Annotated in this window: 54 protein-coding genes and 2 tRNA genes (2 of these 56 cut by a window edge); 31 read left to right on the forward strand and 25 right to left on the reverse strand. The window is 67.6% G+C overall.

Features of this window, described 5'->3' with window-relative positions; translation table 11 throughout:
• The 3 genes from C1933_RS12930 to C1933_RS12940 all read right to left on the reverse strand — a co-directional run.
• Positions 1–753, reverse strand: partial view of a LacI family DNA-binding transcriptional regulator gene (locus tag C1933_RS12930; protein WP_108750096.1) — the 5' portion only. The gene continues 285 nt to the left of window position 1, outside the view; only the first 753 of its 1,038 coding nucleotides appear in the window; it begins with the start codon at positions 751–753; the stop codon falls past the left edge of the window.
• A gap of 148 nt (positions 754–901) precedes the next feature.
• Positions 902–1,177 (reverse strand): BolA family protein, encoded by a 276-nt coding sequence (locus C1933_RS12935; protein WP_108753598.1) that lies wholly within the window; start codon positions 1,175–1,177, stop codon positions 902–904.
• Entirely contained in the window at positions 1,174–1,473 is a 300-nt protein-coding gene (locus C1933_RS12940) for a YciI family protein (RefSeq protein WP_108753599.1), read from the reverse strand. The genes C1933_RS12935 and C1933_RS12940 overlap by 4 nt, the downstream gene beginning before the upstream one ends.
• 363 nt (positions 1,474–1,836) lie before the next feature.
• On the opposite strand from C1933_RS12940, the gene C1933_RS12945 reads away from it, so the two are divergent.
• From C1933_RS12945 to C1933_RS12960, 4 genes are all read left to right on the forward strand, one after another.
• Positions 1,837–2,742 carry a ScpA family protein gene (locus C1933_RS12945; RefSeq protein WP_108750099.1) on the forward strand — a complete coding sequence of 302 codons (906 nt, stop codon included), beginning with the start codon at positions 1,837–1,839 and terminating at the stop codon, positions 2,740–2,742.
• Positions 2,743–2,755: 13 nt separating this feature from the next.
• Positions 2,756–3,634, forward strand: a complete 879-nt coding sequence (scpB, locus tag C1933_RS12950; RefSeq protein WP_108753600.1) for an SMC-Scp complex subunit ScpB — start codon at positions 2,756–2,758, stop codon at positions 3,632–3,634.
• Complete coding sequence (locus C1933_RS12955; protein WP_108753601.1) at positions 3,627–5,318, forward strand: pseudouridine synthase; 1,692 nt, start codon at positions 3,627–3,629, stop codon at positions 5,316–5,318. Before scpB ends, C1933_RS12955 begins: the two co-directional genes overlap by 8 nt.
• Before the next feature lie 197 nt (positions 5,319–5,515).
• The gene (locus C1933_RS12960; RefSeq protein WP_108753602.1) at positions 5,516–5,776 is read left to right on the forward strand and encodes a hypothetical protein; all 261 of its coding nucleotides are present in this window, start codon (positions 5,516–5,518) and stop codon (positions 5,774–5,776) included.
• 3 nt (positions 5,777–5,779) lie between these two features.
• Here C1933_RS12960 and C1933_RS12965 read toward each other — a convergent pair whose 3' ends face one another.
• The 3 genes from C1933_RS12965 to C1933_RS12975 all read right to left on the reverse strand — a co-directional run bounded on the left by C1933_RS12965 (position 5,780) and on the right by C1933_RS12975 (position 8,295).
• Positions 5,780–6,214, reverse strand: a complete 435-nt coding sequence (locus tag C1933_RS12965; RefSeq protein ID WP_108751591.1) for a hypothetical protein — start codon at positions 6,212–6,214, stop codon at positions 5,780–5,782.
• Positions 6,215–6,327: 113 nt separating this feature from the next.
• Positions 6,328–7,134, reverse strand: coding sequence for an amidohydrolase (locus C1933_RS12970; RefSeq protein WP_108753603.1), 807 nt, complete (start codon positions 7,132–7,134; stop codon positions 6,328–6,330).
• A gap of 12 nt (positions 7,135–7,146) precedes the next feature.
• A complete protein-coding gene (locus C1933_RS12975; protein WP_108753604.1) occupies positions 7,147–8,295 on the reverse strand; it encodes a pyridoxal phosphate-dependent aminotransferase in 1,149 nt (382 codons plus the stop codon).
• Positions 8,296–8,468: 173 nt separating this feature from the next.
• Between C1933_RS12975 and ccmA the strand changes: the two genes are divergently transcribed.
• The 11 genes from ccmA (at position 8,469) to C1933_RS13030 (ending at position 16,834) form a co-directional block, all read left to right on the forward strand.
• Complete coding sequence (gene ccmA / locus C1933_RS12980) at positions 8,469–9,116, forward strand: heme ABC exporter ATP-binding protein CcmA (RefSeq protein ID WP_108753605.1); 648 nt, start codon at positions 8,469–8,471, stop codon at positions 9,114–9,116.
• Positions 9,113–9,808, forward strand: a complete 696-nt coding sequence (gene ccmB, locus C1933_RS12985; RefSeq protein ID WP_108753606.1) for a heme exporter protein CcmB — start codon at positions 9,113–9,115, stop codon at positions 9,806–9,808. Before ccmA ends, ccmB begins: the two co-directional genes overlap by 4 nt.
• Positions 9,809–9,851: 43 nt before the next feature.
• Positions 9,852–10,628 (forward strand): heme ABC transporter permease CcmC, encoded by a 777-nt coding sequence (gene ccmC / locus C1933_RS12990; RefSeq protein WP_108753607.1) that lies wholly within the window; start codon positions 9,852–9,854, stop codon positions 10,626–10,628.
• Positions 10,625–10,810, forward strand: coding sequence for a heme exporter protein CcmD (ccmD, locus tag C1933_RS12995; RefSeq protein WP_108753608.1), 186 nt, complete (start codon positions 10,625–10,627; stop codon positions 10,808–10,810). Before ccmC ends, ccmD begins: the two co-directional genes overlap by 4 nt.
• A complete protein-coding gene (gene ccmE, locus C1933_RS13000; RefSeq protein ID WP_108750109.1) occupies positions 10,807–11,268 on the forward strand; it encodes a cytochrome c maturation protein CcmE in 462 nt (153 codons plus the stop codon). The genes ccmD and ccmE overlap by 4 nt, the downstream gene beginning before the upstream one ends.
• The gene (locus C1933_RS13005; RefSeq protein WP_108753609.1) at positions 11,269–13,188 is read left to right on the forward strand and encodes a heme lyase CcmF/NrfE family subunit; all 1,920 of its coding nucleotides are present in this window, start codon (positions 11,269–11,271) and stop codon (positions 13,186–13,188) included.
• Between the two features lie 8 nt (positions 13,189–13,196).
• Entirely contained in the window at positions 13,197–13,814 is a 618-nt protein-coding gene (locus C1933_RS13010; protein WP_108753610.1) for a DsbE family thiol:disulfide interchange protein, read from the forward strand.
• On the forward strand, positions 13,783–14,259 hold the full coding sequence (locus tag C1933_RS13015) for a cytochrome c-type biogenesis protein (RefSeq protein ID WP_108753611.1): 477 nt from the start codon (positions 13,783–13,785) through the stop codon (positions 14,257–14,259). The genes C1933_RS13010 and C1933_RS13015 overlap by 32 nt, the downstream gene beginning before the upstream one ends.
• A complete protein-coding gene (locus C1933_RS13020) occupies positions 14,253–15,245 on the forward strand; it encodes a tetratricopeptide repeat protein (RefSeq protein WP_108753612.1) in 993 nt (330 codons plus the stop codon). The genes C1933_RS13015 and C1933_RS13020 overlap by 7 nt, the downstream gene beginning before the upstream one ends.
• A 131-nt stretch (positions 15,246–15,376) precedes the next feature.
• Positions 15,377–16,489, forward strand: a complete 1,113-nt coding sequence (locus C1933_RS13025; protein WP_108753613.1) for a homoserine O-acetyltransferase — start codon at positions 15,377–15,379, stop codon at positions 16,487–16,489.
• Positions 16,490–16,834: a DUF1294 domain-containing protein gene (locus C1933_RS13030; protein WP_108753614.1), complete on the forward strand. Its 345-nt coding sequence runs from the start codon at positions 16,490–16,492 to the stop codon at positions 16,832–16,834.
• A gap of 112 nt (positions 16,835–16,946) precedes the next feature.
• Here C1933_RS13030 and cydC read toward each other — a convergent pair whose 3' ends face one another.
• Both cydC and cydD read right to left on the reverse strand, forming a co-directional pair.
• Positions 16,947–18,620, reverse strand: coding sequence for a thiol reductant ABC exporter subunit CydC (gene cydC, locus C1933_RS13035; RefSeq protein WP_108753615.1), 1,674 nt, complete (start codon positions 18,618–18,620; stop codon positions 16,947–16,949).
• Positions 18,617–20,362 carry a thiol reductant ABC exporter subunit CydD gene (gene cydD / locus C1933_RS13040; RefSeq protein WP_108754838.1) on the reverse strand — a complete coding sequence of 582 codons (1,746 nt, stop codon included), beginning with the start codon at positions 20,360–20,362 and terminating at the stop codon, positions 18,617–18,619. The genes cydC and cydD overlap by 4 nt, the downstream gene beginning before the upstream one ends.
• Before the next feature lie 227 nt (positions 20,363–20,589).
• Between cydD and C1933_RS13045 the strand changes: the two genes are divergently transcribed.
• From C1933_RS13045 to pgaD, 10 genes are all read left to right on the forward strand, one after another.
• Positions 20,590–22,179, forward strand: coding sequence for a cytochrome ubiquinol oxidase subunit I (locus tag C1933_RS13045; RefSeq protein WP_108753616.1), 1,590 nt, complete (start codon positions 20,590–20,592; stop codon positions 22,177–22,179).
• Between the two features lie 15 nt (positions 22,180–22,194).
• Positions 22,195–23,349, forward strand: coding sequence for a cytochrome d ubiquinol oxidase subunit II (gene cydB, locus C1933_RS13050; protein ID WP_108753617.1), 1,155 nt, complete (start codon positions 22,195–22,197; stop codon positions 23,347–23,349).
• Positions 23,350–23,405: 56 nt separating this feature from the next.
• The gene (gene cydX, locus C1933_RS13055; RefSeq protein WP_108750119.1) at positions 23,406–23,522 is read left to right on the forward strand and encodes a cytochrome bd-I oxidase subunit CydX; all 117 of its coding nucleotides are present in this window, start codon (positions 23,406–23,408) and stop codon (positions 23,520–23,522) included.
• 55 nt (positions 23,523–23,577) lie between these two features.
• Positions 23,578–23,654 (forward strand) — tRNA-Pro (locus tag C1933_RS13060).
• 140 nt (positions 23,655–23,794) lie between these two features.
• Positions 23,795–23,871: transfer RNA gene (locus C1933_RS13065), tRNA-Pro, on the forward strand.
• A 199-nt stretch (positions 23,872–24,070) separates the two neighbouring features.
• A complete protein-coding gene (locus tag C1933_RS13070; protein WP_108753618.1) occupies positions 24,071–25,276 on the forward strand; it encodes an MFS transporter in 1,206 nt (401 codons plus the stop codon).
• A 337-nt stretch (positions 25,277–25,613) separates the two neighbouring features.
• Positions 25,614–27,653 (forward strand): poly-beta-1,6 N-acetyl-D-glucosamine export porin PgaA, encoded by a 2,040-nt coding sequence (gene pgaA / locus C1933_RS13075; RefSeq protein WP_108754840.1) that lies wholly within the window; start codon positions 25,614–25,616, stop codon positions 27,651–27,653.
• Between the two features lie 10 nt (positions 27,654–27,663).
• The gene (gene pgaB, locus C1933_RS13080; protein WP_108754839.1) at positions 27,664–29,553 is read left to right on the forward strand and encodes a poly-beta-1,6-N-acetyl-D-glucosamine N-deacetylase PgaB; all 1,890 of its coding nucleotides are present in this window, start codon (positions 27,664–27,666) and stop codon (positions 29,551–29,553) included.
• Between the two features lies 1 nt (position 29,554).
• The gene (pgaC, locus tag C1933_RS13085; RefSeq protein WP_108750122.1) at positions 29,555–30,808 is read left to right on the forward strand and encodes a poly-beta-1,6-N-acetyl-D-glucosamine synthase; all 1,254 of its coding nucleotides are present in this window, start codon (positions 29,555–29,557) and stop codon (positions 30,806–30,808) included.
• Positions 30,805–31,296 carry a poly-beta-1,6-N-acetyl-D-glucosamine biosynthesis protein PgaD gene (pgaD, locus tag C1933_RS13090; protein WP_108750123.1) on the forward strand — a complete coding sequence of 164 codons (492 nt, stop codon included), beginning with the start codon at positions 30,805–30,807 and terminating at the stop codon, positions 31,294–31,296. The genes pgaC and pgaD overlap by 4 nt, the downstream gene beginning before the upstream one ends.
• 1,088 nt (positions 31,297–32,384) lie before the next feature.
• Here pgaD and C1933_RS13095 read toward each other — a convergent pair.
• The 11 genes from C1933_RS13095 to C1933_RS13145 all read right to left on the reverse strand — a co-directional run bounded on the left by C1933_RS13095 (position 32,385) and on the right by C1933_RS13145 (position 43,686).
• The gene (locus tag C1933_RS13095; RefSeq protein ID WP_108753619.1) at positions 32,385–33,653 is read right to left on the reverse strand and encodes a glutamate-5-semialdehyde dehydrogenase; all 1,269 of its coding nucleotides are present in this window, start codon (positions 33,651–33,653) and stop codon (positions 32,385–32,387) included.
• Entirely contained in the window at positions 33,650–34,807 is a 1,158-nt protein-coding gene (proB, locus tag C1933_RS13100; RefSeq protein WP_108753620.1) for a glutamate 5-kinase, read from the reverse strand. Before proB ends, C1933_RS13095 begins: the two co-directional genes overlap by 4 nt.
• A gap of 10 nt (positions 34,808–34,817) precedes the next feature.
• Complete coding sequence (locus C1933_RS13105; RefSeq protein WP_108753621.1) at positions 34,818–35,081, reverse strand: YciI family protein; 264 nt, start codon at positions 35,079–35,081, stop codon at positions 34,818–34,820.
• Complete coding sequence (gene argH / locus C1933_RS13110; RefSeq protein ID WP_108753622.1) at positions 35,081–36,376, reverse strand: argininosuccinate lyase; 1,296 nt, start codon at positions 36,374–36,376, stop codon at positions 35,081–35,083. Before argH ends, C1933_RS13105 begins: the two co-directional genes overlap by 1 nt.
• Positions 36,377–36,397: 21 nt before the next feature.
• A complete protein-coding gene (gene argC, locus C1933_RS13115; protein ID WP_108753623.1) occupies positions 36,398–37,351 on the reverse strand; it encodes an N-acetyl-gamma-glutamyl-phosphate reductase in 954 nt (317 codons plus the stop codon).
• Positions 37,348–37,950 carry a GNAT family protein gene (locus tag C1933_RS13120; RefSeq protein WP_108753624.1) on the reverse strand — a complete coding sequence of 201 codons (603 nt, stop codon included), beginning with the start codon at positions 37,948–37,950 and terminating at the stop codon, positions 37,348–37,350. Before C1933_RS13120 ends, argC begins: the two co-directional genes overlap by 4 nt.
• Positions 37,951–37,953: 3 nt before the next feature.
• Entirely contained in the window at positions 37,954–39,282 is a 1,329-nt protein-coding gene (locus C1933_RS13125; RefSeq protein WP_108753625.1) for an acetylglutamate kinase, read from the reverse strand.
• 24 nt (positions 39,283–39,306) lie between these two features.
• Positions 39,307–40,395, reverse strand: a complete 1,089-nt coding sequence (locus C1933_RS13130; protein WP_108753626.1) for an acetylornithine deacetylase — start codon at positions 40,393–40,395, stop codon at positions 39,307–39,309.
• 137 nt (positions 40,396–40,532) lie between these two features.
• Positions 40,533–41,729, reverse strand: coding sequence for an argininosuccinate synthase (locus tag C1933_RS13135; protein WP_108753627.1), 1,197 nt, complete (start codon positions 41,727–41,729; stop codon positions 40,533–40,535).
• A 63-nt stretch (positions 41,730–41,792) separates the two neighbouring features.
• On the reverse strand, positions 41,793–42,803 hold the full coding sequence (locus C1933_RS13140) for an N-acetylornithine carbamoyltransferase (protein ID WP_108750133.1): 1,011 nt from the start codon (positions 42,801–42,803) through the stop codon (positions 41,793–41,795).
• A 319-nt stretch (positions 42,804–43,122) separates the two neighbouring features.
• Positions 43,123–43,686, reverse strand: coding sequence for a hypothetical protein (locus C1933_RS13145; RefSeq protein WP_108750134.1), 564 nt, complete (start codon positions 43,684–43,686; stop codon positions 43,123–43,125).
• 175 nt (positions 43,687–43,861) lie between these two features.
• Here C1933_RS13145 and cysS point away from each other — a divergent pair, with 175 nt between their 5' ends.
• From cysS to C1933_RS13160, 3 genes are read left to right on the forward strand one after another with little or no spacing between them, the layout of a single operon-like run.
• Positions 43,862–45,238 carry a cysteine--tRNA ligase gene (gene cysS, locus C1933_RS13150; protein ID WP_108753628.1) on the forward strand — a complete coding sequence of 459 codons (1,377 nt, stop codon included), beginning with the start codon at positions 43,862–43,864 and terminating at the stop codon, positions 45,236–45,238.
• A gap of 54 nt (positions 45,239–45,292) precedes the next feature.
• On the forward strand, positions 45,293–45,745 hold the full coding sequence (locus C1933_RS13155) for a SufE family protein (protein ID WP_108753629.1): 453 nt from the start codon (positions 45,293–45,295) through the stop codon (positions 45,743–45,745).
• Complete coding sequence (locus C1933_RS13160) at positions 45,742–46,989, forward strand: MFS transporter (protein ID WP_108753630.1); 1,248 nt, start codon at positions 45,742–45,744, stop codon at positions 46,987–46,989. Before C1933_RS13155 ends, C1933_RS13160 begins: the two co-directional genes overlap by 4 nt.
• A 196-nt stretch (positions 46,990–47,185) precedes the next feature.
• On the opposite strand, the gene dksA is transcribed toward C1933_RS13160, so the two are convergent.
• Positions 47,186–48,427 carry an RNA polymerase-binding protein DksA gene (gene dksA / locus C1933_RS13165; RefSeq protein WP_108753631.1) on the reverse strand — a complete coding sequence of 414 codons (1,242 nt, stop codon included), beginning with the start codon at positions 48,425–48,427 and terminating at the stop codon, positions 47,186–47,188.
• 273 nt (positions 48,428–48,700) lie between these two features.
• On the opposite strand from dksA, the gene yidD reads away from it, so the two are divergent.
• From yidD to C1933_RS13180, 3 genes are read left to right on the forward strand one after another with little or no spacing between them, the layout of a single operon-like run.
• The gene (gene yidD, locus C1933_RS13170) at positions 48,701–48,955 is read left to right on the forward strand and encodes a membrane protein insertion efficiency factor YidD (RefSeq protein ID WP_108750139.1); all 255 of its coding nucleotides are present in this window, start codon (positions 48,701–48,703) and stop codon (positions 48,953–48,955) included.
• Position 48,956: 1 nt separating this feature from the next.
• Positions 48,957–50,303: a dihydroorotase gene (locus C1933_RS13175; RefSeq protein WP_108753632.1), complete on the forward strand. Its 1,347-nt coding sequence runs from the start codon at positions 48,957–48,959 to the stop codon at positions 50,301–50,303.
• Positions 50,303–51,151, forward strand: a complete 849-nt coding sequence (locus C1933_RS13180) for a M23 family metallopeptidase (RefSeq protein WP_164275592.1) — start codon at positions 50,303–50,305, stop codon at positions 51,149–51,151. The genes C1933_RS13175 and C1933_RS13180 overlap by 1 nt, the downstream gene beginning before the upstream one ends.
• 402 nt (positions 51,152–51,553) lie before the next feature.
• Here C1933_RS13180 and C1933_RS13185 read toward each other — a convergent pair whose 3' ends face one another.
• The 5 genes from C1933_RS13185 to efp form a co-directional block, all read right to left on the reverse strand.
• Positions 51,554–52,258, reverse strand: coding sequence for a squalene/phytoene synthase family protein (locus tag C1933_RS13185; protein ID WP_108753634.1), 705 nt, complete (start codon positions 52,256–52,258; stop codon positions 51,554–51,556).
• 11 nt (positions 52,259–52,269) lie between these two features.
• On the reverse strand, positions 52,270–52,965 hold the full coding sequence (locus C1933_RS13190) for a phosphoglycolate phosphatase (protein ID WP_108753635.1): 696 nt from the start codon (positions 52,963–52,965) through the stop codon (positions 52,270–52,272).
• The gene (gene ubiG / locus C1933_RS13195; protein ID WP_108753636.1) at positions 52,962–53,678 is read right to left on the reverse strand and encodes a bifunctional 2-polyprenyl-6-hydroxyphenol methylase/3-demethylubiquinol 3-O-methyltransferase UbiG; all 717 of its coding nucleotides are present in this window, start codon (positions 53,676–53,678) and stop codon (positions 52,962–52,964) included. The genes C1933_RS13190 and ubiG overlap by 4 nt, the downstream gene beginning before the upstream one ends.
• Before the next feature lie 24 nt (positions 53,679–53,702).
• Positions 53,703–55,046, reverse strand: a complete 1,344-nt coding sequence (locus C1933_RS13200) for a TRZ/ATZ family hydrolase (RefSeq protein WP_108753637.1) — start codon at positions 55,044–55,046, stop codon at positions 53,703–53,705.
• A 178-nt stretch (positions 55,047–55,224) separates the two neighbouring features.
• Positions 55,225–55,753, reverse strand: partial view of an elongation factor P gene (gene efp, locus C1933_RS13205; RefSeq protein WP_108750146.1) — the 3' portion only. Its footprint extends 38 nt past the window's final position; 529 of the gene's 567 nt are visible here — the last part of the coding sequence; the start codon falls outside the window, past its right edge; it ends in the stop codon at positions 55,225–55,227.

The following is a 55,753-nucleotide window of genomic DNA, read 5'->3' on the forward strand; positions in this document are numbered from 1 at the left end:
GGCGAACACGGCATCGGGCAGCGCACCGGCTGCCAGCAACTCCTGACCGGCGCGATGGCCGGAAGCTTCGTCGAAATCACCGGGCAGCTCGATGCCTTCGGCGCCGTTGCCAGCAGCCGCCAGCGCGTCACGGAAGCCGCGCAGGCGCTCGCGCGCGTCGAAGTTGAGGTCCGGGCCTGAAATGAAAGCGATGCGGCGGTGGCCGGCATCGAGCAGGTGGCGGGTCATGGCCATCGCCCCTGCGTGGTCGTCGATGCTCAACACCGGGTGGTCCTGCGTGGGCAGGTAGGTGTTGATCAGCACGGTGGGCAGCGACTGCGGCAGGTTGTCGGTCAGGAACCCCGGGCTTTCCGCATACGGGGACAGCACCAGCAGGCCATCGACGCGGCCGCGCATGGCGCGCAGCGCAGCGCCCTGCTGTTCCTGGTCGCCGTGGTAGCTGGACACCAGCAGGTGCTGGCGGCGACTGCGGGCCACCCCGTCGATGCCGCGCATCAGTTCGGAGAAGAATTCACCGTACAGATCGGGCAGCACCACGCCCACCGTATTGGTACGGCGGCTGCTGAGGCTGCGCGCGGCAGCATGTGGGGTGTAGCGCAGCCGCGCGGCCACTTCCAGCACAAGCTGGCGGACCGGTTCGGCAACGTTCTCATGCCCGTTGAGCGCGCGGGAAACCGTGGCCACGGAGACCCGGGCTTCGCGTGCGACATCTTTGATTGTTATGGCTGCCTTGTTCACGAAGCCGCCCTCCACGGCTTGGACCTACCAGCTTGGCGCGGAATGTAAGCGTTTCCATCTGCGCTTGTAAACTGTCCGTTAGGCGAATGTCCCATTCCGGACACAAAAAGTTGTCCCGCGCAGGCCCGCACGGTGACCTGCAAAGACAGTATCTGGGTCATGTTCAGCCCTGTTCTGACGGGGTATGTGCACGGATGGACAGCGCATGGATGTCGGTGTCCATCAGGCTGCCCAGCGCGGCGTAGACCGCGCGGTGGCGCGCAAGCGGGGCCATGCCGGCGAAGCGTTCGCTGACCACGTGCACGTTGAAATGGCCGCGCCCATCGCGCGCGCCGGCATGGCCGGCATGGCGATGACTGTCGTCTTCGATCTCCAGCACGCTGGGGGCCAATGCTTGTTGCAGCGCATCACGAATCTGTTTGATGCGCCGCGCGTTCATGGCAGCACCTTGCGGAACGGACGCACCTGGGTGCGTACGTACACGCCCGCGGCCACGTACGGGTCGGCATCGGCCCATTCCTGTGCCTGCGCCAGCGAGTCGAATGCGGCGATGACCACCGAGCCGCTGAAGCCGGCCGGACCCGGGTCTTCGCTGTCGATGGCCGGGCATGGACCGGCCAGCAGCAGGCGCCCCTGGTCGTTCAGCGCCTGCAGGCGCGCCAGGTGCTGCGGGCGTACCTGCAGCCGCTGGGCCAGCACATCCTGGCCGTCATAGCCTTCAATCACGTACCACATGGTGGTGGTTCCTCGTTCATGTTGCGGTGCGCCGATTCTAGCCAATGCCAGCCGGTTGCCTGCCGTTGCTGGACACTGGCGCGGCAAAGCCTTACCCTAGGGTCAATTGCACGTGGCTGGATGCAGCAGCCCGTCGGTTTCCGCGGCTTCCGCAGCCCCCGACGATCGCCCCGCCGCTTCCTGACGGGCCACGTAGACGACCTCCCCGTAGTCTTGTCGCTGCCGCTGTTGTGCAGCGCGTGCTGCTGTTTCATATGTGTGGAATCGCGCCGAGACAGGCGTGCCTGGTGCCCCCGTGGCCGTGGCGTTGGCCCGGCATGGCGGGTACCGCGACTGGTCCGTTGCAATGCTGACGTCCATTAGATGACTTCCGAACTCGCGCTCGACGCGAACCCGCCAACCCGGCCGCCCGCCCCCCAGCAGCAGGAAATGCCGCTGGCCGTGGTGCATGGGCAACCGGTCCTGCAGATTCCGCAGGACCTGTACATCCCGCCGGACGCGCTGGAAGTCATCCTGGATGCGTTCGAAGGGCCGCTGGACCTGCTGCTGTACCTGATCCGCCGGCAGAACCTGGACGTGCTGGACATTCCCGTGGCCGAGATCACCCGGCAGTACGTGGAATACATCACGGTGATGCGCGAGCTGCGTTTCGAGCTGGCCGCCGAATACCTGGTGATGGCCGCGATCCTGGCCGAAGTGAAGTCGCGCATGCTGCTGCCGCGGCCGGTCAGCGAGGACGGCGACGAGGCCGATCCGCGCGCCGAGCTGGTGCGCCGGCTGCAGGAGTACGAACGTTTCAAGCAGGCGGCGGAGGATATCGACGCCCTGCCCCGGCAGGACCGCGACACCACGGTGGCGCATGCGTTCATGCCGGAACGGGCGACGGTGAAGCTGCCGCCGCCGGTGGACCTGAAGGAAATGCTGCTGGCCCTGCACGACGTGCTCAAGCGCGCCGAGCTGTTCACTGGCCATGCGATCAAGCGCGAGGCACTGAGCGTGCGCCAGCGCATGGGCGAGATCCTGGGCCGCATGGAAGATGGCCGGTTCTACCGGTTTGAAAGTCTGTTCACCGCTGAGGAAGGCAAGCTGGGCGTGCTGGTCACCTTCTTGGCCATGCTGGAGCTGGCCAAGGAACAGCTGCTGGACATCGTGCAGGAAGAACCGCTGGCGGCGATCTACGTGAAGTCGCTGGCGGCCGGCAACACCAACGCCCCGCTGCAGTTCAGCAGCGAGTTCGACGACAACGACGCCGCCAACGAGAACGAGTGAGCGCTGCCTGCCGATGGACCAACCGCTGATCAACCGTATTGTCGAAGGTGCCCTGCTGGCGTCCAGCCAGCCGCTCACCCTGGCCCAGCTGAAAGACCTGTTCCCGGACGACGAGCCGGCGCCGCCGGGCAGCATCGAGCGCGCCCTGGAACAGCTCCGCGAGGCCTGCACCGGCCGCGGCGTGGAACTGCTGGAAGTGGCCTCCGGCTTCCGCTACCAGGTGACCGCCGAAGTGCATGGCTGGATCAGCCGGCTGTGGACCGAACGCAAGACCCGCTACACCCGCGCCACCCTGGAAACGCTGGCGCTGATTGCCTACCGGCAGCCGATCACCCGCGGCGAGATCGAGCAGGTGCGCGGCGTGGCCGTCAGCAGCAACATCATCCAGGCGCTGGAAGAACGCGAGTGGATCCGCGTGGTCGGCCACCGCGACGTCCCCGGCAAGCCGGCGCTGTTTGGCACCACCAAGGGCTTCCTGGACTATTTTGGGCTGAAGCGGCTGGACGAATTGCCGCCACTGTCCGAACTGAAGGACCTGGGCGAGCTGGAGCCGCAGCTGGCACTGGACCGTGACGGCCCGGCCGCCGCCGGCGCCGCCGGCCCGGACATCAGTGCCGCCCCTGACGGCGCTGCCAATGATGACACCCGCCTGGACGCAGGCACTGGCAACACCCCCGATTCCGCCGGCGCAGCCCCTGCACCGGCCAGTGACGAGCAAGCACCTTCGCCCTTCGATGCTGGGCACCCCGATTCCGCGCCGGGCGAGCGCGCGGTTCCCGTGAACGAACGCGAAGACAACGCCGTCGCGATGACGACCGTGGCTGTTGACCAAGCCGATTCCGAACCAGAGGCCGACCTCGAAACCGTCGGCCGGAGCAAATCTGATGAGTGACACCCCCCGTAACAAGCTGTCGCTGAAGCGCGAAGCCACCTCCGAACAGTTCAAGCTGGAAGAGCGCCTGCACAAGGTGCTGGCCCAGGCTGGCCTGGGTTCGCGCCGCGCGCTGGAACAGCGCATCGCCGAAGGCCTGGTCAAGGTGAACGGTGAAGTCGCGCAGACCGGCATGTCGGTCAAGAGCGGCGACAAGATCGAGCTGGACGGCCGTGGCTTCGTCGCCACCGCGCTGGCCGAGCCGTCGCGCGTGCTGGTCTACAACAAGCCGGAAGGCGAAGTGACCACCCGCGAAGATCCCGAAGGCCGCCCGACCGTGTTCGAAGCGCTGCCGCCGCTGAAGGGCGCGCGCTGGATCGCGATCGGCCGCCTGGACATCAACACCACCGGCCTGCTGCTGGCCACCACCGACGGTGAACTGGCCAATGCCATGATGCACCCGTCGTTTGAGGTCGAGCGCGAATACGTGGTGCGCGTGCGTGCGCCGGAAGGCGAAGAAAAGGTCAGCGACGCGATCGTCGACCGCCTGGCCCGCGGCGTGGCGCTGGAAGACGGCCCGGCCAAGTTCGACGAGATCGAACGCATCGGCGGCACCGATTCGCACGACTGGTTCCGCGTGGTGGTGAAGGAAGGCCGCAACCGCGAAGTGCGCCGCCTGTGGGAATCCCAGGGCTGCCAGGTCAGCCGCCTCAAGCGAACCCGCTACGGCAAGGTGTCGCTGCCGCGCGAACTGGCCCGTGGCCAGACCGTGGAACTGCCCAGCGCCCAGGTGGAAGCCCTGCGCGCGCAGCTGAAGCTGGAAGAAGGCGCGCCGTCGGCGCTGACCCTGCAGCCGGTGATCGGCCAGCGCCGCGCCGCCAAGACCACCGTGCGCGTGCGCGAAGGTGGCCGCGGCAACGCCTACGTCAATGGCCACAGCACGGCCGATGAAGGCCGCGAACTGCGCCGCTTCGACAACGTGCGCGAAGACCGCGGCCGTGGCCGTGGCGGCAAGGGCGGCGGCTTCAAGGGCGGCCTGACCGTCAGCGGTGAAGCGGCGGCCAAGCAGTCGCAGAAGCCGTTCAAGCAGCGCGCGCCGAAGAACGATCGTTCGCTGCCGGAAGGCAACCCGGCCGCGTTCCGCACCTGGTATGTGCCCGATGGCGTGAGCACCGGCCCGAGCGGCCACCGCAACGCCGGCCCCGGCGCGCGTGGCCCGGGTGCCCGTGGTCCGGGCGCAGGCGGCCAGGGCCGTCCGTACGGCAAGCCGAAGGGCCCGGGTGCGGGTGCCGGTGGCGGCCAGGGCCGTGGTGGCTTCGGCGGCGAAGGTCGCGGCAATGCCGGCGGCCAGGGCCGTGGCGGCTTCGGCGGTGAAGGCCGTGGTGGCGCCGGTGGCGGCCAGGGTCGTCCGGCCGGTGCGGGCAACCGCTCGCAGGGCCAGGGCAACAAGCACCCGTACGGCCATCCGGGCAATGCCCCGAGCTTCCCGTCCGACCATGCCACCCCGGGCTTCAACCCGTATGGCAGCCCGAAGCCGGCGCACGGCGCCCGTCCGGGCGGTCGCGGTCCGGGTGGTCCCGGTGGCAACCGTGGCCCGGGCGGCAACCGTGGTCCCGGCGGTCCGGGTGGCAACCGCGGCCCGGGTGGCCCCGGCGGCAACCGTGGCCCGGGCGGCCCGCGCCGCAGCGGCCCGCGCGGCGGCTGATCGCGGTCCTCGCTGAAATGAAAAACCCCGGCTTCGGCCGGGGTTTTTTGTTGGTGACTGGCTCCTGAGGGCGCCTGATCGTTGCGCGGGCTTTCTCTAGGAATTGTTTGAAAACAGGCCATTTGTGCCATAGGTCGCCGCATCTGGTGCGGCCGCTGCCTATCGTCAAGCCTCACTCACACGACAAGGCAACACCCATGACCGGCATCACCCCCGACCAGGCCCGCGCCAACGCCGACCTCGCTGGCCGCACCACCGGCGAATTCATCCAGGACATCGATCATTCCATCGACGCCAACTCGCGCAAGGGCGAACGCCGCATCGTAGTGTCCCTGCCGCGCGGCCAGGCCCGCGAAGGCCAGGCCGAAGCGGTACTGGCGCATTACCAGGATCGCGGCTACGTGGTCGAACAGCTCAGCGTGACCGGCCACGCCTGGCACCTGCAGATCGGCTGGTAAGGCTCAGCGGCGGCTGATGGTGAACGCCGCACCATCCACGCCCAGGTCCCAGCCCTTGCCGGTGCCGGACAGGGCCAGCGAGATATCGCCCTTGGTCATCACCTGGGCGTTGCTGGATTTCACCGCACCGGCATGGGCACCGACCGAGGCATAGGTGCCCAGCAGCTCACCCACGCTGCTGGCACCGGTGAAGCTGCCGCGGCCATCGGTGATCTTCGACTTGCCCACGGTCAGGCCGCCGCCCTTGAGCTGGATGCGCACCGGCATGCTGGCGCCGTTGCTGCAGCGGACCGTACCGGTGCCCGACGCGGTCTTGTAGATCAGCGACCAGCCGGACAGGTTGTAGCGCAACTGGCAATCCAGGTTGCCGCCGGCCTGCGCGGCCGGGGCCAGGGCGCTGGCGGCAAGGGCCAGCAGCAGGGCAAGGGACTTCTTCATCGGCAGCACTTCCACTTCAATCGGACTGCTGGCGAATCTAGCAGCGCGCGCGTGCACGGTGGATGCAGGCGCGCGCGTGGGTGCGGCAAGCGTTCAGCCGCCGCAGCGTGCGCTCAGGCGCGCTCGTCCAGATGGAAGGCGTCGGCATCGAGCATGGCCGGGAAGCGCGCGCGGTGCGCGGCCAGGGCCTCGGCCGAGATGGTGGTGGTGACCACCTGCTCGCGCTCGCGGATCTCCACCTGCGGCTGGCCCAGGAAATCGATCACCGCACTGTCGCCGGCGTAGTGCAGCTGGTTGCCGTCCACGCCAATGCGGTTGACCGCCGCCACGAAGCACAGGTTCTCGATGGCGCGCGCGCGCAGCAGGGTCTTCCACGCATAGGCACGTGCCGAGGGCCAGTTGGCCACGAAGATCTGCAGGTCGAAATCCATCTGCCCTGCCCGCTCCACGTTGTAGCGGTTGCGGCAGAACACCGGGAAACGCAGGTCGTAGCAGACCTGCGGGTTGATCCGCCAGCCCTTCCATTCCACGCTCAGGCGGTCGCGACCGGCGGCATAGCGTTCGTGCTCGCCGCCATAACGGAACAGGTGGCGCTTGTCGTAGTACTGCAGCTCACCGTCAGGCGTGGCAAACAGCAGGCGGTTGTACACGCCCTCGCCTTCGCGCAGCTGCACGCTGCCGATCACCGCGGCATCCAGCGCACGTGCCTGCTCGCGCAGCCAGGCCACCGTCGGGCCGTCCATGCCCTCGGCCTGGGCAATGGCATCGTTGGAAAACCCACTGGTGAAGGTCTCCGGCAGGATCACCAGGTCGGTGCGGCCGGCCAGCGGCGCCAGCAGCGCACCGTAGTAATCGCGGTTGCCCGCCGGGTCATGCCAGCGGGTGTCGCCCTGGACAAGGGAAATGCGCAGGTCCTGCATGGTCGTGTTCCCTCAGAGCAGGCGCAGGCGTTCGATCGCCGCGTCCAGGGTGGCTTCGTTCTTGGCAAAGCACAGGCGCACCAGGCGCTGGCCCACCGGCGCGGTTTCGTAGAACGGCGACAGCGGAATGGCGGTCACGCCCTTTTCAATCGTCAGCCACTTCACGAATTCGTGGTCGGGCAGATCGCTGATGTCCGAATAGTCGACCAGCTGGAAGTAGCCGCCCGGCACCGGCAGCGGCTTCAGGCGCGTGCCGGCCAGCTGCTCGCGGAAGCGATCGCGCTTGGCCTGGTAGAACGCACCCAGTTCCAGGTGGTGTTCCGGCTCGTCGCGGATCATCGCGGCAAACCCATACTGGGCCGGGCCGAAGCTGGTGAAGGTGTTGTACTGGTGCACCTTGCGGAATTCGGCGGTCAGCAGCGGCGGCGCCACCGCGTAGCCGATCTTCCAGCCGGTGCAGTGGTAGGTCTTGCCGAAGCTGGAGATGACGAAGGTGCGCTCGCGCAGTTCCGGGTAACGCAGCGCCGATTCATGGCGGCGGCCGTCGTAGATGATGTGCTCGTACACCTCATCGGAAATCAGGTAGATCTGCGTACCGCGCAGCAGGTCGGCCAGCGCCTGCATGTCGGCCTCGTCCAGCATGGCGCCGGACGGGTTGTGCGGGGTGTTGACCATCAGCATGCGGGTGCGCGGGGTGATTGCCGCGCGCACGCGGTCCCAGTCCACGGCGAAGGTCTGCGGGTCCAGCGGCACGTGCACGGCGGTGGCGCCGGCCAGCTCGATGGCCGGTTCGTAGCAGTCGTAGGCCGGGTCCAGCACGATCACTTCCTCGCCGGCACGCACCACGGCGTGGATGGCGTTGAAGATGGCCTCGGTGGCACCGCTGGTCACGGTAATTTCGGTGTCCGGGTCGATGGTGGCGCCGTACAGGTCCAGCGACTTCTGCGCGATGGCCTGGCGCAGCGGCGCCACGCCGGTCATCGGCGGGTACTGGTTCAAGCCGGCCGCCATGGCCTTGCTGGTCTCGTCGATCAGCCGCTGCGGTGCGGAGAAGTCCGGGAAGCCCTGGCCCAGGTTGACCGCGCCGTGTTCGGCGGCGAGCTGGGACATGACCGTGAAGATGGTGGTGCCGACCTTGGGCAGCTTGGTGTTCGGTTGCATCGGCCTGGAATATGGGAGAACAAGGCCCGGAAGTGTACGAAATCCACGCCCTGCCTGCGGAACCGGGCCGTTCTTTGCATATGCCGCGCCGCCAGCGGCCCGGGTCCGGCGCTACCGGGGCCGCATTCACCGCTACAATTGCCGCCGCACCCCGGCATGAAGATCCCTGCCCCTTGAACACCCCTGCATTGCTGGCCGCCAGCGGCCTGAGCTTCTCCCGCAATGATGAGCCCGTGTTCGGCCCGCTGGATTTCCATGTGGACGCCGGCGAGGCGCTGCTGGTGCAGGGCGGCAACGGCGCCGGCAAGACCACACTGCTGCGCGTGCTGGCCGGCCTGGCCCGGCCGGGCGCCGGCCAGGTGCGCATTGACGGCAAGCAGGCCAGCACGGCCGAGCGCGCGCGCTACGTGGCCTACCTGAGCCACCTGCCCGCGCTGAAGCCGGACCTGGACACGCTGGAAAACCTGCACTTCCTGTGCGGCCTGCATGGGCGGCGCGCACGGCAGATGCCGGGCAATGCGCTGGCCATCGTCGGCCTGGCCGGTTACGAAGACACCCTGGTGCGGCACCTGTCGGCCGGGCAGAAACGGCGGCTGGCACTGGCCCGCATCTGGCTCTCACCCGCTCCGCTGTGGCTGCTGGACGAGCCCTACGCCAACCTGGATCTGGACGGCATCAACCTGGTCAACCGGATGATTTCGGCGCACCTGCGCAGTGGCGGTGCCGCCCTGGTCACCACCCATGGTGCCTATGCCGCACCGCCGGTACGCACGCGCCTGCTGCAACTGCAGCCGGATCTTGCCCAGGGAGAGGCCGCATGATCGCGCCGGGCACCGAACCGGGTCTGTGGCAGACCGCTCGCGCCCTGGTGGCGCGCGACATGCGCCTGCTGTGGCGCCGCCGTGGCGATGCCCTGCAGCCGCTGCTGTTCGCGCTGCTGGTGGTGGTGCTGTTCGCCCTGGCCCAGGGCCGCGATCCGCAGCCGCTGGCCGCTACGGCCGGTGCCGTGCTGTGGCTGGCGGTTCTGCTGGCCGGGCAACTGGCGCTGGACTCGCTGTTCCGTTCCGATGCCGAAGACGGCTCGCTGGAACAATGGCTGCTGGCCCCGGTGCCGTTGGCCTGGCTGGTATTGGTGCGGGTGCTGGTGCACTGGGCCACCACGGCGCTGCCGCTGATCGTGGTCAGCCCGTTGCTGGCGGAAATGCTGCATCTGCCGCATGACCAACTGCCGATGTTGCTGGCATCGTTGCTGCTGGGAACACCCGTGTTGAGCCTGATCGGCGGTGTGGTGGCAGCACTGACCGTCGGCATCCGGCGCTCTGGTATCCTCGTGGCGTTGCTGTCGTTGCCGCTGTATGTGCCGGTGCTGGTGTTCGGTGCAGGCAGTCTGGCGGCAGCCGGCCGTGGGCAGGATCCAGTCGGTGCGCTGCTGATGCTGGGCGCGGGGCTGGTGGTTGCCCTGGTGCTGGCACCGCTGGCCACGGCCGCGGCCATCCGTATTTCTCTGAGTTGAACGAGCTGAGAGCCAATCCATCCCTGCTGGATAGCCGCCACGCATGAATCCGATCGTCCGCTGGTTCCACCAACTCGGTTCACCTCCGACCTTCGATCGTTTCGCCGCGCGCTGGTCCCGCGTGTTCTACGCCGCAGCAGTACCGGTGCTGCTGATCGGCCTGTGGCAGGGGCTGTTCGTGGCGCCGCCGGAACAGAACCAGCACGATGCCTTCCGCATCATCTACATCCATGTGCCCAGTGCCTGGATGAGCCTGTTCGTGTTCGCGCTGATGGCGGCCTATTCCGCCATCGCACTGATCTGGCGGATCAAGATCTGCGAAATCCTGGCCATGGCCTGCGCGCCGATGGGCGCCGGCTTCACCCTGATCACCCTGCTGACCGGCAGCATCTGGGGAAAAGGCACCTGGGGCACCTGGTGGGACTGGGACCCGCGCATGACCAGTGAGCTGATCCTGCTGTTCCTGTACCTGGGCGTGATCGGGCTGTACCACGCCATCGAGGACCGCCGCAGCGCCGCGCGAGCCGCCGGGCTGCTGGCGATCATCGGCGTGGGCCTGCTGCCGGTCATCCGCTATTCGGTGGACTGGTGGGGGGCGCTGCACCAGCGCCAGTCGATCAATGTGTTCGGTGAAAACGCGGTACGCCCGGAACTGATTGCGCCGCTGTGGTGGATGGTGGTGGCGACCAAGCTGTGGTTCGTCGGCTCGCTGCTGGCCAAGGCGCGCGCCGACAGCATCGCCCGCGAGGCCGGCAAGGCCTGGATCGGCGAACGCTTCGGCACGCAACCGGCAGCCCCCCACACGGAGCCACGGCCATGACCCACCTGCCCTATCTGATCGCGGCGTTCTCGGTGTTCCTGCTGGTGCTGGGCTGCGATGCGCTGGGTTCCTGGCTGCGCCTGCGCCACGCCCGGCAACAGGCGCAGCGCCGCCAGCAGCGGTTGCAGGCGCGCAGCAACGGCCCGGCAGCGGCGCCGCTGGCCACCGAGCTCAGCCGATGACGCCGGTGCAGCGACGCCGCATGGTCTGGGTGATGCTGCTGCTGTTGGCATCCGGGCTGGCGACCACCCTGGTGGCCTTCGCCCTGCAGCGCAATATCGCCTATCTCTACACCCCGTCTGAAGTGCTGCGCGGGGATGTCGACGCGCAGTCGCGCTTCCGCCTGGGTGGCATGGTGGTGAAGGGCTCCTTCGATCGCCCCAGTGGTTCGCTGCAGGCACATTTCGTGGTGACCGATGGCGATGCCACGCTGCCGGTCAGCACCGATCGCATCCTGCCGGACATGTTCCGCGAGGGCACCGCCGTGGTCGCCAGCGGCCGCCTGCAGGACGGGGTGTTCGTGGCCGACGAAGTGCTGGCCAAGCACGATGAGAATTACGTGCCCAAGGAAGTGGCCGACAAGATGGGCGATGCCCATCGCAAGCACGACGTGCCGGTAACGGCGCCCGAGGTGCGCTGAGTGCTGCCGGAGCTGGGTCAGATCCTGCTGTTGTGTGCGTTGCTGGCAGCGCTGCTGCAGGCCGGCCTGCCGCTGGCCGGCGCGCAGCGCGGCAACAGCGCCTGGATGGCCACCGCACGCCCAGCCGCCTTCGCCCAGCTGCTGCTGGTGGCCGCTGCCTTCGCGGTGCTGACGGCCGCCTTCGTGCAGCAGGATTTTTCGGTGCGCTACGTGGCCGAGAATTCCAATTCGCTGCTGCCGCTGATCTATCGCTATTCGGCGGTGTGGGGTGCGCACGAGGGTTCGCTGCTGATGTGGGCACTGGTGCTGGCGCTGTGGACCGGTGCGGTGGCCCTGTTCTCGCGGCAGCTGCCGGCGCCGGTGCAGGCCCGCGTGCTGGCGGTGATGGGCGTGGTCAGCGTCGGCTTCCTGGCCTTCCTGATCTTCACCTCCAACCCGTTCCTGCGCCTGAACCCGGCGCCGCTGGAAGGTCGCGACCTGAATCCGCTGCTGCAGGATCCAGGGCTGATCATCCACCCGCCGATGCTGTACCTGGGCTACGTCGGGTTCTCGGTGCCCTTCGCCTTCGCCGTGGCCGCGCTGCTGGAAGGCCGCATGGATGCACGCTGGCAGCGCTGGACGCGGCCCTGGACCAACGTGGCCTGGGGCTTTTTGACCCTGGGCATCGCGCTGGGCAGCTGGTGGGCGTATTACGAACTTGGCTGGGGCGGCTGGTGGTTCTGGGACCCGGTGGAGAACGCCAGTTTCATGCCCTGGCTGGTCGGCGCCGCACTGATCCATTCGCAGGCCGTCACTGAGAAGCGCGGCACGTTCGGCAGCTGGACCCTGCTGCTGGCCATCGCCGCCTTCGCGCTGTCCCTGCTGGGCACCTTCCTGGTGCGCTCGGGCGTGCTGACCAGCGTGCATTCGTTCGCCGCCGACCCGTCGCGTGGCCTGTTCATCCTGATCTTCCTGTCGCTGCTGGTCGGTGGCAGCCTGCTGCTGTATGCGCTGCGTGCCGGCCGTCTGGGCATGGACAGCGATGATCCACGCCGCGGCTTCACCGCCACCTCGCGCGAGACCCTGCTGCTGGGCAACAACCTGTTGCTGGCCACGGCCTGCGCCATGGTGCTGCTGGGCACCCTGTACCCGCTGCTGGCCGATGCCTTGTCGCTGGGCAAGATTTCGGTCGGCCCACCGTACTTCGGCAGCCTGTTCCTGCTGCTGATGGCGCCGCTGGTGCTGCTGCTGCCGTTCGGGCCGCTGGTGAAGTGGCAACGCGACCAGCCCTCGCGCGCCCTGGCCCTGGCGGCGCCGTGGATGGGGCTGGCCATCGTGCTGGGTGCGCTGGCGTGGTGGCAGGCGCCGCAGAATGGCTGGAAGGCAGGGCTGGGCGTCGCGGCCGCGGCCTGGGTCGGCCTGGGCACCGCCCGCTTCGTCTGGCAGCGTCTGCGCGGCAATGGCCGCTTCACCGCCGAAATGCTCGGCATGATCGTGGCCCATGGCGGCATGGCAGTGTTCCTGGCCGGGGCGCTGCTGGTGGAAGCCCTGAACGTACAGCGCGAAGTGGCGATGGCGCCGGGGCAGCAGCTGGTTGTGGGCCGCTACGAAGTCCGCTTCGAAGGCGTGGACCACCGCGAAGGCCCCAATTTCGTGGCCGACCGCGGCCACCTGCGGGTGTTCCGCAACGGCCGCGAGCAGGCCCTGCTGCACCCGGAAAAACGCCAGTACGCCAGCGGCGGCCAGGTGATGACCGAGGCCGGCATCGATGCACGCCTGAACGGTGATGTCTACGTGGCATTGGGCGAGCCGCTGGGCAACAATGCGTGGGCGGTACGGGTGCACATCAAACCGTTCGTGCGCTGGATCTGGCTGGGCGCACTGCTGATGGCACTGGGCGGATTCATCACCGCCGCCGACCGCCGTTTCCGTCGTCCGTAGGAGTTTTCATGTCGTCGTCCCCTGCTCCGCGTCCATCGCGCCCGCTGCCCCCCATCGCCATCGTCATCGGCGTGCTGTTCTTCTTCGGCCTGCTGGGGTTGATGGTATACGGGGTGATGAAGTCGGGGGATCCGCAGCGCGACGTGCTGCCTTCGGCGTTGATCGACAAGCCGGCCCCCGCCTTCGCGCTGCCGGTGCTGCACGACCCGAGCATGACCGTGCGCAGTGAGGAACTGCGCGGTGCGCCCTACCTGCTGAACGTGTGGGGCAGCTGGTGCGCGGCCTGCCGCGAGGAACACCCGGTGCTGACCCGCTTCGCCGAAAGCAAGCGCGTGCGCGTGATCGGCTACAACTGGAAGGACGAACCCACCGATGCGCTGCACTGGCTGGAGACGCTGGGCAACCCGTTCATGGTGGTGCTCAGTGACATGGAAGGCCGTACCGCGATCGACTGGGGCGTTACCGCTGCGCCGGAAACCTTTCTGGTCGATGGCAGTGGCATCGTGCGCTGGAAGTACAGCGGCGCGATGACCCAGCAGGTGGTGGACGAAAAGCTGATTCCCGCGCTGCAGAAGATCGAAAAGGCCCAAGGCCATGCCGATACCGGCCTGCACGGCAATCCGTAACGCGCTGCTGGCGCTGCTGCTGTGCGCGGCGCTGCCCGCACTGGCCCAGCAGCCGCTGCACGACCCACGGCCGCTCGCCTTCCGCAGCGCGGCCGAAGAGGCCCGCTTCCACGACCTGGCCGCGCAGCTGCGCTGTGTACAGTGCCAGAACCAGTCGCTGGCCGATTCCAACGCACAGATCGCCCAGGACCTGCGCCGTGAAGTGCTGCAGCTGATGCAGCAGGGCCACGACGATGCACAGATCAAACAGTTCCTGGTCGCCCGCTACGGCGAATTCGTGCTGTACCAGCCGCCGCTGCAGCCGGGTACCTGGCTGCTGTGGGGCGGGCCGTTGCTGATCCTTGGCGGCGGTGCCCTGCTGGTGCTGGGCATCGTGCGCCGGCGCGGCCGCACGCTGGCACCGGCAGCGGCCGACCGCAACGCCGATGAAGGAGATGGCTGGTGAGCTACACACTGCCCGTGCTGGCCGGCCTGGTGGCCGCGGTGATGGCCGCACTGGTGCTGTGGCCGCTGCGCCGGCAGGGACGCCGCGGTTACGTACTGGGCGTGTTCGCGCTGGGCGTGGCCGGTGCCTGCCTGTACCTGCTGGTGGGCGACCCGCGCGCAGCGCAGGTGCAGCCGGCGCCGTCGGTGGCGACCCTGCGCGAGGGTGTAACGGCGCTGCAGCAGGCCCTGCAGCGCGATCCGCAGCGCGCCGATGGCTGGGCACTGCTGGGCCGTTCACAGACCGAACTGGGCGATGCACAGGCGGCGGCCGATGCCTTTGCACGTGCCGCAGCATTGGCACCGGACGATGCCGGCGTACTGGTGGAAGCGGCGCAGGCGCGCGCGCAGGCCGATGCCGGCAAGCAGTTCGATGACACCGCCATGGCGTGGTTGCAGCAGGCGCGGCGGGTGGCACCGCAGGCCGAGCGGGCCAGCTGGCTGCTGGGCATTGCCCTGCGCCAGCGCGGCCGCAATGCCGAAGCGGCCGAAATCTGGAGCAGCCTGCTGCCGCAGTTGGAACCGGGCGCCGCGCAGGCCCTGCAGGCGCAGATTGCGATTGCCCGCGAAGCCGCGGGACAGTCAGTCGATCCTTCCACCACGGCGGCACCGGCGTTGCTGCAGGTGCAGGTGCAGCTGCCCGACACGGTGAAGCACGGCGACTGGCCGGCCAGTGCGCAGGTGTTCGTGCTGGCCCGCGCCGTGGGCGGCCCGCCGATGCCGGTGGCGGCGCGCAAGCTGCCGTTGACCGCCTTCCCGGCCACGGTCGGGTTAGGCGACGCTGACAGCCCGATGCCGACCGCACCGTTGTCGGCGCACCGCGAGGTGGAGGTGCTGGCGCGCATTTCGCGCAGCGGCAGCGCCAACCGCGGTGAAGGCGACCTGCAGAGCGAGGCGGTGCGGGTAAGGCTGCCGCATGACGGCGTGGTGGAACTGCGGTTCCCGTGATCCACGCACCGCTGCGCTCGCCGGGCCGCATGACCGGTAGCGCCGGGCCATGCCCGGCGGCTTTGCGCGCATGCCGTCCATGGAAACCAGCGTGCCGCCAGCTCCACGGGCCGCCCCGCTAGAATGGCGCCATGACTGAATTCATTCCGCCCGGCACCCGCTTCCATGCCCTGCCCTCGCCGTTCCCGTTCAAGCGCGGTGGCGCCCTGCACGGCGCGCGCGTGGCCTACGAGACCTGGGGCACGCTGGCCGCCGACGGCCGCAACGCGATCCTGATCGTTACCGGTCTGTCGCCCGATGCGCACGCCGCCGCCAACGGGGCCAACCCCGCGCCCGGCTGGTGGGAAGCCATGGTTGGTGCAGGCAAGCCGATCGACACCGACCGCTGGTTCGTGGTCTGCGTGAACTCGCTGGGCAGCTGCAAGGGCTCCACCGGCCCGGCCTCGTTGAACCCGGCCACTGGCGAGCCCTATCGCCTCGACTTCCCGGAACTGTCGGTGGAAGACGGTGCGCGCGCAGCCATCGAGGTCGTGCATGCGCTGGGCATCGAACAGCTGGCCTGCGTGGTCGGCAATTCGATGGGCGGCATGACCGCGCTGGCGGTGCTGATGCTGCAGCCGGGCATCGCCCGCAGCCACATCAACATTTCCGGCAGCGCGCAGGCGTTGCCGTTCTCCATCGCCATCCGTTCATTGCAGCGCGAAGCGATCCGCCTCGACCCCAAGTGGGACGGCGGGCGCTACACCGAGATCGATTATCCGGAATCGGGCATGCGCATGGCACGCAAGCTGGGCGTGATCACCTACCGTTCCGCGCTGGAATGGGATGGGCGCTTCGGTCGCGTGCGGCTGGATTCGGACCAGACCGATGATGATCCGTTCGGCCTCGAATTCCAGGTGGAGAGCTATCTGGAAGGCCATGCACGGCGCTTCGTGCGCTTCTTCGATCCGAACTGCTATCTGTATCTGAGCCGTTCGATGGACTGGTTCGACCTGGCCGAGTATGCCGACGGTGACGTGCTGGGCGGGCTGGCGAAGATCCGTGTCGAAAAGGCGCTGGCCATCGGCGCCAACACCGACATCCTGTTCCCGGTGCAGCAGCAGCAACAGGTGGCCGACGGCCTGCGTGCCGGCGGTGCCGATGCGCAGTTCATCGGCCTGGACTCACCGCAGGGCCACGACGCATTCCTCGTCGATTTCGATCGCTTCGGCCCGGCCGTGCGCGGTTTCCTCGACGGACTGTAAGTGGCCTGGCGGCGCAACCTCGCGCTGGCCGCGTTCGGCGCGCTCCTCGCGTTGACGGTCAGTGGCGTGCTGCCGCTGTGGCTGGGCGGCTGGTGCGTGCTGGCCAGCGTGGTGTCGTTCGGGCTGTACGGGCATGACAAGCGGGCGGCACAGCGCAAGCAGTGGCGCATTCCCGAACGCACGTTGCAGCTTCTGGCCTTCGCCGGTGGCTGGCCCGGTGCGCTGCTGGGCCAGGCACTGTTCCGGCACAAGCACCGCAAGGCGGAATTCCAATGGGTGTTCTGGCTATGCGTGCTGGCCAACGTGGCCTCGATCGCAGTGATGCTGCGCGAGTTTTCGCGGTAGCCGTTCGAACGACGCGGCACGACGCCAGTAGATCCACGCCATGCGTGGATGTGCCGGTCGGCACGCCATCACGCAAACGGCCGCCGGGCATGGCCCGGCGCTACCACCGCGATTACGTTTCCCGCTCCAGCACACCGTCACGCAATCGGTACTGCGCATCCACCACGCCGTCCGGCAGCTCATCGTGGGTGATCATCAACAGGCTGCGGCCGTCCAGCAGCGCCGGCAGGTCGCGCAGCAACGCGTGCGCGGTATCCACGTCCAGCCCTTCGGTGGGTTCGTCCAGCACCAGGATGGGCGCATTGCGCAGCATCGCCCGCGCCAGCGCAAGGCGACGTGCCTGCCCGGCCGACATCGTCGCGCCGTTCTCGCCCACCCAGGTGTCCAGACCGCCGTTGCGCTCGGCCCATTCGCCCAGCCGCACCCGGCGCAGCACGGCCCACAGCGTGGCATCGCTGGCTTCCGGGTCGCCCAGGCGCAGGTTGTCGGCCACGCTGCCGGCGAAGACCGGTGCGTTCTGCGGCAGCCAGGCCAGTTGCCGATGCCAATCGGCCTGGGCGAACGTGCGCAGGTCCTGGCCGCCATAGCTCAGGCGCCCCTGCTGCGGGTCCCACAAGCGCAGCAGCAGGCTGGACAGGGTGGTCTTGCCGCACCCGCTGTCACCACGGATCGCGATGCGTTCGCCCGGCGCCAGATGCAGCTGCAGCCCGCACAGCACCGGCCGCGCCGCGCCCGGCCACTGGAAATGCACGTCTTCCCACTGCACCGCCGATGCCTGCGGCACCGGATGCGGCGCTTGCGGCTCGTCCACGGCGGCGGGTTGTTCGACGATGGACTGCAGGCGATCGGCCGCAATACGACCAGACTGCAGCGATTGCCAGGCCAGGCCCATGCCGGCCCACAGCTCGATCAGCGCCACGGTCAGGAACACCAGGCCGGCGGCCATTTCCGCGGCAATACGCTGCTGTTCGGCCGCGTGCAGGGCCAGCGCCAACATGCCGACCAGGCCCAGCCCAGCCACCGCGCCGTGCAGGGTGGACGCTGCAATCAGGCGCCAGCGCCGGCGCCGATCGCGCGCCGCCAGTTGTTTGGCTGCAACGCGCACCTTCAACTGCCACGCGGTACCCGCATGCAGGGCCGCAAGGTCACCCGCGCCTTCCAGCCCTTCGAACGCGGCGGTGCGCAGCGCGGCGCGATGCGCAGCGCGGTCGGCTTCTTCGGCATCGCGCCCGCGCACGCCCAGCCACGGCACGCCGAAGCCGATCAGCACTGCCAGCACGGCCAGCAGCACGGCCGCCGCGGGCAGGATCAGCGCGGCCGATGCAATGGCCACCAGTGACAGCGCAGCGAGCGCGAACAGCGGCCCGAGCGCGCGCACCAGCAGTCCATCCACTTCGCCGATGTCACCCAGCAGGCGTGCCAGCAGTTCACCGGTGCGAGTGGCCCCCAGCCGCGCCGGTGCCAGCGGCAGCGCGCGGCGGAAGAACCACACGCGCAGGTCGCGGGCGATGCGCAATGTGGCATCGTGGCCCACCAGCTTCTCGAAATAGCGCGAGACGATGCGGGCCATGGTCAGACCGCGGATGCCGGCTGACGGCGAGAAGAAATTGAAGCCCTGCGCCAGCCCTGCGGCACCGGCCAGCGCCGCGGCGGTCAGGAAGCCACCGGACAGCCCCAGCAGCGCGGTGCCGGCCAGCATGGTGATCCACAGCAGCAGCACGGTCAGCAGCAGGCGCGGACGGTGGCGCATGAATACCGCGCGCAGCGAATCGGGCGAGCGGCTCATGCGCGCACCGCCTGCGCCGGGTCGACCAGGCGGCCTTCGGGCAACAACAGGCAGCGGTCGGCCCAGGCGATCACCGCCGGGCTGTGGGTGGCCACCACCACGGTGCGGCCGCGCGCATAGGCGGCCAGGCTGCGCAGCAGTGCGGCCTCGGTGTCGGCATCCAGGAATGCAGTGGGCTCGTCCAGCAGCAGCACCTGCGGATCGCGCAGCAGCAACCGCGCCAGGCCGATGCGCCGTGCTTCGCCACCGGACAAGCCGAAGCCGCGCTCACCGATCATCGTGTCCAGGCCCTGCGGCAGGCGCTGGGCGAACTGCAGCACCTGTGCCGCCTCGGCCACCGCGCGCAGGCGCGCATCACTGGCCCCGGGATCGGCCAGGCGCAGGTTATCGGCAATCGAGCCATGGAACAGGTACGGGCGTTGGCTGGCGTAGGCGACCTGCACGCCGGGCCGCACCAGCACGCGGCCTTCGCGCGGCGGCAGCCATCCCGCCAGCGCTTCCAGCAGGGTGCTCTTGCCCGAACCGCTGGGGCCGACCAGGGCCAGGCGCTGGCCGGGTTCCAGGCGTACATCCAGCCCACTCAGCACATCCTGCGGCGCGCCCAGCGGGCGCAGCACCAGACCCTGCGCCTGCAGCGGCGGCAACGCGGCCTCGGCCGGTTCGGGTGCGCGCGTGGCCATGCCTTCCTCCGGCAACGCCGTTTCTTCTGGCAATGCGTGCAGCAGGCGTTCCACTTCGGCGGCAGCGGCCAGCGCGTTGGCACGGTCGTGGTAATGGGCCGCCAACCGCCGCAGCGGCGCGTAGAACTCCGGCGCCAGCAGCAGGCAGAACAGACCCGCACCCAGGGTGGGCACGCTGGCATGCAGTGACATCAGGCCCAGGTAGCTCAGCCCCAGGTAGAGCGCCACCATCGCCACGCTGACCGAGGCGAAAAATTCCAGCACGGTGGACGACAGGAAGGCGATGCGCAGCACCTTCATCGTGCGCACCCGCACCCCTTCGGCCGCCGCTTCCACACCGGCCAGTTCGGCATCGCCGCGGCCGTACAGGCGCAGCAGGCCCAGGCCCTTGATGCGATCGGCGAAGTGCCCGCTCATGCGCGCCAGTTCACCCAGCTGCGCACGCCCGGCGGCTTCGGCACCCCAGCCGACCAGCATCATGAAGAACGGCACCAGCGGCGCGGTGAACAGCAGGATCAGCGCCACCACCCAGTCCACCCAGGCCACCGCCGCCAGGATCAGCAGCGGCACCACCACCACTTCGGTGCGTACCGGCAGGAACCCACTGTAATAGTTCTCAATCGCATCACCGTGATGCAGCATCAATTCACCCAGCTCGCCGGTGCGACGTTGCCGCAGCCACAGCGGGCCCTGCCCCAGCAGGCGTGCGAACACGCGCTCGCGCAGGGCCAGGCGCGCGGCGTCGGCCACGTCGCCTGCGGCGGCCTGGCTGGCGCCGGCCAGTGTGGTGCGCAGCAGCAGGATGACCACCAGCCCGGCCAGCACCGGCAGCCCCGACGCCAGCGGCGCACGCTGCACCAGCACGTGCTGCACCAGCCAGGCGATGGCCGCGGCCTGGCCGATCAGCAACGCGCCGGACACGCCCAGGCACAGCCCCGCCAGGCGCTGGCGGCCCCGCGCCGCGCGTGCCAGATCGGCCAGCCAGGCCGTACGGGTACGCCGCTGCAGGGCCGATTCGGCGTGCGGGTCGGTGGCAACAGCGGAAGATTCGACAGCGCTCAAGGGGGTCACGGGCAACAGGGCATGGCCGGCATTGTAGGCACACACAGGCGCCCTCCCCTGCGGCCAGCGGTCGCAGTCTTCATCCGGTTTGGCATACGATCCCCGTGCAGAGCCATTCATACATTGATCTGGATCAAGGCTGTTTGAAGTAGTCGGTCACATCATCCACCCCGTAGACCACCCTTCCCGCCACCTGCAACGGCACTATCCAACGAGGTAGCCAGGCCATGATTGATCAGACAGTCGTAGAACTGTCGCGGCTGCAATTCGCTTTGACCGCGATGTACCACTTCCTATTCGTACCGCTCACCCTTGGCCTGTCCTTCATGGTGGCCATCATGGAAAGCGTGTACGTGATGACACGCAAGCAGGTCTGGCGCCAGATGACCCTGTTCTGGGGCGCCCTGTTCGGCATCAACTTCGCCATCGGCGTGGCCACCGGCCTGGTGATGGAATTCCAGTTCGGCATGAACTGGTCGTACTACAGCCACTACGTGGGCGATATCTTCGGTGCGCCGCTGGCCATCGAAGGCCTGATGGCGTTCTTCCTGGAAGCCACCTTCATCGGCCTGTTCTTCTTCGGCTGGAAGCGGCTGAGCCCGGTCAAGCACCTGACGGTGACCTGGCTGATGGCGCTGGGCACCAATCTGTCGGCGGTGTGGATCCTGATCGCCAACGGCTGGATGCAGAACCCGACCGGCGCGGTGTTCAACCCGGAAACGATGCGCATGGAAGTGGTGGATTTCGCCGCCGTGCTGCTGAACCCGGTGGCCCAGGCCAAGTTCGTGCACACCGTCAGCGCCGGCTACGTGACCGGTGCGATCTTCGTGATGTCGATCAGCGCCCTGTACCTGCTGCGCAACAAGCACCGTGACATGGCCCGCCGCTCGTTCGCGGTGGCCGCTGCGTTCGGCCTGCTGTCGTCGCTGTCGGTGGTGGTGCTGGGTGACGAAAGTGGTTACGCCGCCAGCGAACACCAGAAGATGAAGCTGGCCGCCATTGAAGCGATGTGGGAAACCGAGCGTGCGCCGGCCGACTTCACCGCCTTCGGCATTCCCAACCAGACCACCCAGCAGAACGACTACGCGATCAAGATTCCGTACCTGATGGGCCTGATCGCCACCCGTTCCACCAACCAGCCGATCCCGGGCATCCTGGAACTGGTGGAGCGCGCCGAGCACCGCATCCGCGGCGGCCAGCTGGCCTACGGTGCGCTGGAACGCATCCGTGCCAACAAGGACGATGTGGAAGCGCGCGAGATGTTCGACCGCCACTGGCAGGACCTGGGCCACGGCCTGCTGCTGAAGCGTTACCGCGAGGACATCCTCAACGCTACGCCGGAAGAAATCTCCAAGGCCGCGCTGGATACCGTGCCGCGCGTGGCGCCGTTGTTCTGGACCTTCCGCGTGATGGCTGGCCTGGGCTTCTACCTGATCGCCTTCTTCGCCCTGGCGTTCTACTTCTCCTGCCGCAACAACTTCCAGGACAAGCGCTGGTTCCTGAAGCTGGCGGTGTGGTCGCTGCCGGTGCCGTGGATCGCGATCGAATGCGGTTGGTTCGTGGCCGAATACGGTCGCCAGCCGTGGGCGGTGGATGGCGTGCTGCCCACCTTCTATGCCGCGTCGGGCCTGGCCCTGCATGAAATCCTGACCACGCTGGCCATCTTCACCGCGCTGTACACGGTGCTGCTGGTGATCGAGGTGAAGCTGATGCTGAAGGCGATCCGCAAGGGTCCGGACGAGATCCTGCCGACGCTGCAGGCCGACATCCGCCCCGCATCCCCCAATGCCGCAATGCCGGCCCCCGGCCAGGTCTGAGGCAGGAGAACGCACATGGAATTTCTTGGATTGGATTACACCACGCTGCGCGTGATCTGGTGGCTGCTGCTGGGCATCCTGCTGATCGGCTGGGCGGTGATGGATGGCTTCGACCTGGGCGTGGGCACCCTGCTGCCCTTCGTGGCCAAGACCGATGAAGAGCGCCGGCTGGTGATCAACACCGTCGGCCCGGTGTGGGAAGGCAACCAGGTGTGGCTGGTGCTGGGTGGCGGCGCGATCTTCGCCGCATGGCCGCCACTGTATGCGGTCAGCTTCTCCGGCTTCTACCTGGCGGTGTTTGCCATGCTGTTCGGGCTGATCCTGCGCCCGGTCGGCTTCAAGTACCGCAGCAAGCTGCCCAGCAAGCGCTGGCGCGACAACTGGGACCGGGTGCTGTTCGTCGGTGGCCTGCTGCCGGGCCTGATCGCCGGTGTGGCGGTGGGCAACGTGCTGCTGGGCGTGCCGTTCCACTTCGATGACAGCATGCGCATCTTCTACACCGGCTCGTTCTTCGGCCTGCTGACCCCGTTCGCGCTGGTGGCAGGTCTGGTGAGCGTGGCGATGCTGGTGTCGCACGGCGCAGCCATGCTGGTGATCAAGACCGATGGCCCGGTGGCCGATCGTGCCGCGCGCTACGGCAGCGTGGCGGCGATCATCAGCTGCGTGCTGTTCGCCGCAGCCGGTGCCTGGGTGGCCTTCGGCCTGCCCGGCTACCAGATCACCTCGCAGGTGGTGACCGACGGCCCGACCAACCCACTGCTGAAGACCGCGGCCATCGGCACGGCCGCCGGTGGCTGGCTGCGCAACTACAGCAGCATGCCGCTCACGATCGTGTTCCCGGTGCTGGGCCTTCTGGGTGCACTGGCCAGCGCGGCGCTGCTGCGGGCTCGTCGCGGCGGCCTGGCGTTCATCGCCTCGGGCGCGTCGATTGCCGGCATCATCCTCACCGTCGGCTTTGCCATCTTCCCGTTCCTGCTGCCGTCTTCCAGCCAGCCCGGTTCCAGCCTGACCGTCTGGGACAGCTCGTCCAGCCACCTGACGCTGGGCATCATGCTGGTGGCCACGGCGATCTTCCTGCCGATCATCCTGGCCTACACCACCTGGGTGTACCGCGTGCTGAAGGGCAAGACGACCACCGAAGAGATGGACCAGAACCCGAACGCGTATTGATTTGAAGGTGTGCCGACCCACGGTCGGCACCTACCCCGAAAAGAGGAGAAACGAACATGTGGTATTTCGCCTGGATTCTCGGCACCGGCCTGGCCTCCACCGTGGCCATCCTCAACGGCATGTGGTTCGAATCGCGCGAGCAGAACCGGCTCGAACAGGAAAACCGTCGCTGAGTTGTAAAAAAACCTTGCCGCCTTGGCCTTCACACGGTATCTTAGGCGGCTCCTTCGGGGTGTAGCTCAGTCTGGTAGAGCGCTACGTTCGGGACGTAGAGGTCGCAGGTTCGAATCCTGTCTCCCCGACCACTTTTGTGGTCGCATTGAAGCCTGGTGAAGTTGTCCAGGCTTTTTTGTTCCCTGAAGTGACACTGCCTTGGCAGTGTGAAGGAAACCGCTTTCACCCCTTGCCGCCATCGGGGTGAACAGCTAGAATAGGCGGCTCCCTTCGGGGTGTAGCTCAGTCTGGTAGAGCGCTACGTTCGGGACGTAGAGGTCGCAGGTTCGAATCCTGTCTCCCCGACCACTTCGGTGGTCAGCAAGAAGCCTGGAAGACGACAGTCCTCCGGGTTTTTTTGTATCTGAAATCGGCGCCCCGCCCGCATGGCGGCCGCAATGCCGCGGCCACGTACAATGGCCCCCTGCCCCCACCTGTCGCACCGGCCCGGTCCGGTGCCGCCGCTGCACGCCCACGTTCCCGCGTGCGCCACCTGCAAGGATTCCGCATGACCACCGCCTCCCACGACTCGCCCTCACTGCTGCACGGGCGGCTGCTCGCCTTCGCTGCCATCCTGCTGGCGGCCGTGAACCTGCGCACCGCTGTCACCTCCATCACCCCGCTGCTGGACGTGCTGGGCCAGCATTTCGGCTTCGGCACCACCATGACCGGCGTGCTGGGCATGCTGCCGACCGCCTCGTTCGCCCTGTTCGGCGTGGCCACCCCGGCCCTGGCCCGGCGCCTGGGGCTGGAACGCACCACCCTGCTGGCCATGACCCTGGCCATGGCCGGCCTGCTGCTGCGCTCCAGCGCCGGCAACGTCGGCACCCTGCTGCTGGGTTCGGTGATAGCACTGGCCGGCATGGGCATCGGCAACGTGGTGGTACCGCCGCTGGTGAAGCGCTACTTCGCCAACAAGGTGGGCACCATGAGCACGCTGTACATCAGCATGCTGCAGCTGGGCACCATGCTGCCGGCGCTGCTGGCGGTGCCGGTGGCGCAGGCGGCCGGCTGGCGCGTGTCGCTGGGCATGTGGGCGCTGCTGGCCCTGGCCGCCGCCCTGCCGTGGCTGATGCTGGCCCGCCGCGCGCCGCACGCGCAGCTGGCGGCCAACGATCCCAGCGCCCAGCCGCACGGCAAGGTCTGGCGCACGTCGCTGGGCTGGAGCATGTCGCTGATGTTCGGCATGACCTCGCTGATGACCTATTCGATGTTCACCTGGCTGCCGCGCATCGTGGTGGAAGCCGGCGCCACGCCGGCCTTCGGCGGGGTGATGGTGGCCGTGTTCTCGGCGCTGGGGCTGCTGCCGTCGCTGGTCATCCCGTCGCTGGCGGTGCGCCTACAGAACCCGTTCCCGCTGGTGCTGATCGGCTTCTTCTCGTTCGTGATCGCCTTTGCCGGCCTGCTGCTGGCGCCGATGAAGGTGCCCCTGCTGTGGGCCGCCCTGCTGGGCGTGGGCCCGTCCACCTTCCCGCTGGCACTGACCCTGATCAACCTGCGCACGCGCACCGCCACCGGCTCGGCGGCGCTGTCCGGCTTCATGCAGGGCGTGGGTTACAGCTTCAGCTGCCTGGGGCCGTTCCTGGTCGGCTGGCTGCACACGGTCAGCAACGGCTGGGGCCTGCCGTTCGGCTTCCTGTTCGGTTGTGCCACGGTGATGCTGTGCGCGTCCTGGGTGGCGTGCAAGCCGCGCCGCCTGGAAGATCTGTGGTGATCCGGGCCACCTTCCCCCGCGCGTCTACACACCGCTTCGGCGCGAACTGACGTAGCGTGTCCAAAGCTGACGCGGGGCGCTTCCAGGCCCATTGGCCGGGGCGCGCCCACCGTGCCTGCGCACCGCGCCGCTGCGGCGGCCGGTTCAACGTGATTTCGCAGTCCAAGCCTTTGGCGGAAGGGACGGTGCGACGGAAATGGCCTGTATCCGGTGGCGCTTGCGTGTAGAGGGAACAGCGAGGCTCTGGCCTCCTTGGGGCGTGTCGGCTAAAGTTGGCATGTGATGTGCGTCACACTTTTTGCACATCGTCTAAGAATGGATGCTGAAGGGGGAATTCATGGTTGTTCATCGACCGCTGGCGCTCTGCGTCGGCCTGGCCTGCGCCGCTCTGGCGTCCGGGGCCCACGCGGCGCCGCCGCCCACCCAGGCCACCCGTGCCGATCGGCTGGCTGAAATCGGCCATTACCGTGACCAGGCCCACTGGGTTGATGCGCTGGCCGCCATCGAGCGCGCGCAGCAGGTCGAACCCAACGATGACCTGCTGTACAAGCTGCAGGTGCTCACCCTGGGCGACATCGGCAATGCGCACCGCGCCTGGCGCCTGTACCAGGCACGGCCGCAGTTGTTCGATGCCGACCAGAAGGCCCGGCTGGAAGCGAACTACGTAGCCAAGCTGGTTAACTGGAGCCTCGCCTACGGCCAGACCGAAGATTCGCGCCTGGACGAGGCCGAGGATGCGCTGGCTGAAATGGAGCAGTACGTGCAGCGCGACGGCACGCCGCTGGCGCAGGCCCCCCTGCGCATCCGCATGGACCGGCTGATCCTGCTCAACCGCCTGTCACGGCACGCACAGGTGCGCGATGAAGCACGCGCCCTGCAGGCCGAAGGCCATGCCCTGCCCGACTATGTGCTGCCGGCGGTGGGCGATTCGATGATGGCCACCCAGCACCCCGACGAAGCCATTCCGCTGCTGGAAGCGGCGGTGAAGAACGATCCGTCGCGCTTCCAGTCGCGCTCTGAATTGGCCTACGCCTACCTGGAAACCGAGCAGGCAGAAAAAGCCATCGGCTACCTGCAGGCGTGGCAGAAGGACGAACCGGCCTGGCGCTGGGGCGGCGGCAAGAGCCCGTACGCCAACTGGGCGCGCTACGAGGCCGACGTGAACCTGGCGATGATCCGCGCCTACAGCGGCGACCTGCCCACCGCGCAGCGCGAACTGGAAGCCCTGGTGGACGTGGGCCCGGGCAACGGCGGCCTGCAGACCGCGCTGGGCAGCGTGTACCAGATGCGCGGCTGGCCGCGGCGTTCGCTGGAACGCCACCAGATGGCCTACACGCTGGACCCGCGCGACGTCTCGCCGCGCCTGGGCATGCACGAAGCCTACGTGCAGCTGCAGCGCGACGATCTGGCGCGGCCGCTGCACGACGATCTGCTGGAACGCTACCCCAACCAGCCCTCGGTGCTGCGCATGGACCGCGACTGGCGCGCACACCGCGGCTGGCAGCTGCAGGCCACCGTTGAAGGCGGCCGCAGCTCGGGCGGCGGCGGCACCTCGCCGCTGGGCAACGACGACCTGCATTACGGCATGGAAGTGGCCACGCCCATCCTGGACGACCGCTGGCGGCTGTTCGCCTTCGCCGACCGCCGCTCGGTCACCTTCCAGGACCAGAAGATCAACCCGCTGTGGATGGGTGCCGGCGTGCGCTACCGCTTCGGCCACGCAGACGCCGAAGCCGCCGTGCTTCGTCCCAACGACAGCATCGGCGACACCGGTCTGCGCGGTGGCTTCGGCTGGCAGTTCAACGACCAGTGGCATGCCGGCGTCACTGCCGCGCGCAACGATCCGGAAGCCTCGATGCAGGCCCGCGTCTCGGGCATCACCGCCGACAGCGTGGCCGTGGCCGTGGACTACACCCGTAACGAGCGCACCCACTGGAGCCTGGGTGGCAGCCAGTTCCGCTACGACGACGGCAACCGCCGCGACACCCTGACCAGCGCCATCGAACAGCGCCTGCTGACCCGCCCGCGCCTGCTGATCGATGGCCTGGGCAGCGTCTACACCAGCCGTGGCAGCCAGGACGACGCACCGTACTTCAATCCCTCGCGCGACCGCTCGGTGGAAATCGGCCTGCGCATCGACCAGCAGTTGTGGCGCCACTACGAACGCCACTTCCGCCACCGCCTGACGGTGTCGCTGGGCGACTACTGGCAGGAAGGCTATGGCAGCGCACTGATTCCCAGCGTGGCGTACCGCCACGAATGGCAGTTCAGCCAGGGGCGCATCCTGGAATACGGGGTGAGCTGGTCGCGGCCGGTCTACGACGGCCAACGTGAACGTCATATCGGCTTCGATGCCGCGCTGCGCTGGGGAGAGTGAGATGGAACGGATGCTTCGCTACCTGATGACCACCGTGCTGCTGGGCCTGCTGGCCCTGGCACTGCCGGCCGCAGCCCAGCAGCCCACCGAGCTGGATGCCAGCGACAACGGCCTGCTGATCCTGAGCTACCACGACATCCGCGATGACGTGCGCGAAAAGGCCGACGCCGACGCCTACGCGGTCAGCACGCAGAACTTCGCCGCACACCTGGACTGGCTGTCGGCGCACGGCTACCACCCGATCTCGCTGTCGCAGCTGATCAAGGCCTCGCGCGGAGAAGCGACGCTGCCGCCGCGGCCGGTGCTGCTGACCTTCGATGACGGCCTGCGCAGCGTCTACACCCGCGTGTACCCGCTGCTGCGTGCGTACAACTACCCGGCGCTGGTGGCAGTGATCACCGACTACGTGGACATGGCACCGGGCCGCACCATCGACTATGGCTACCGGCCGTTCGGCCATGACGATTTCCTGACCTGGGCACAGCTGCGCGAGATGCAGTCCAGCGGACTGATCGAACTGGCCAGCCACACCGACAACCTGCACCACGGCGTGCAGTCCAACCCGCAGGGCAACCAGACCCCGGCGGTGATCACCCGCGTGTACGACCCGAAGGCGCAGCGCTACGAAACCGCGCAGGAGTACGAACAGCGCCTGCGCGCCGACCTCGGCCGCAGCGTGCAGTTGATCAAGAAAGAGCTGGGGGTGACGCCGAAGGCGATCGTCTGGCCGTACGCCGCCTACAATCAGATGAGCAACGACATTGCCGAGCAGTTGGGCATGCCGGTGTCGTTCGATCTGGAAGGCCGCAGCACGCCGGTGACCCGCGACCTGCACGGTCTGGCGCGCCTGCTGGTGACCAACAATCCGAACACCGCCTCGCTGGCCTTTGAACTGCGCCGCAATGTCAGCCTGGATGGCACCCGCGCGCTGCAGATCGACATGGATGCGGTGTACGACGCCAACCCCGCGCAGCAGGCGCGCAACCTGGATGCGCTGATCGAGCGCGTAAAGAAGGTCGGCCCGACCCACGTCTACCTGCAGGCCTTCGCCGATCCGGACGGCAACAACACCGCCGATGCCCTGTACTTCCCCAACCGCCACCTGCCGATGCGTGCGGACCTGTTCAACCGCGTGGCCTGGCAGCTGAAGACCCGTGCCGGGGTGAAGGTGTATGCGTGGCTGCCGGTGCTGGGCTACGAACTGCCCGACGCCGCACAGCGCACCGCGCTGGGTATCGCCAGCCCGGAACACGATGGCATGTACCGGTTGGACTTCACCCAGCCGCAGGCGCGGCAGATCATCAAGGACATCTACGAAGACCTGGCCATCAATTCGTACTTCGAAGGCCTGCTGTTCCATGACGATGCCTACGTGCGCGACACCGAACTGGCGCAGCTGCCGCAGGAAGGCCCCGATGGCGGCCGCACACAGGCACTGATCGACTTCACCCTGGAACTGCGTGACAGCGCGCAGCGCTGGCGGCCGAAGCTGGGCACGGTGCGCAACCTGTACGCCCAGCCGGTGCTGGAACCGCAGAGCGCCACCTGGTTCGCCCAGCGCCTGGACCTGTTCAACAAGGCCTACGACCGCACTGCACTGATGGCCATGCCGTGGATGGAAGGCAGCCGCCACCCCGAGCGCTGGCTGGACCGCCTGGTCACCGCCGTGCGCGCGCACGACCCGGACCTGAAGCACACCATGTTCGAACTGCAGACCGTGGATTGGCGCACACAGACGCCGATCAGCGGCCAGCGCCTGCGCGCCCAGGTGCGCCGCCTGCAGGCACAGGGTGTACGCCACTTCGCGTGGTACCCGGACGATTTCATTGCCGACAAGCCGTCGACCGTGGACGCGCGCGCCGCGATGTCTGCGCGCAACTTCCCGTACCCGGAGAAGTGACATGGACATGAGCCCCTGGCTGTATGCCCTGTTCCAGTTCGCCTTCTTCTACCCGATGGTGATGGCGTTCTTCTGGATGTCCGGTGGCCTGTACTACTTCTTCCGCCGCGAGCGGAAGTCGCGGCCGCGCAACGATCCGCCACCGATGGCCGAATACCCGTTCGCCACGCTGCTGATTCCCTGCCACAACGAATCGGACAACCTGGACGACACCATCGGCGCGGCGCTGGCCCAGCGCTACCCGGATTTCGAAGTGATCGCCATCAACGATGGCAGCCGCGATGACACCGGCGCGCGCCTGGATGCACTGGCCGCGCAGCACCCGCGCCTGCGCGTGGTGCACCTGGACCGCAACCTGGGCAAGGCCAATGCGCTGCGCATGGGCGCGCTGGCCGCGCGTTCGGAATACCTGGTGTGCATCGATGGCGATGCGATGCTGGAAGAGTTCGCCATGCACTGGATGGTCTGGCACCTGACCAGCGGCCCGCGTGTGGGCGCGGTGACTGGCAATCCGCGCATCCGCAACCGTTCGACCCTGCTGGGTCGCCTGCAGGTGGCCGAGTTCTCCTCGATCATCGGCATGATCAAGCGTGCCCAGCGCGTGTACGGGCGCATCTTCACCGTGTCCGGGGTGATCGCCGCGTTCCGCCGCACCGCCCTGCACCGCATCGGCTACTGGGCCGACGACATGGTGACCGAGGACATCGACATCAGCTGGCGCCTGCAGCTGGACCACTGGGACATCCGTTACGAGCCCAACGCGCTGTGCTTCATCCTGATGCCCGAAACCCTGAAGGGTCTGTGGCGGCAGCGCCTGCGCTGGGCGCAGGGTGGCGTGGAAGTGCTGCTGCGGCATGGCACTTCGCTGTTCAGCTGGCGCAAGCGGCGCATGTGGGGGGTGTTGCTGGAGTACATCCTGAGCGTGTTCTGGGCGTACACCATGTTGCTGATCGTGGTGCTGTGGGCGCTGGGCAAGTTCGTTCCGCTGCCGGCCCCGCTGTACATCGATACGCTGCTGCCGCAATGGCACGGCGTGATCCTGGCGCTGGTCTGCCTGCTGCAGTTCGCCAGCAGCCTGATCATCGACCGTCGTTACGAAACACACATTGGACGCAACTACTTCTGGGTCATCTGGTACCCGATGGCGTACTGGTTGATCAGCCTGTTCACCACTCTGGTGGCGTTGCCGAAGACGCTGTTCAAGCGCCGCGGCAAGCGCGCCACGTGGGTCAGCCCTGACCGGGGGATCCGATGAGCACCGTACGTGGCACCACCACCAAGAAACCGTCCAACCGCTTCGATTCGCGGTTGATCCAGAAGCCTCGCCAGCAGCCGCGCCTGCAGCGCACGGCCTGGGGCTTCGTCACCCTGGCCTTCTGGGGCTTCTACTTCTACCTGTGGGCACCACTGGTCACGCTGATCTCGTGGCTGCTGGGCGGGCAGATGGCGTTCGTGCAGTTGTACCAGCACAAGCAGCATTTGGACCCGTTCGTGATGATCGCGCTGCCGATCATCCTGGTGTGCTGCGCGCTGCTGCTGATCGCCTGGGCCGAGTACAACCGCTACCGTTTCGCCGGCAAGGAACGGCGCGCGCCGCGGGTGGATTCGAGCCGGGCGGAGATCGCCCACTCGCTGGGTGCCAGCGATGCACTGGCCGATCTGCTGGTGAATGCCAAGGCGGTGACGCTGCACATGGATGACAACGCACGCCCGGTGGGCCTGACGCGGCAGCCGCTGGTGTAAGGGGGAGTTGTTTCGGCAGGGCTTGCAGCCCTGCACGTGCTTCAAGCCAGAGCAACGGCAACGGCAACGGCAACGTCAAAAGCTGGGTATCCGTGGGATGGCGGGGCGGTGTGGGTGGGCAGGACACGCCGCAAGTACGTCCGTGTAGGCTCGTAGGCGCCATCCATGGCGCCTGCGGTCCTGCCCACCCACACCGCCCCACCTCTGACGGGTTCACTCGGCTGTTGGCAACGGCGACTTTTCGAGCGCGCGGCTATTGGTAGGTGTCGACCTTGGTCGACACAGTAGATCCACGCCATGCGTGGATGATCTTCCATGGAAATCGAATATTGAACTCGGGGTCAGAGCCCGTTGCCGTTCCGACAAATCGCGCTGTTGGTAGGTGTCGACCTTGGTCGACACATCTGTCAGTTACCGAATGAATCATCCACGCATGGCGTGGATCTACTGACGGATGCCGAAACAATTGCGGGGTCAGAGCCCGTTGCGCAGCAACGGGATCCGACCCCATGCCGTTCCCACAGCGCTCGCCAACGGTAGGTGTCGACCTTGGTCGACACATCTGTCAGATACCGAATAAATCATCCACGCATGGCGTGGATCTACTGACGGATGCCGAAACAATTGCGGGGTCAGAGCCCGTTGCGCAGCAACGGGATCCGACCCCATGCCGTTCCGACAGATCGTGCCGACAGTAGGTGTCGACCTTGGTCGACACATCTGTCAGGTATCGAATGAATCATCCACGCATGGCGTGGATCTACTGACGGGTGCCGAAACAATTGCGGGGTCAGAGCCCGTTGCCGTTCCGACAGATCGCGGGAAACTGTCAGAGGTGGGGCGGTGTCGGAATGCGGGGTGTCAGCCGCATGGATGCGGCTGCCAAGCCTACAGGGGTGAGGGCGCTTTGCTTGCGAAGCACTGCTTCGCAAGCGCCCGAACGCACAGCCGCCATCGGCTGGGCCGGGCCCCGGAGGGGGACTTGCGGCGTCCCCGCATTCCGACACCACCCCGCCATCCCACGGAATGCACGCTTTTGACGTTGACGTGCAGCAGGTGCAGGGCCGCAGGCCCTGCCGCAAAGCCCCCTACCGGGTCTGCCCTTCGCCACGTACCACGAACCGTTCCACGGTCAGCGCTTCCAACCCCATCGGGCCATACGCGTGCAGGCGCGTGGTGGAAATGCCGATCTCGCTGCCCAGCCCCAACTGGCCACCATCGGAAAAACGCGAGGACGCGTTGACCATTACCACCGCCGAACGCAGCGCGTTGACGAAGCGCTCGGCATTGCCGGCGTCTTCGGTCGCAATCACTTCGGTATGGTCAGAGGTATACGTGCGGATGTGGGCGATCGCCGCGTCCAGGTCATCGACCACGCCGACTGCCAGCACCAGATCGAGGAACTCGGCAGCGAAATCCTCGTCGGTAGCGGCCGTGCTGCCCGGAAGCAACGGCTGCGCGCGCGCGTCGGCACGCAGCTCCACCCCGCGCTCGCCCAGCGCCTGCGCCGCGCGCGGCAGGAACGCCTCGGCCACGTCGCGGTGCACCAGCAGCGTTTCCAGCGAATTGCAGGCCGCCGGGCGGCTGCACTTGCCATCCACCAGCAGCGCAACGGCCTTGTCCAGATCAGCGCTGGCATCCACGAACAGATGGCAGACACCCTTGTAGTGCTTGATGACCGGAACCCGTGCGTGTTCGGCAACGAAGCGGATCAGGCCTTCACCGCCACGCGGAATGGCCAGGTCGATCAGCTCGTGCAGCTGCAGCAGTTCCAGCATGGCCTCGCGGCGCAGATCGGTCAGCACGGTCACCGCCGCCGGCGGCACGCCGTTGGCCTTCAGTGCACCGGCCAGGGCCTGGGCGATGGCGGTGTTGGAATGGATGGCCTCGGAACCACCGCGCAGGATCACCCCGTTGCCGGCCTTCAGGCACAGCGCGGCGGCCTCTGCGGTCACGTTCGGGCGTGCCTCGTAGATCATCGCGATCACGCCCAGCGGCACGCGCACCTTCTGCACGCGGATACCGTTGGGGCGCACATCGTCGCGGGTTACCTGCCCAACCGGATCGGGCAGCGCGGCCACGTCGCGCACCGCTTCGGCCATGCCGAACAACCGCGCCGGGTCCAACGCCAGGCGGTCCAGCATCGCCGCGCCCACGCCTTTTTCCCGCGCTGCTGCCAGATCGCGTGCGTTGCCAGCCAGGATCAGGCCAGCGTTCGCTTCCAATGCCTGTGCCATGGACAGCAGCAATGCACGGCGCGCCGCACTGTCCAGCCCGGCAACCACCGTGGCCGCATCACGGCAGGCCCGCGCCTGCGCTTCGATTTCACTCATGGGGATATCCTGCGGTTGGTTCATGGCAGCACCAGATCGTCGCGATGCACGACCGTGCCACCGTAGTTGTAGCCGAGCACGGCCTGGATGTCGCGCGTGTGGCGCCCGGCGATGCGGCGCACATCGTCGGCGGCGTACTGGCTGACCCCGCGCGCCACGCAGACCCGCCCCGCGTCGCTGTTCCAGCACACCTGCACCATGTCACCGCGACGGAACGCGCCGTCGGCGCCGATGATGCCGCCGGGCAACAGCGAAGCGCCCTTCTCGCGCATGGCCTGCGCGGCACCGGCATCGACCAGGATCGCGCCCTTGGCCAGCGGGGCATGCCGCAGCCAATGCTTGCGCGCCGCTTCACGGCTGCGGGCGGCGTGGATGCGCGTGCCAAACAGCCGATCGCGGGTCAGCGCGCGCACCACGTCACCGCTGCGGCCGTTGAACAGATAGGTTTCAATGCCGAGCCGGCCGGCCTTGGCAGCGGCTTCCAGCTTGGTCCGCATGCCACCGGTACCGGCACGCGAGCCTGCACCGCCAGCCATGGCCAACACGGCATCGCTCAACTCGGCAACGTCGTGCAGCGGCTGCGCGTCGGCCACCGTGCGCGGGTCGGCGCTGTACAGCCCGTCGATGTCGGTGGCGATGAACAGCGCATCGGCGTCGACCAGCGCGGCCACCGTGGCGGCCAGGTTGTCGTTGTCGCCAAGCTTGAGTTCGTCCACCGAAACGGTGTCGTTCTCATTCACCACCGGCAGTGCGCCCAGCCGCAGCAGCTCGTTCAGCGTTGCGCGCGCATTGAGGTAGCGGCGGCGGTTGCGCAGGTCGTCGTGGGTCAGCAGCACCTGGGCCACCGGGCGCTCGAAGAAGCGCTGCCACAGGCCGATCAGCTGCGCCTGGCCCAGTGCGGCCAGGGCCTGGCGGGCGGCCATGGCCGCGCCGGGTTCATCCACGCGCGGCAGGATCGCCCGCCCCGCCGCGACAGCGCCGGAGGAGACGATCACTACTTCGCGGCCGGCCAGCACATGGGCCGACACGAACTGGGCCAGGCCCAGCGCATGGCGCGGCGACAGTCCGCCACCATCGGCGGCCAGCAGACTGCTGCCCACCTTCAGCACCGCACGCCGCCACGGCGGCAGCGCTTGTTCGGGGAACCGCGAGGCGACGTGGGCAGCGGGGTGTGTCATCAGCGGGATCTCAGCGGGTACGCCATTCGTGCACGGTCAATTGCGAGGCGTGCATCGTCACCAGCGGATCGGTGGCTACGATGGCCTGGGCCTGCGCCAGGCTGTCCACGTTGCACAGCACGTAGGCGCCGCCGCTGCCATCGGTGAAGCCACCGGTCAGCTGCAGCTGGCCCTGCTCGCGCAGCGCGTCCAGGAAATCCAGGTGCGGCTGCACCGCGGCCTGGGTGAACGTGGGCAGGCGCAGGGCCATGACCAGATAGACGGTGCCGGACATCAGGCCAGCGCCAGCCAGCGCGCGCGCAGTTCGTCCAGGCGCAGGTCGGCGGCCGAACCGGGCGACACGCGCGCGGCCAGGCTGCCTTCCGGGGTACGCCCCTGCCCTGCACTGTCAGCGCCGGCAGCGGCGGCCTTGTAGGCCTCGCGGAACGGCACACCGGCCACGGCCGCTTCCACCGCAACGTCGGTGGCATACATGCCCGAATCGATCGCTGCACGCAGCTTGTCGTCGCGCCACTCCAGGTTGGCCAGCAGCGCCGGCAGCAGTTCCAGCGCGGCCAGGCCGCGACCGAAGCCGTGGAAGATGGCGCCCTTGGACGACTGCAGGTCGCGGTGGTAGCCCGACGGCAGCGACAGCAGCTGTTCGATCTCGGTACGCGCCGCGGCCACGCTGGCGTGGGTGGCGCGCATCAATTCGATCACGTCCGGGTTGCGCTTGTTCGGCATGATCGAGCTGCCGGTGGTGTACTGCGCCGGCAACGCGACGAAACCGAATTCGGCACTGGTGAACAGCGAAAGATCCCAGGCGATGCGGCGCAGGTCCAGGGTCGCTCCGCCCAAGGCCTCCAGCGCAGCCAGTTCGAACTTGCCACGCGACAGCTGTGCGTAGATGGGCGACACCTGCATGCGCGCAAAGCCCAGCGCAGCGGTGGTGTGTTCGCGGTCCAGCGGCAGGTTCACGCCATAGCCGGCGGCGGTGCCCAGCGGGTTGGCATCCACCAGTGCGTAGGTGTCGCGCGCGCGCACCGCATTGTCGATGAAGGCTTCGGCCCAACCGGCCCACCACATGCCCGCCGAAGACACCACGGCACGCTGGATGTGGGTGTAGCCGGGAATCGGCAGGTCCTTCTCGGCCTGCGCGCGGTCCAGCGCCACCTTGGCCACTTCGGCGCTCAGATGGGCCACGCGCTGCAGTTTCTCCTTCAGCCACAGGCGGGTGGCCACCAGGATCTGGTCGTTGCGGCTGCGCCCGGTGTGGATCTTGCGCCCGGCATCGCCCAGGCGTTCGGTCAGGCGAGCTTCAATCGCCGAATGACCATCTTCGTACTGCGTGTCCAGCACGAAACGGCCAGCGCGGAAGTCCTGCGCCAGCAGGTCCAGTTCGCGCAGCAGGCCGTCCAGTTCGTCGGCACTGAGGATGCCGATGTGCTGCAGGCCTTCGGCGTGCGCGGCACTGGCGGCGATATCGTGCAGGAAGAACTCACGGTCGAGGATCACGTCATCGCCGGCGAGGAAGGTCTGGATCTGTGCGTCGACCGCGACGCCCGGCTTCTGCCAAAGAAGGTCTGCCATGGGGGGCTCCGTAATACGAGTTCAGTGCGGGATCGACGTCAGTTCGTCGATACCCAGCGCAAGGTTGAGGTTCTGCATGGCCTGGGTGGCCGCGCCCTTCAGCAGGTTGTCCAGGGTGGCTACCACCACCACCCGCTTGCCACCGGGCGCCAGGGTGAAACCACCGACCTGGGCACCGTGGCGGCCGGCAATGCGGCTGACCCACGGTGCTTCGTCCACCACCTCCACCAGCGGTTCGCCGGCGTAGGCCTGCTCAAAACGCGCGACGATCTGCTCGCGGGTCTGCACCTGGTTCAACCACAGGTTCGCGGTCAGGGTGATGCCACGGAAGTGCGGCGCCACGTGCGGCATGAACTCCACGGCCACGCCCAGCTGCACCGACACTTCGCGCTCGTGCACGTGGTTGGTCAGCGCGTACGGCATCAGGTTGTCGGCCAGCAGCTCGACGTTGTTCTTGTCCGACGGGCTGGTGCCCGCACCGGAATAGCCGGACACACCGAAGCACTGCGGCGGGCCGGCCAGCAGGTCCAGCAGCGGGTGTACGGCCAACTGCATCGCGGTGGCGTAGCAGCCCGGGTTGCTGATGTGCTTCTGGCCGCTGTAACGGCTGCGGGTGAGCTCGGGCAGGCCGTAGTACCAGCCATTGTCGAAGCGGTAGTCGGCCGACAGATCGACGATCACCGTGTCAGGCCTGGTGGCGTCCAGCGCGGCCACGAACGGGGCGGCCAGGCCATTGGGCAGGGCCAGGATCACCGCATCCACGCCCTTGGCGGCCACGGCATCGGCATCCAGGTTTTCGTACTGCAGGTCGCCCTGCACTTCGGGGTGGTGGTCGGCCAGGCGCTGGCCGGCACGCTCGCGCGAAGACACGAAGGCCAGCTTCAAGCGCGGGTGGGCGGCCACCAGCTTGATCAGCTCGGCGCCGGTATGGCCACGGGCACCGACAATGCCCAGGGTGAAAGTCGAATCGCTCATGCGTGTTGGTCCAGGCGGTGCTGCAGGTGGCGCTTCACGCCCTGCCATTCCGCGTCGATGATGGAAAAGATGACAGTGTCACGCGGCGTGCCGTCGGCATGCCGCTTGTGGTTGCGCAGCACGCCGTCCTGCTTGGCGCCCAGGCGGGCGATGGCGGTGCGCGAGGCATGGTTGAACCAGCTGGTTTCCAGCACCACGCTGATGCAGCCCATCACCTCGAAGGCGTGCCGCAGCAACAGCAGCTTGGCCTCGGTGTTCACCCCGGTGCGCTGCACGCGCGGCGCATACCAGGTGTACCCCAGGCTGAGTTTGGGAACATCGGCTTCCAGGCCATAGAAGCGGGTGCTGCCGACGATGGCGCCGGCCGCATCACGAATCACGAACGGCAGCACCTTGCCTTCGGCCTGTGCATCCAGCGCGGCCTGCACGTAGTGCCCTGCCTGCTGCGGCGAAGGCACCTGGGTGTACCAGAGCTGGTCCAGGCCGCTGCCTTCCAGCGCCGCGGCCAGGCCGGGCACGTGCGCACGCTGCAGCGGTTCCAGCAGCACGTGCTGGCCGCGCAGGGTGGGAACGCTGTTCCAGGCATCGGCAGGCATCATGGCTCAGCCCTGCAGGCTCGGCGTGCGCTGGGCGCAGTGGTCGACATAGGTCTTGATGCGGTCGATGCCATCGGCGCCGAACCAGAACACCTTCCACTGGTCCTGCTTGTAGCAGCCATCGGATTCGGCGTAATAGAAGTGGTTGATCGGGTTGCCATGGCGCGAGCGCCAGAACAGCTGCGGGGTTTCGTCCAGCATCACGTTCCACACCGCCCGACCCAAGCCTTCGCCCTGCGCATCGTCCAGCACCGCGAACTTGTCCAGGTACACGCCCTCGGCCTCGTCGGTGAGGATGACCGCGGTGCGATAGTTCTCGCTCACATAGGCGCGCAGCAGGCGGGTCTTCTGGAAGTAATCGGCCACCAGGGTGCGGCCGAAGCTGGATTCGATCAGCCCCTTCAGGCGCGGCAGGTCCAGCTCGCTCCATTCGGTGGCGCGCAGCACTTTTTCGCCCTTGCGCACCAGCGTGCCCGAACCCTTGTGGGTGAACAGTTCCTTGGCCAGGTCGGCCGGACGGGTGATCGACACCGACGATTCCAGCGGCAGGCGATCCAGCAGGTCCTTGATCTGTTCGATCTTCACCTTCATGCCGCCGTGGATCCACGGCTGCGCGATCAGGTGGTCGTACTCGGTGGACAGGTTGATCGAATCGATCACCGTGCCCTGCTCGTCCAGCAGGCCGCCGGTGCCGGTCAGGAAGATGATCTTGTAGGGCTGCAGTTCCTGCACCAGCTCGTTGGCGGCGAAGTCGGCGTTGACGTTCAGGATCTGCCCACCGGCGGTTTCACCCAGGCTGGTGATGACCGGAATGGAGCCGGCGCGCAGGCTGGCTTCGATCGGCGCCAGGTTCACCTTCTTCACTTCGCCCACCAGACCGTAGGTGTCCAGGTCCAGGTATTCGGCTTCGAACACGCCGCCGGTAATGGACGTGGCACGCGCGCCGTTCTGCTGCAGGGCTTCGACCAGGCGCAGATTGGACTGCTGGAACACCCGGCGCACGATGGCCAGGGCTTCCGGCGAGGTCACGCGCAGGCCGTTGACCGTCTGCTTTTCGATGCCGGCCGCGGACAGTTCCGCATCCAGCTGCGGGCCGGCGCCGTGCAGCACGATCGGGGTCAGGCCCACTTCCTGCAGGAAGGACAGCGAGGAGGTCAGCGCTTCAAGGTCGTCGCGCAGCACGGCACCGCCAACCTTCACCACAGCGAAGCGCTTGGCATCCAACTGCGAAAAGCGCTTGAGGTACTGGCTGATCTCCTTCGCGCTGGCCATGCTGGAAAGCAGGCGCACGATGGTCTGGCGGGTCTGGCGGTGGGGCTGGAGGGCAGGAGACATTTCGGTTTCGTCGGAAAGGAGGAATCAGGCGCCGGCGGCGATGATGCGGTGCACGGCGTCGGTATAGCGCTGCAGCTGGTCCAGCGTCACGAACTCATCGGCGGTATGCGCCTGGGCGATGTCGCCCGGGCCGAACACCAGCGTGGTGTAGCCACCGGCCGAGAACAGCGAGGCTTCGGTCCAGAAATCCACCGCGTTGCCGATCGGCAGGTCCAGCGCATCGGCCACGTCGCGCGCCAGCAGGCGGCGGTGCTCGGCTTCGGCAATGTCACCGGCCGGCAGGCTGGGGCCACGGAAGGTTTCGGTGAACACCGCCGCTTCCGGCTCGGCAAAGCCGGCGAAGGTCGCCAACAGCGCATCGATGTCCATCGACGGCAGCGGGCGGAAACCGAAGCGCACCTCGGCGGCAGGCGCGATCATGTTGGCCTTGATGCCGCCTTCCACGCGGCCGATGTTGAAGCGCAGGCCGGTCAGGCCGCCGAAGCGTGCCGAGGCCAGCGATTCCACGTGGTCCAGCGCACGGTTGCCCCAGCGCATGGCCTGGTGCAGCGCACTGGCGGCGGCATCCTGCTTGCCCGAGGCATGGCCGGCGCGGCCGGCGAACTGCATCAGCACCGAGCTGATGCCACGGTGCGCCAGCACCGCCTCGCTCATGGTCGGTTCGGCCACCAGCACCGCTTCATAGGGCAGTCCACGGGCCAGGAACGCGGCGATGCAGCGCGGATCGTTGGCTTCTTCGTCACTGGAGAACAGGAACGCCGCATCACCATCGCTGGCGTTGGCCGCGGCTACCAGGGCTGCCGCCGCGCCCTTGATATCGCACACCCCCAGACCAACCACGCGGTCGTCCAGGCGGCGCATCACGTGCGGATCGGCAGTCCAGTGCGGCGAATCAGGCACGGTATCCAGGTGCACGTTGAACAGGTACTTCGGCGTACCGCGCACCGCGTACAGGCTGACCGCACCGGCGCCGTGGTCGATCACCTCGACGTTGAAGCCGGGCAGATGGTCGCGCAGGTAATCGAAGATGCCGCCAGTGGTGATCGCACGCGGCGGGTTGCGGGTGTCGAAGGACACCAGGGCCTGCAGATGCGAGATCGTCTGTTCAAGCATGAATCAAAGATCCTGTGGAATTCCGCCGGGCATGGCCCGGCGCTACCGTAATGCGTCTGGTGGAGAGCCCCCTTCTTGTTGAAGGGGGCGCGCCGAAGGCGCAGGGTTAAGGAGAAATGCGTGGGCTCGTGCTCAAGTCAACCGCGGTTGACTTGAGCAAAGAGCGTCGAGCTCATGCCGAACAGCTTGATGAAGCCTTCGGCTTCTTCCACGCCCCAGTCGGCCGACTGCGCGTAGGTGGCGCCCTTGGTGTTGAGCAGGTGCGGTGACTTCACCGCCACCGCGTCAACGCGGCCGCCACGGGTTTCCAGCACCACTTCGCCGTTCACCTTGGCCTGCGAGGACTTCAGGAACGCTTCGATGTCGGTCTTCAGCGGGTCGTGGTAGAAGCCTTCGTACACCAGCTCCACCCACTTGCGCGCCACGTCCGGCTTGAAGCGGTTCTGCTGCTTGGTAAGCACCGCATCTTCCAGCGCGCGGTGTGCGGCCAGCAGCGAAACCAGGCCCGGGGCTTCGAACACGATGCGGCCCTTCAGGCCGATCACGGTGTCGCCGGTGTAGACGCCACGGCCGACGCCATAGGGGGCGAACAGCTTGTTCAGCTGGGCCAGGATCTGGTCGCCCGGCAGGGCCTTGCCGTTCAGTTCGACGGCTTCGCCTTCCACGAACTTCAGGATGACGGTCAGCGCCTGTTCCGGCCACTCGCTGCGCGGCGAGCACCAGCCGCGGGCGCCTTCGCCCGGCGCTTCCCAACGGTCGATCTCGCCGCCGGACATGGTCACGCCCAGCAGGTTCTCGTTGATGGTGTAGGCCTGCTGCTTGGCGCGCACGCCGAAGCCGCGCTCTTCCAGGTACTTCTGTTCGTAGGCGCGGGTCTGGGTGTGTTCCTTCTGGATCTCGCGGATCGGCGCGATGATCTGGTAGTCACCCAGGGCCTTCACGGCCAGGTCGAAGCGGACCTGGTCGTTGCCCATGCCGGTGCAGCCGTGGGCGATGATGTTGGTGCCCAGTTCGGCGGCACGCTTCAGCGCGGCATCGACGATCAGGTAACGGTCGGACACCAGCAGCGGGTACTGGCCCTGGTAGCCTTCGCCGGCCCACACGAACGGCTTGACGAAGCCTTCCCAGATGGCCGGGCCACCGTTGACGGTCACGTGGCTGGTGACGCCCAGTTCGGCGGCGCGCTTTTCGATGAAATCGCGCTCTTCATCATCCACGCCGCCGGTATCGGCGAACACGGTGTGCACGTTGTAGCCGCGCTCCTGCAGGTAGGGCACGCAGAAGCTGGTATCCAGGCCGCCGGAGAAGGCGAGAACGACGTCTTTGTTGCTCATGGGGAGGGTATGTCCTGGTAGCGCCGGGCCGTGCCCGGCGGAAATGATTGAATCGGAAAAAAATCAGCGCCCGGCAACGGCGGCCATGATCGCCTTCTGCACGTGCAGGCGGTTCTCGGCTTCGTTGATGGCGATGCACTGCGGCGAATCCATCACGCCGTCGGTGGCCTTCACGTTGCGGCGCAGCGGCAGGCAGTGGCTGAACACACCGTTGTTGGTCAGCGCCATCTTGCGTTCGTCCACGATGAAGTGCTTGTACTGGTCGCGGATCGGCTTTTCCGGCTCCCAGTTGCCGAAGAACGGCAGCGCGCCCCAGCTCTTGGCGTACACCACGTCGGCACCGGCGTAGGCGCTGTCGATGTCATGGCTGATCTTCAGCGAACCGCCGCTCTCGGCCACGTTCTGCTCGGCCCAGCCCATGTAGCGGTCGTCCAGGATGTAATCGGCGGTCGGGCACAGCAGGGTCACGTCCATGCCCATGCGGGTGGCGATGGTCAGCGCCGAATTGGCCACCGCGGTGTTCAGCGGCTTGGGGTGGTAGGTCCAGGTCAGCACGTACTTCTTGCCACGCAGGTCCTGCGTACCGAAGTGTTCCTGCAGGGCCATGATGTGGGCCAGCTCCTGGCACGGGTGGGTGATGGTCTCCATGTTGATGACCGGCACCGGGGAGTACTTGGCGAAGCTGTTGAGGACGATGTCCTGGCGGTCGTAGGCCCAGTCCACGAACTTGGGGAACGCGCGCACGGCGATGATGTCGCAGTAACGGCCCAGCACCTTGGCCACTTCGGCGATGTGCTCTTCGGTATCGCCATCCATCACCGTGCCGAGGTTGAACTCGATCGGCCACGCATCCTTGCCCGGCTGCAGCACCACCGCGTGGGCACCCAGCTGGAAGGCGCCCAGTTCGAAGCTGGTACGGGTGCGCATGGACGGGTTGAAGAACACCAGCGCGATCGACTTGCCCTTGAGCTGGTCGCCGATCTTGTTGCGCTTGAACAGCTCGGCCTGGGTCAGCAGGGCGTCAAGCTCGCTGCGGCTCCAGTCCTGGGTGTTCAGGAAGTGCTTGGGGGACATCATCTTTCCTTGCGTGGCGGCGCCGGGCTGCGGCGCGGTGGAAGGGAAAACCGGCAAACAGGGTGGTGCGAAATGGTTGCAGATGAAGCTTTCAGGACGCGAAAACGAAAAAACCCAGCCGGCGGGCTGGGTTTTTTTCGGACGAACAGCAGAAAGCTCCGGTTACCCAGCGGAAATGTGGGGTTCCGGTCGACGGGCACGCGACGTCATGCCAGTGGCCTGGCGGGCGGCGCTGCTGTCGTGCTGGAAGTCGGTGAGCTTCATGGCCGAACATCTTTGCATGGGCGGGGGGCCTGCGCAAGGGGCAGGCGTCGCAGAATCAGGGCGAAGCGCCAGCGGTCTGGTCGGCGCCCACCCACGGGGTGATCGACACCCGGATCTTCAGCCGGTTGCCGGGGTCTTCCGGCAGCCGCGAGCGGTACTTGGTGCCCTTGTAGACGTAATCCACGTCGTAGGCGATGGGGCGGCGGAATTCACGGCCCACCGGCACGATGCGGCAGTCGCGGGTCAGCATGGGGCCATTGTTGGCCGGGGCCGGGGCCGGGTTCTCGGCGGCCACCTCGGCGGCGGCCTCCTCGTCGCTGCGCTTGAACATCGAGCGCACCGAGTCCCAGAAGCGGCCGATCCTGCCCTTGTCCTCCACCGGCTCCTCGCCGGTCACGTTCACCGGGGCCAGGGTGCGGGTGGACACCGGCTCGCAGTGCTCTTCGGTACGCGTGGCGCGCAGGGTCTGGAACACCGGCTCGACGTTCAGCACCTGGGCGTAGTCGAACTTCACGTTCTCCACGATCACCACACGGTTGCGCGGCTCGGCCTCCTGGGCCCGGACCACGAACGGCGCCGCCGACAGGCAGGCCAGGGTCAGCAACGCGGTGGTTTTCATTGGCGACGGAAGGAAGGACACGGCAATAGTGTAGGCAGTGACGACCGCAAGGGGCTGAACATTACCCGTCCGCGCCGCTCCTGCCCACCCCACCCCGCCCGCCGGTGGGCCCCGGCGCCCCCAAAGGGGCCCGACACGTTCTAAAATCACAGGCTTGTCCCCCACCCCGATCCCCATGACCCTGCGCCTGCACAACAACCTGACTCGCCAGCTCGAACCGTTCACCCCGATCGATCCGGCCTGTCCGACCCTGTATGTGTGCGGCCCCACGGTCTACAACTACGTGCATATCGGCAACGCCCGTGGCCCGGTGGTGTTCGGGGTGCTGGCCGACCTGCTGCGCCGCCGCTTCGGCGCGCTGCGCTACGCCCGCAACATCACCGACGTGGACGACAAGATCAACACCGCCGCGCGCGAGCAGGGCGTGCCGATCAGCACCATCACCGACAAGTTCGCCGCCGCCTACCGTGAAGACATGGCCGCGCTGGGCGTGGTGCCGCCGGACATCGAGCCGGAAGTAACCGCGCACATGCCGCAGATCATCACCATGATCGAGCAGCTGATCGACAACGGCCATGCCTACGCCGCCGAGGGCCACGTGCTGTTCGCGGTGGCCAGTTTCGATGGCTACGGCAAGCTGTCGCGCCGCGATCCGGAAGAAATGCTGGCCGGCGCCCGCGTGGAAGTGGCGCCGTACAAGCGCGACGCCGGCGATTTCGTGCTGTGGAAGCCGTCCAGCGACGACCTGCCCGGCTGGGAATCGCCGTGGGGCCGCGGCCGCCCGGGCTGGCACATCGAGTGCTCGGCGATGGCCGCCGCCCACCTGGGCGAGACCATCGACATCCACGCCGGCGGCGTGGACCTGCAGTTCCCGCACCACGAGAACGAGATCGCGCAGAGCGAATGCGCCCACGGCGGCAAGGTCTTCGCCCGCTTCTGGCTGCACAACGGCATGCTCAACTTCGGCGGCGCCAAGATGAGCAAGTCGCTGGGCAACATCGAGCGCGTGCACGACCTGGTGCGCCAGCACCCGCCCGAAGCGCTGCGCCTGGCCCTGCTGTCGGCCCACTACCGGCAGCCGCTGGACTGGTCCGATGCACTCATTGAACAGTCCGCGCGTACCCTGGACCGCCTGTACGGAACCCTGCGCGACCTGCTGGACGTGGATGCTGCGGCCGTCATTCCGGCGTCGGTGGAAGCCACTCTGGACGATGACCTGAACACCCCGCAGGCGCTGGCCGAGGTCGCCCGCATTGCCGGCGAGGCCCGCCGTGCCACCGACCCGACCGAGCGCGCGCGCCTGAAGAGCGAACTGCTCGGCGCCGGCCTGGCGCTGGGCCTGCTGCAGGCCAACCCGGCGCAGTGGTTCGGCACCGCCGCCAGCGAAGGCGACGACGATGCGCGCATCCAGGGCCTGATCGACGAACGTGCCGCAGCCAAGCAGGCCCGCGATTTCGCCCGCTCCGACGCCATCCGCGACCAGCTGGCCGCCGAGGGCATCGTGCTGGAAGACACCCCGCAGGGCGTGCGCTGGGTGCGCAAGCGCGCCTGACCGCCCTGCCCCGTGGCCGGCGCCCCCGGCCACGCCCCCACTGCAGAGACCGTTGTGACCGACTCCCCGTTCCCGCTTGAACCCACCGCCGCCGAGGCGCAGAGCGCCATTGCCGAAGAATTCGCCTTCTTCGGTGACTGGTCCGAACGCTACCAGTACCTGATCGACCTGGGCCGCAAGCTGCCGACCTTCCCGGAAGAGTGGAAGACCGAAGAGCACCGCCTGCTGGGCTGCCAGTCGATGGTGTGGATCGTGCCGGAAGGCAACGCGCAGTCGCTGCGCTTCCACGCCATCAGCGATTCGGCCATCGTCTCGGGCCTGATCTTCCTGGCCCTGCGCGTGTACTCGGGCCGCTCGGCCCAGGAAATCCTGGCCACCGAACCCAGCTACATCCAGGACATCGGCCTGGCCCGCCACCTGTCGCCCACCCGCAGTAATGGCGTGGCCGCCATGCTGGCCTTCATCCGCGAGACCGCGCAGGCCCAGCTGCAGCGCGAACAGCCGTGACCGCCGCCGCCACTGGAGAGGAAGGCGCGCTGGCCCTGCTGGGCCGGCCCGGCTTTGCCAAGCTGCTGGCCTACCGCATCTTCGCCATGCTGTCCTACCAGGTGGTGGCCGTCACCGTCGGCTGGCACATCTACGAAGTCACCCGCAATCCGTTCTCGCTGGGCCTGGTCGGCCTGGCCGAGGTGCTGCCGTTCTTCTGCGTGGCGCCGTTTGCCGGCTATCTGGTGGACCACCTGCCGCGGCGCCGGCTGGGCATGGTCGCCTGCGCCGGGCTGGTGGCCACGGCCATCGTGCTGACCTGCGTGGCAAAGGGCTGGTTGCCGTTCCACGGGGTCTGGCCGATCTATGCGGCCATCGCCCTGACCGGCATGGTGCGTGCCTTCCTGTCGCCCATCTACAACGCCCTGTTCGCCCGCGTGCTGGCCCGTGAGCAGTTCGCGCGCGGCGCCGGGCTGGGCAGCGTGGTGTTCCAGTCGGGCATGGTGGTGGGCCCGGCGCTGGGCGGCATCCTGGTCGGCTGGGGCGGCAAGGGCCTTTCCTACGCGGTGGCCACCGGCTTCGCACTGGTCGCGCTGGGCTGCCTGGCCACACTGAAAGTGAGCGAGCCGGTGCATGACGGCCCGGCTGCGCCGATCTTCAAGAGCATCGCCGAAGGCGCCCGCTTCGTGGTCGGCAACCGCATCATGGTCGGCGCGATGGCGCTGGACATGTTCTCGGTGCTGCTGGGCGGCGTGGTGGCGATGCTGCCGGCCTTTCTGCAGGAGATCCTGCACCACGGCCCGGAAGGGCTGGGCATCCTGCGCGCGGCACCGGCACTGGGTTCGATCGCGGTCGGCCTGTGGCTGGCCCGCCACCCGCTGCAGAAGAACGCCGGGCGCGTGCTGCTGTTCGCCGTGGCCGGGTTCGGCCTGTGCGTGGTCAGCTTCGGCCTGTCCCAGCACTTCTGGCTGTCGGCGCTGATCCTGCTGTTCTACGGGGCGTTCGATGGCGTTTCCGTGGTGGTGCGCTCGACCATCCTGCAGCTGGCCACGCCCGAGGAAATGCGCGGGCGCGTGTCTTCAATCAACGGCATCTTCATCAGCTCGTCCAACGAACTGGGCGCGTTCTACGCCGGCACGATGGCCAAGCTGCTGGGCCTGGTGCCGGCGGTGGTGCTGGGCGGCTGCGCGGTGCTGGGCGTGGCCGGCATCACCGCCTGGAAGAACCCGACGCTGCGGAAATTGAATCTGCGCGACCTGCAATAAGCTCGCCGTTGTAGAGTCGAGCCATGCTCGACTGCTCTTCAGAAGCGCCAGTCGAGCATGGCTCGACTCTACAAGAGCCAGGCAGTCGAACATGGCTCGACTCTACAAGAGCCAGGCAGTCGAGCATGGCTCGACGCTACAAACAAAAAACCCGGCCAAGGCCGGGTTTTTCGCATGACCACACAACGCTCTGGAATCAGTCGCCCTGCTGCTTCTGCAGGTGCTCCCAACGCTCCTGGGCGTCGATGGTGCGCTCGGCGGTCAGGCGCGCTTCCAGGCGCTCCAGGCCGATTTCTTCACCGGTATCCACGCAGTAGCCGTAGTCACCTGCTTCCAGGCGCTTGAGGGTGCTGTCGATCTTGCCGATCAGCTTGCGGTAGCGGTCACGGGTACGCAGTTCCAGCGAGTTCTCGGTCTCGCGGGTCGCACGCTCGGCTTCGTCGCCGATGTCACGCACTTCCTCGCGCAGGTTCTCGATGGTCTGCTTGGATTCTTCCACCAGGTCACCACGCCAGTTCTGCAGGCGCTGACGGAAGTATTCCTGCTGCAGCGAGCTCATGTATTCCTCTTCCGAGGACGGCTTGTAGCCAGCCGGCAGGATCGGGCGGCCAGTGGCCTCGTCGGTCTTGTATTCGATGACCTTGTACTTGCTGCGCGGGGCCGGCGCCGCCGAACGGGCGGTCACAGCCACGGCAACCTTGCCGACGGGGCGCGACACGGTCTTCGGAGCGGTATCAGGATTCACGGCGGATTTCACGGCGGTCTTGGCAGGCGATTTCGAAACGGGCACGGGATTCTTGGATTGCGGGGCCTTCGATGCAACCGGGGCAGCGGCCGCAGCCGGCTTGGGGGCCGGAGGGGCAGCAACCACGGGGGCGGTCTTGGCCGGGACAGGCTTGGCCGGAGCAGGCTTTGCGGCAGGCTTCGGTGCGGACTTCACTACGGGGGCCGGGGCCGGCTTTGCAGCCGGCTTGGCAACATTCTTTGCGGCCTTCTTTACAACGGCAGGTGCGGGCGCCGGTTTAGCGGCAGCCGCCTTTTTCGCGACGGGCTTGGCAGCCCCCTTGCTGGCCACCGGCTTCGGTGCCGGCTTGGGCGCGGCCTTCCTGGCAACCGGTTTGGGCGCCGGCTTGGCGGCAGCCTTCTTCACCGGAGCAGTCTTGGCAGCGGTCTTCTTCGCCACCGGGGCCTTCTTCGCCGCGGCCGCAGGCTTCGCCTTCGCCGGCGCTGCCTTCTTGGCCACGGCGGGTTTGGCGGCCTTGGCCGGGGTCTTCTTTGCGGTGGCCTTCCTGGCCGCCGGTTGCGATGACGCCGCCTTCGCTGCCGGCTTGCTGGCCGACTTCGGGGCAACGGGCTTGGCCGCCAACTTCTTCACAACAGGCTTGGCGGTTTTCTTGGCGGCCTTGACGGCCTTCTTTGCAGTTTTTTTAGCAGCCACGAAACGCTCTTCCTTGGATTCCCCGGGGCCCGGGAAAGCGGGCCTTTATAGCCTACCCGACCGGCAGCAGCAACCTTGGGGGCCTGCTCCATTCAGTCCTGGAGCCAGCGGGCCCAACGTGGCGGTCCGAACAACCTGGCCGCCCTGCGCGGTGCGGAACCTGGCCGACACCTGCAAGGGTGCCAGCACCGGTCGCAGGCCATCGGCGACATGCGACCAACGGCCCATCCTGCACAAATGCGGCCTTCATGCCAACTGGCATAAGATGACTGGGTGATCTCGCGCCTGCTCATCGCCCTGCTGCGCTTCTACAAGCGCTTCATCAGCCCCCTGCTGGGGCCGCGCTGCCGTTTCGTGCCCAGTTGTTCTGAATACGCGATGGAGGCCATCGGCCGCCACGGCCCGCTGCGCGGCAGCTGGCTGGCCGCGCGCCGGCTGGGCCGCTGCCACCCCTTCCATCCCGGCGGCTTCGATCCAGTGCCCGAGTCTTCCCACGCCCCTTCTTGCCGTTGCACAGGAAAACACTGACATGTCCTCCACCCTCATCACCAATGCCCGCATGGTCAACGAAGGCCGCACCTTCGACGGCGACCTGCGCATCGAGAACGGCCGCATCGCGCAGATCGGCAGCGGGCTGACCCCGCGCGACGGCGAACAGGTGGTGGACGCGGCGGGGCGCTGGCTGCTGCCCGGCATGATCGACGACCAGGTGCATTTCCGCGAACCGGGCCTGACCCACAAGGGCGACATCGCCAGCGAATCGGCGGCGGCCGTGGCCGGTGGCCTGACCAGCTTCATGGACATGCCCAATACCAATCCGCCCACGCTGGATTCGACCATCCTGGAGGCCAAGTACGAACTGGCCCGCGGCCGCGCCTGGGCCAACTATGGCTTCTACCACGGCGCCAGCAACGACAACCTGGAAGCGATCCGCGCACTGGACCCGAAGAAGGCCCCGGGCGTGAAGGTGTTCATGGGCGCGTCCACCGGCAACATGCTGGTGGATGACCCGGACACGCTGGATGCGATCTTCCGCGAATGCCCGACCCCGATCATCACGCACTGCGAAGACACGCCGATGATCGATGCCAACCTGAAGGCATTCCAGGAAAAGTACGGCGATGCGCTGACCCCGGACATGCACCCGGACATCCGTTCGCGCGAGGCCTGCATCAAGTCCACCCGCCTGGCCATGTCGCTGGCGCGCAAGCACGGCACCCGCCTGCACGTGCTGCACATTTCCACTGCCGACGAACTGGCGCTGTTCGAGAAGGGCCCGCTGATCCGCGCCGACGGCAGCCGCAAGCAGATCACCGCCGAAACCTGCGTGCACTTCCTGCACTTCGCGCGCCCCGATTACGCGACCAAGGGCAACCTGATCAAGTGCAACCCGGCCATCAAGGAAGTGTCCGACCGCGAGGCGATCACCGCCGCGCTGGCTGACGATGTGCTGGACGTGCTGGCCACCGACCACGCCCCGCATACCTGGGAAGAGAAGCAGAAGCCCTATGCGCAGGCGCCGTCGGGCCTGCCGCTGGTGCAGTACGCCCTGGTGGCCGCGCTGGAGCGCGTGCACGAAGGCAAGCTGACCCGCGAGCAGGTGGTGCAGAAGTTCGCCCATGCCCCGGCGCAGCTGTTCGACGTGGAAGAGCGCGGCTTCCTGCGCGAAGGCTACTTCGCCGACCTGGTGCTGGTGGAAGACGTGCCGTTCACCGTCAAGCGCGAGGACGTGCTGTCCAAGTGCGGCTGGTCGCCGTTTGAAGGCACCACCTTCCGCTCGCGTGTGGCCTCGACCTGGGTGAACGGCCAGCTGGTGTGGAACGGCAGCAAGCTGGTGGGCGAACCGGCCGGCCAGCGCATGACCTACGACCGCTGATGCGTTCGGCACTTCTGTTCGGGGCGCTGCTGTTGGCCGCGCCCCTGCTCAACGCACCGCCGGCACAAGCGCAGGATGGCATCGGCAGCCTGATCGACAGCCGCGTGGTGTTCCCGCCCAGCGCCTCGCAGGGCGCCATGGTGATCGGCAAGGTGCCGGCCGGCAGTCACGTGCGCTACGCCGGCCGCGACCTGCGCGTAAGCAACTACGGCAGCGTGGTGTTCGGCATCGGCCGCGACGAGAAAGGCCCGCTGCAGGTGCAGGTGCAGCGCCCGGATGGCGGCAGCGAGACGGCCACGATTTCGGTGACCCCGCGCGACTGGCCGACCGAGCGCGTGAACGGCGTGCCGCCGAAGACGGTGAATCCACCGCCGGCGATTGCCGAGCGCATCAAGCGCGAACAGGCGCAGGTGACCGCGGCGCGCGCCCGCGATGACAACCGCACCGACTTCACCCAGACCTTCATCTGGCCGGTGCAGGGCCGCATCAGCGGCCGCTTCGGCAATGCACGCGTGTACAACGGCCAGCCCGGCGCAGGCCATTCCGGCATGGATATCGCGGTGCCCACCGGCACCCCGGTGAAGGCGCCAGCCGCCGGCGTGGTCACCTTCGCCGGCCCGGATCTGTACCTGACCGGCGGCACGTTGCTGATCGACCATGGCTACGGCATCAGCTCGAACTTCCTGCACCTGTCACGCATCGACGTGAAGGTGGGGGATCGTGTCGAGCAGGGCCAGGTGATTGCCGCCGTCGGCGCCACCGGCCGCGCCACCGGCCCGCACCTGCACTGGGGCATGAACTGGTTCGATACCCGCATCGACCCGTTGCTGGTGCTGGAACGCAAATAGCGCGCGCAATGCGCTTGGGTGGGGTCATGATCCGGTAGCGCCGGGCCATGCCCGGCGAGCGCAATGCGCCTTGGTAGGTGCCGACCTTGGTCGGCACGATCCCCAGAGCGTGCGGACCGGGCATTCATCCACGCATGGCGTGGATCTACCGCAATGCGATTTGGTCGGCACGATCCCGTAGCGCGTGCGGACCAAGGTCCGCACCTACCAGAAGCGATCGGGCACGAGCCCGCAGCGCGCGCGGACCCGGCATTCATCCACACATGGCGTGGATCTACCGCAATGCGATTTGGTAGGTGCCGACCTTGGTCGGCACGATCCCCAGAGCGTGCGGACCAAGGTCCGCACCCACCAACAGCGATCAGCCGTGTGCGGACCAAGGTCCGCACCCGCAAGGAGCGATCAGCCGCGTGCGGCCCACCACACGCGCAGCAGCGTGCGTACCGGGGTGGCTTCGATCGGCTTGCCTGCGGCCTGCGCGGCCACGCGGGCGCGGGCCAGGCTGGACCAGATACGGCGCGGACGCGGGCCCGGCACGCGGGTGCCCCACCCCTTCAGCAGATGCTGCGCCCAGCGTTGGCTGGCCGTGCTGGCGTCCTCGTCCAGCAGGCTGCGCGGCACACCGGCCACGCCAGCGTCTTGCAGGCGCTGGGCCAGGGTCTGCAGCTGCACGGCACGGCCCGCGCCCTTGCGCGGGGTGTCGTTGAACAGCACCGCCTCCACCGCCGCCACGGCCTCAGCGTACTGGGCCAGCGCGCGCTCGGCGCCGGCGGCGTCCAGCGCGACCGTGCGTGCCTCGACCAGGTCCGGCAGGGCCTCGGCCAACTGTGCCCACGGCGCGCGCACCGGCTCCAGCAGGCGCCCCAGCGGATGGCGCGAGCGCTGCCCGGCCCAGCTGCGCAGCTCTTCGCCCCACCACGCCAGCTTGGCGTCGGCCGGCAGCGGATCGCCACTGGTGTTGAGCATGTCGTCGAATTCCTGCAGCAGCGCGAACCACGCCACGGCCAGGTCACGTTGCGGCTCGGCCACGAACGGTGCGGCCACCGACCATTCCGGCCAGCGGCTGCGCCACTTGTCGAGGAAGCTTTCCAGCGCGGTACTGCTCACTACGTTGTTCCTTACGGCTGGGCCGGGGCTGCCGGCCGGGTCGGCCACAGACTGGCCAGTTGCAGAAGTTCGGCGTTTTCCACCAGCACGTCGGCCTGCCAGGCCAGCGGATCGTCGCTGTGCAGGCGGTAGCCCCACAGCGCCGCCACCGACGGCATGGCAGCCGCACGCGCGGCGAGGATGTCGCGCTCGTCGTCGCCCACGTACACGCAGTCTTCGGCGGCAACGCCCATGGCCTGCGCGGCATGCAGCAGCGGCAGCGGGTGCGGCTTGCGTTCGGCCAGCGTATCGCCACCCACCAGCACCGCGCAGCGCTGCTGCCAGCCCTGCTGCGGCAGGACCAGGCGCGCCAGGTATTCCGGCTTGTTGGTGACGATGCCCCACACCGTGCCCGCCGCATCCAGCGCGGCCAGCATGCCGGCCACGCCGTCAAACAGCACCGCGTGCCGGCCGATCAGCGCCTCATAGCGCTGCAGGAATTCGGGAATCAATGCGTCACGCGCGGCGTCGTCCAGATCCGGGAAGGCGGCGCCGACCATGGCGCGCGACCCCTTGGACACCACCGGGCGCAGCTGCGCCGGGTCCACCGGCGCGCGGCCGCGCTCGGCCAGCATCGCATCGCAGGTGGCGACGAAGTCCGGCGCACTGTCCAGCAGCGTGCCGTCCAGGTCGAACAGCACCGCGCGCGGGAACGACGCGCTGCTCATTCCGGCTTGACCGCGTAGGCCAGGTAGTTGATGTCGGTGCGGCTGCTCAGCCGGGCGTGGTTGCGCCACGGCTCGTAGGCCATGCCGCTGACATCGACCAGCTGCACATCCGCCTCGCGCAGCCAGCGGGCCAGCTCGGCCGGCTTGATGAATTCCTGGTAGTGGTGGGTGCCCTTGGGCAGCAGCCGTGCCACGTACTCGGCGCCGACAATGGCCACCGCAAACGCGGCGGCAGTGCGGTTGATGGTGGACAGGAACAGGTGGCCGCCCGGCTTCAGCAGGCGCTTGCAGGCTTCGATGATCGCCCCCGGGTCCGGCACGTGCTCAAGCATTTCCATGCAGGTGACCACATCGAAGCTGCCGGGCTGTTCGGCGGCCAGGTCCTCGGCGGCCTGCACGCGGTAGTCCACCTTCGCGCCGCTTTCCAGCGCGTGCAGGCGGGCCACCTTCACCAGTTCCGGGGCCAGGTCGATGGCCGTCACGTCAGCGCCGGCCTGGGCCAGCGCCTCGCTCAGCAGGCCGCCACCGCAGCCGATGTCCAGCACACGCGCACCGCGCAGCGGCACGCGGTCGGTCACGTACTTCAGGCGCACCGGATTGAGCGCGTGCAGCGGCTTCTGCGGGCCGTCAGCGTCCCACCAGCGGTTGGCGAGCGCGGCGAACTTGTCCAGCTCGGCCTGATCGAAATTGGAGGATGCGTGCGGGGCGGTCATGGGAAATCCTTGCGGCGCCGTCGGTCAGGCGCGGATATGGCGGATGCGCTCGCGCCACTGGCGCGCATTGGCGATGATGCCGGGCAGGTCCATGCCGACCAGCTCGCGCTGCACCAGCTTGGGCTTGCCGGCAATCCAGACGTCGCTGACCTGCTGGCGGCCGGTGGCGTACACCAGCTGCGACAGCACGTTGTGCAGCGGCTGGGTTTCCAGCGCGGACAGGTCAACGCAGACCAGGTCGGCCTGCTTGCCGACTTCAATCGAACCAATGCGCTCGCCGAAGCCCAGCGCGCGTGCGCCGCCCAGGGTCGAGGCGCGCAGCGTGGTGGCCGCATCCAGCGCGGTGGCATCGTCAGCCACGGCCTTGGCCAGGATGGCCGCGGTGCGGTTCTCGCTGAACATGTCCAGGTCGTTGTTGCTGGCGCAGCCGTCGGTGCCGATCGCCAGGTTCACCCCGGCGCGCTGCAGGGCGCAGGCCGGGCAGAAACCGGAAGCCAGCTTCAGGTTCGATTCCGGGCAGTGCACCACGCTGACACCACGTTCGGCGCACAGGTGGATTTCAGCATCGGTCAGCTGGGTCATGTGCACCGCGATCAGGCGGTCGTTGACCAGGCCCAGGCGATCCAGCCGCGCCAGCGGACGCTGGCCGTGCAGCTTGATCGAATCGGTGATTTCCTGCGCGGTTTCATGGGTGTGCAGGTGTACCTGCATGTCCAACTGGTCGGACAGCATGCGCACGCGCTCGAAATTGGCGTCGTTCACCGTGTACGGCGCATGCGGCGCGAACGCGGTGCCGATCAGCGGGTCGCTGCGCCACTGGTCGTGCAGCTCACCGGCCTTGGCGAAGTACTCGTCATCGGTCTTGGCCCAGGCGGTGGGGAAATCGATGATGACCGCACCCACCAGCGCGCGGAAACCGTGCTTCTTGTAGACCGCGGCCTGCACGTCACCGAAGAAATAGTTTTCGTTGGCACAGGTGGTGCCACCGCGCAGCATCTCGGCAATGGCCAGGGTGGTGCCGTCGGCCACGAATTCGGGCCCGATCACCGCCGCTTCCACCGGCCAGATGTGCTGCTGCAGCCAGGTCATCAACGGCAGATCGTCGGCCACGCCGCGCAGCAGGGTCATCGGGTTGTGCGTATGCGCGTTCACCAGCCCCGGCATCAGCGCCGCCTCGGGACGGCTGACCACCTGCGCGGCGCGGAAGCGCGCGCGGGCCTCGGCACGCGGCAGAATGGCAACGATTTCGCTGCCACGCACGGCCACGGCATGGTCTTCCAGCACCACCGCATGCGGCTCGATCGGAACGACATAACCGGCTTCGATGAGCAGGTCGCAGGCTTCGGGGAGGTGCGGGCTATCGCTCATGCGGGCTCACTTGGCTGTGGGGGAACGTGATGGCAGGGGCGCGCCTGGCGGGAGGCGGTAGCGCCGGGCCATGCCCGGCGGCTGTCCGCTGCGGCGCCATGGGCGCCAGCAACGGGTCCGGGCGGTGCCCGGAAAGCCGAGCATGGCTCGGCTCTACAGGTAATCCGGCTGCGCCGGATTACTTGACGCGCGAGGAGTATTCGCCCGAGCGGGTATCAACCTTGATGATTTCATCCTGGTTGACGAACAGCGGCACGCGCACCACGGCACCGGTTTCCAGGGTGGCCGGCTTGCCGCCGCCGCCCGAGGTGTCACCACGCACGCCCGGATCGGTTTCGGTGATCTTCAGTTCAACGAAGTTCGGCGGCTGCACGAAGATCGGCGCGCCGTTGAACAGGGTCACGATGCAGGCTTCTTCGCCCTTCAGCCACTTTTCGGCGCCGCCCATGCCGGCCTTGTCGGCCTGCACCTGCTCGAAGGTTTCCGGGTCCATGAAGTGCCAGTACTCGCCATCGCTGTACATGTAGTTCATGTCGGTGTCGACAACGTCGGCCACTTCAAGGTCGTCGGTCGCCTTCATGGTCAGTTCCACCACGCGGCCGGAACGGATGAAGCGGTACTTCACGCGGGTGAAGGCCTGGCCCTTGCCCGGCTTCACATACTCGGTATCCGTGATGACCGCCGGTTCGTTGTTGACCAGGATCTTC

It is taken from the genome of Stenotrophomonas sp. ZAC14D2_NAIMI4_6 (genome assembly GCF_003086875.1).
Lineage (GTDB): Bacteria > Pseudomonadota > Gammaproteobacteria > Xanthomonadales > Xanthomonadaceae > Stenotrophomonas.

What these genes read in the sequence shown, in the direction of transcription:
- pgaD (WP_108750123.1), top strand. Translation starts at nt 30,805, where the DNA reads ATGAGCACCGTACGTGGCACCACCACCAAGAAACCGTCCAACCGCTTC.
- C1933_RS12975 (WP_108753604.1), bottom strand. Translation starts at nt 8,295, where the DNA reads ATGCAACCGAACACCAAGCTGCCCAAGGTCGGCACCACCATCTTCACG.
- pgaB (WP_108754839.1), top strand. Translation starts at nt 27,664, where the DNA reads ATGCTTCGCTACCTGATGACCACCGTGCTGCTGGGCCTGCTGGCCCTG.
- ccmD (WP_108753608.1), top strand. Translation starts at nt 10,625, where the DNA reads ATGACCCACCTGCCCTATCTGATCGCGGCGTTCTCGGTGTTCCTGCTG.
- C1933_RS13010 (WP_108753610.1), top strand. Translation starts at nt 13,197, where the DNA reads ATGTCGTCGTCCCCTGCTCCGCGTCCATCGCGCCCGCTGCCCCCCATC.
- C1933_RS13140 (WP_108750133.1), bottom strand. Translation starts at nt 42,803, where the DNA reads ATGTCCCCCAAGCACTTCCTGAACACCCAGGACTGGAGCCGCAGCGAG.
- argH (WP_108753622.1), bottom strand. Translation starts at nt 36,376, where the DNA reads ATGGCAGACCTTCTTTGGCAGAAGCCGGGCGTCGCGGTCGACGCACAG.
- C1933_RS12935 (WP_108753598.1), bottom strand. Translation starts at nt 1,177, where the DNA reads ATGAACGCGCGGCGCATCAAACAGATTCGTGATGCGCTGCAACAAGCA.
- C1933_RS13190 (WP_108753635.1), bottom strand. Translation starts at nt 52,965, where the DNA reads ATGAGCAGCGCGTCGTTCCCGCGCGCGGTGCTGTTCGACCTGGACGGC.
- C1933_RS13120 (WP_108753624.1), bottom strand. Translation starts at nt 37,950, where the DNA reads ATGATGCCTGCCGATGCCTGGAACAGCGTTCCCACCCTGCGCGGCCAG.
- C1933_RS12960 (WP_108753602.1), top strand. Translation starts at nt 5,516, where the DNA reads ATGACCGGCATCACCCCCGACCAGGCCCGCGCCAACGCCGACCTCGCT.
- C1933_RS13105 (WP_108753621.1), bottom strand. Translation starts at nt 35,081, where the DNA reads ATGTCCGGCACCGTCTATCTGGTCATGGCCCTGCGCCTGCCCACGTTC.
- C1933_RS12945 (WP_108750099.1), top strand. Translation starts at nt 1,837, where the DNA reads ATGACTTCCGAACTCGCGCTCGACGCGAACCCGCCAACCCGGCCGCCC.
- C1933_RS13045 (WP_108753616.1), top strand. Translation starts at nt 20,590, where the DNA reads ATGATTGATCAGACAGTCGTAGAACTGTCGCGGCTGCAATTCGCTTTG.
- C1933_RS13125 (WP_108753625.1), bottom strand. Translation starts at nt 39,282, where the DNA reads ATGTCTCCTGCCCTCCAGCCCCACCGCCAGACCCGCCAGACCATCGTG.
- cydB (WP_108753617.1), top strand. Translation starts at nt 22,195, where the DNA reads ATGGAATTTCTTGGATTGGATTACACCACGCTGCGCGTGATCTGGTGG.
- C1933_RS13130 (WP_108753626.1), bottom strand. Translation starts at nt 40,395, where the DNA reads ATGCTTGAACAGACGATCTCGCATCTGCAGGCCCTGGTGTCCTTCGAC.
- pgaC (WP_108750122.1), top strand. Translation starts at nt 29,555, where the DNA reads ATGGACATGAGCCCCTGGCTGTATGCCCTGTTCCAGTTCGCCTTCTTC.
- argC (WP_108753623.1), bottom strand. Translation starts at nt 37,351, where the DNA reads ATGAGCGATTCGACTTTCACCCTGGGCATTGTCGGTGCCCGTGGCCAT.
- C1933_RS12940 (WP_108753599.1), bottom strand. Translation starts at nt 1,473, where the DNA reads ATGTGGTACGTGATTGAAGGCTATGACGGCCAGGATGTGCTGGCCCAG.
- ccmE (WP_108750109.1), top strand. Translation starts at nt 10,807, where the DNA reads ATGACGCCGGTGCAGCGACGCCGCATGGTCTGGGTGATGCTGCTGCTG.
- ccmB (WP_108753606.1), top strand. Translation starts at nt 9,113, where the DNA reads ATGATCGCGCCGGGCACCGAACCGGGTCTGTGGCAGACCGCTCGCGCC.
- C1933_RS13175 (WP_108753632.1), top strand. Translation starts at nt 48,957, where the DNA reads ATGTCCTCCACCCTCATCACCAATGCCCGCATGGTCAACGAAGGCCGC.
- ccmC (WP_108753607.1), top strand. Translation starts at nt 9,852, where the DNA reads ATGAATCCGATCGTCCGCTGGTTCCACCAACTCGGTTCACCTCCGACC.
- cydX (WP_108750119.1), top strand. Translation starts at nt 23,406, where the DNA reads ATGTGGTATTTCGCCTGGATTCTCGGCACCGGCCTGGCCTCCACCGTG.
- C1933_RS13145 (WP_108750134.1), bottom strand. Translation starts at nt 43,686, where the DNA reads ATGAAAACCACCGCGTTGCTGACCCTGGCCTGCCTGTCGGCGGCGCCG.
- C1933_RS13095 (WP_108753619.1), bottom strand. Translation starts at nt 33,653, where the DNA reads ATGAACCAACCGCAGGATATCCCCATGAGTGAAATCGAAGCGCAGGCG.
- scpB (WP_108753600.1), top strand. Translation starts at nt 2,756, where the DNA reads ATGGACCAACCGCTGATCAACCGTATTGTCGAAGGTGCCCTGCTGGCG.
- C1933_RS13200 (WP_108753637.1), bottom strand. Translation starts at nt 55,046, where the DNA reads ATGAGCGATAGCCCGCACCTCCCCGAAGCCTGCGACCTGCTCATCGAA.
- C1933_RS13025 (WP_108753613.1), top strand. Translation starts at nt 15,377, where the DNA reads ATGACTGAATTCATTCCGCCCGGCACCCGCTTCCATGCCCTGCCCTCG.
- C1933_RS12970 (WP_108753603.1), bottom strand. Translation starts at nt 7,134, where the DNA reads ATGCAGGACCTGCGCATTTCCCTTGTCCAGGGCGACACCCGCTGGCAT.
- C1933_RS12965 (WP_108751591.1), bottom strand. Translation starts at nt 6,214, where the DNA reads ATGAAGAAGTCCCTTGCCCTGCTGCTGGCCCTTGCCGCCAGCGCCCTG.
- C1933_RS13015 (WP_108753611.1), top strand. Translation starts at nt 13,783, where the DNA reads ATGCCGATACCGGCCTGCACGGCAATCCGTAACGCGCTGCTGGCGCTG.
- C1933_RS13180 (WP_164275592.1), top strand. Translation starts at nt 50,303, where the DNA reads ATGCGTTCGGCACTTCTGTTCGGGGCGCTGCTGTTGGCCGCGCCCCTG.
- C1933_RS13135 (WP_108753627.1), bottom strand. Translation starts at nt 41,729, where the DNA reads ATGAGCAACAAAGACGTCGTTCTCGCCTTCTCCGGCGGCCTGGATACC.
- C1933_RS12955 (WP_108753601.1), top strand. Translation starts at nt 3,627, where the DNA reads ATGAGTGACACCCCCCGTAACAAGCTGTCGCTGAAGCGCGAAGCCACC.
- pgaA (WP_108754840.1), top strand. Translation starts at nt 25,614, where the DNA reads ATGGTTGTTCATCGACCGCTGGCGCTCTGCGTCGGCCTGGCCTGCGCC.
- C1933_RS13070 (WP_108753618.1), top strand. Translation starts at nt 24,071, where the DNA reads ATGACCACCGCCTCCCACGACTCGCCCTCACTGCTGCACGGGCGGCTG.
- proB (WP_108753620.1), bottom strand. Translation starts at nt 34,807, where the DNA reads ATGACACACCCCGCTGCCCACGTCGCCTCGCGGTTCCCCGAACAAGCG.
- cydC (WP_108753615.1), bottom strand. Translation starts at nt 18,620, where the DNA reads ATGAGCCGCTCGCCCGATTCGCTGCGCGCGGTATTCATGCGCCACCGT.
- ubiG (WP_108753636.1), bottom strand. Translation starts at nt 53,678, where the DNA reads ATGACCGCCCCGCACGCATCCTCCAATTTCGATCAGGCCGAGCTGGAC.
- cysS (WP_108753628.1), top strand. Translation starts at nt 43,862, where the DNA reads ATGACCCTGCGCCTGCACAACAACCTGACTCGCCAGCTCGAACCGTTC.